This is a genomic window from Janthinobacterium psychrotolerans (assembly GCF_001677885.1).
In the GTDB taxonomy this organism is placed as follows: domain Bacteria; phylum Pseudomonadota; class Gammaproteobacteria; order Burkholderiales; family Burkholderiaceae_D; genus Janthinobacterium; species Janthinobacterium psychrotolerans.
In genome coordinates this window covers 1-44,276 of sequence record NZ_LOCQ01000031.1, presented here as the reverse complement: position 1 = coordinate 44,276, position 44,276 = coordinate 1, and the positions used below count along the sequence as shown (strand labels likewise).

Sequence of the window (44,276 nt, the reverse complement as noted above, 5' to 3'; positions counted from 1 at the left end):
GCCTGCCGCCGGTGATCGACCGTGACATTTTATTGGTCAGCGATGGCCATCCTGCCTATCCCGCTTTTGCCAGGGAGATCGGCATCGAGCATGCGGCGGTCAACCTGCGGGCCGGCATCCGCGTACGCGGCACCGTGCATGTGCAGAACGTCAACGCCTATCACAGCCGGCTGCGTGACTGGCTGCGTGCGTTTCATGGCGTGGCCACGCGCTACCTGCCCAACTACCTGGGCTGGCGCTGGATACTCGACGCCAGGAGAATATTGTCCCCCGAAAGCTTGCTCAGGGCCACTTTGGGGACGTTCCCACATTTGATGGTGACATAGCCTAAAAAAAAGCAGGCCGCGTGGCCTGCCTTCGTGTGGACCGAGACGCCCGTCGGGACGGGCGCTACGCGTTTACTCTTCTTCGTATGAACTGATCGGCGCGCAGCCGCAGAACAGGTTGCGGTCGCCGTAGACATTGTCGGCGCGGCCCACCGGCGGCCAGTACTTGCGCTCGCGCAGCGAGGCGACCGGATAGGCGGCCACGCTGCGGCTGTATTTGCGGTCCCAGGCGTCGGCCAGCAGCACCTGCGCCGTGTGCGGCGCGTGTTTCAATGGGTTGTCGTCGTGGTCGAATTCACCGCTGGCGACCTTGGCGATCTCGTGGCGTATGGCGATCATGGCGTCGATGAAGCGGTCCATCTCGGCCTTCGATTCGCTTTCGGTCGGCTCGATCATCAGCGTGCCCGGTACCGGGAAGCTCATGGTCGGCGCATGGAAACCGAAGTCCATCAGGCGTTTGGCCACGTCTTCGTTGCTGATGCCGGTGGCGTCGGTGATCGGGCGCAGGTCCAGGATGCACTCGTGGGCGACCAGGCCGTCGTGGCCGGTGTACAGCACCGGATAGTGCGGCGACAGGCGGCGCGCGATATAGTTGGCGGCCAAAATCGCCGTCTCGGTCGCCGCTGTCAGGCCTTCGGCGCCCATCATGGCGATATACATCCACGAGATCGGCAGGATGCTGGCCGAGCCGAACGGCGCGGCGCTGACGGCGCCGATGCCCGATGCGTCACGCTCGTAACCGGAAGAGCGCTGGTTCGGCAGGAATTTCGCCAGGTGGGCGCCGACGCCGATCGGACCCACGCCTGGTCCGCCACCGCCGTGCGGGATGCAGAAGGTCTTGTGCAAATTTAAATGCGAGACGTCGCCGCCAAACGAGCCGGGTGCGGCCACGCCGACCAGCGCGTTCATGTTGGCGCCGTCGATATACACCTGGCCGCCGTGCGAATGAATGATCTCGCACAGTTCCTGGATGCCTTCTTCGAACACGCCGTGGGTGGACGGGTAGGTGACCATCACGCAGGCCAGGTTGGCACTGTGTTTTTCCGCCTTGGCCTTCAAGTCCGCCAGGTCGACGTTGCCGTTGGCGTCGCAGCTGGTGACGACCACCTGCATGCCGACCATATTGGCCGATGCCGGGTTGGTGCCGTGCGCCGACGACGGAATCAGGCAGATATTGCGGTGGCCTTCGCCGCGCGACTCATGGTAGGCCTTGATCACCAGCAGGCCCGCATATTCGCCCTGCGAGCCGGCGTTCGGCTGCAGCGACACGGCCGCGTAGCCGGTCAGCGCGCACAGCATCTCTTCCAGCTGGGCGATCATTTCGCGGTAGCCGACGGTTTGCGCGTCGGGCGCGAACGGGTGGATGTTCGAGAACTCGGGCCAGGTGACCGGGATCATTTCGGACGTCGCGTTCAGCTTCATGGTGCACGAACCGAGCGGTATCATCGTGCGGTCCAGCGCCAGGTCCTTGTCGGCCAGGCTGCGCAGGTAGCGCAGCATTTCGTGTTCCGAGTGGTAGCTGTTGAAAACCGGGTGCGTCAGGTAGGCGCTGGTCCGGCTCAGATTGGCCGGCAGCGCGCTTTCCACCGCCGCCTCCACCTCGTCCAGGTCCGGTGCGGCAGGCGCGTTGGCCACGCCGTGTGCAAACACGGTCCACAGCAGGGCGATATCGTCGCGGGTGGTGGTTTCATCGAGCGACAGGCCGACGTGGGTGGCGTCGATCTTGCGCAGGTTGACGCCGTGGGCAATCGCCGTGGCGTGCAGTGCGTCGGCGTCGGCGACCTGGATCGTCAGGGTGTCGAAGTAGGTCTGGTTGACCACCTTGTGGCCCAGGGTTGTCAGGTTGGCCGCCAGCACGCCCGTAAAGCGGTGCACGCGCCTGGCGATCTGCAGCAGGCCGACCGGGCCGTGGTAGACGGCGTACATCGAGGCCATCACGGCCAGCAGCACTTGCGCGGTGCAGATGTTCGAGGTGGCTTTTTCGCGGCGGATATGCTGCTCGCGCGTTTGCAGGGCCAGGCGATAGGCTTTGTTGCCTTGCGCATCGACGGTCACGCCGACCAGGCGGCCCGACATATTGCGCTTGAAGGCGTCGCGGGTGGACAGATAACCCGCGTGCGGGCCGCCGAAACCGAGCGGCACGCCGAAGCGCTGGCTGTTGCCGACGACCACGTCGGCACCCCATTCGCCGGGCGGCGTGAGCATGGTCAGGGCCAGCAGGTCGGCCGCGACGATCACCATCGCGCCGCTGGCGTGCAGTTTTTCGACGCCGGCGCGGTAGTCGCGCACCACGCCGTTGACGCCAGGGTATTGCAGCAGCACGCCGAAGCAGTCGCCCAGCGCTTCGATTTCAGCCGGGTCGAACGTGCGCACTTCGATGCCGATCGGCTCGGCGCGCGTCTGCACCACTTCCAGCGTTTGCGGCAGCACGTCGCTGGCGACATACAGCACGTTTGATTTCGACTTGCCGACGCGCTGGATCAGGGTCATCGCTTCGGCGGCGGCCGTGCCTTCGTCGAGCATCGAGGCGTTGGCGATGCCCATGCCGGTGAGATCCGTGATCACTTGCTGGAAGTTCAGGATCGCTTCCAGGCGGCCTTGCGAAATCTCGGGCTGGTAAGGCGTGTACGCCGTGTACCAGGCCGGGTTTTCAAAGATATTGCGCAGCACCACGCCAGGCGTGAAGGTGTTGTAGTAGCCCTGGCCGATCAGCGATTTCAATACCTGGTTCTTGCCGGCGATGGCTTTCAGGCGCGACAGCGCTTCCTGTTCCGGCATCGGCTGCGAGTAGGCGCCCAGCGGCAGCGCGCCCTGGTTGCGGATATTGGCCGGCACCAGCGCATCGATCAGCGCGGTGCGCGAGGCGTAGCCCAGGGTGGACAGCATGGCTTCCTGTTCGGAAGGGGAGGGGCCGATATGGCGGGCGATGAAGGCATCGCGTGCTTCGAGTTGGGTCAGGCTGGTGCGGGTCATGGTATAGAGGCCAAAAAGACTGAAAAAACCGGGGTGCGGCGCGCGGGCGCTGCGCATGAAAAATGCAAACGGGCCGCAAGCGCGGCCCGTGGATCAAGCGTGATTACTCGCCGGTGGCGGCGCCGTAAGCGGCGGCGTCGAGCAGGCCGTCCAGCGACGATACGTCCACCGGCTTGATCTTGAACAGCCAGTTGGCGTAGGCGTCGGCGTTGATCGATTCCGGCGCGTTGACGACGTCGTCGTTGACGGCGGTAACTTCGCCCGAAACCGGAGCGTAGATGTCGCTGGCGGCCTTGACCGATTCGACCACGGCGGCGTCGTCGCCGGCGGTAAAGGTGGCGCCGACGTCAGGCAGTTCGACGAACACGATGTCGCCCAGTGCATCCTGTGCGTACTCGGTAATGCCGACGGTGACCGTGCCGTCCGCTTCCAGGCGTACCCATTCGTGGGAGGCGGTGTACTTCAGGTCTGCAGGAATGTTCATGTGTGGCTCCAGATGTAAATGTTCGGTTTTTGGTGATTGAGTTTGTTTTGTCTTGCGCATGCTCTATACGTTACGCAACCAGGATTTTACCGTTGCGCACGAAAGGCAGCTTGACGACCGACGCCGCCAGTTGTTTGCCGCGAATTTCCACCTGCACGGTGTCGCCCACGTTCACGCCGTTGGGCACGCGCGCCAGTGCGATCGCTTCCTGCATCGACGGACTGAAGGTGCCGCTGGTGATTTCACCAGCCTGGTCGCTGCCGGCGACGATGACCTTTTGATGGGCGCGCAGCACGCCGCCTTTTTCACGCAGGATCAGGCCGACGAATTGCGCGTTCTGGCCTTTCGCCAGCAAGGCTGCCTTGCCGATGAAGTCGCGTTCGCTGACCAGGTCGATGGTCCAGGCCAGGCCGGCGTCGAGCGGGTTGACGCTTTCGTCCATGTCCTGGCCGTACAGATTCATGCCCGCTTCCAGGCGCAGCGTGTCGCGTGCACCGAGGCCGGCCGGCTTCACGCCGGCGGCCGCCAGCGCGTTCCACAGCGCTTCGGCCTCGGTTGCGGCCACGCCGATTTCAAAACCGTCTTCGCCCGTGTAGCCGGTACGCGCCAGCATCACTTCGCCAAATGGCGTGTCCTTGACGATGACGGCGTTGAAGGGCTTGATCGCTTCGGAGGCGGCCTGCGTTTCCGGCAGCACCTGCCATACCCTGGCGCGCGCGTTCGGGCCCTGCACCGCGACCAGCGCCATCGGATGGTTGGCGCTGCGGCGCTCGGTGATCGTCAGGCCGCTGTTGGTGGCGCTGTTTTGCTGCCGCATCCAGGCCACGTCTTTTTCGGCCGTGCCGGCGTTGACCACCAGGCGGAACCAGTTTTCGTTGAAGAAGTAGACGATCAGGTCGTCGATGACAGTGCCTTCGGCGTTCAGCATGCACGAATACAGCGCCTTGCCCGACACTTGCAGCTTGTCGACATTGTTGGCCAGCAGGCCGCGCAAAAAGGCGCGCACGTTCGGGCCTTCGATGTCGACCACGCACATGTGCGACACGTCGAACATGCCGGCGTCGCTGCGCACGGCGTGATGTTCTTCGATTTGCGAACCATAGTTGACAGGCATGTCCCAGCCGCCGAAATCGACCATGCGGGCGCCGCTGGCACGGTGGGCGCTATTGAGTGGGGTTGCGTTGAGCGTCATTGATTCCTCGGAACGAAGGTGAAAGGGGAGGGATAACAGTACATTAACAGTACCGTTAACAGCACACGCAATGGACTGGCCGACACGGCTTTCCAGCGTGAACATCACCCCCCTGTCCTTGGTACCTGAGAGATTACGGAGACAATCGCTCCGTGCGCCCCTTCGGTGGACCGCCGGCAGTGCCGCGGTCGCTCTCCAGAGTTGAGCCGCAGCATGGCCGTTGCCATCGTTGCGCCTCGCCTGATCGGTCCTTTTGCCTGAGAGTTTTTGGGTAGTGCCCCTTCGGCGGCAACGCGAGTTTGCCCTCTCCCGATCAAGTGGTGGGAATATATGCCAGCAGGGGTTTTCTGTCAATCTGTAAACCGCCTGCCCGCATGCACCAGAATGGGGCTTGCGGCCTGATGTTTCCTGAATGTAAGTGTGTTGCGTCCGGGATCAGCAAGACGACGGCGGGAGCTGAAATTTGCTATGCTCAATACCCTCATCACCGTCCTTGCCGAAGAGTGATTGCCATGAGCGAAACCCATAACAGCATCGAGCAGCACGGCTGGTTCACCCTGTCGGGCGACGTCAACAGCGACATGGTGCGCCGCGTCTTCAACGCCGTGGCCGACATGACCGAAGACAAGCTGACCACCGCCCACATCCTGATCCAGTCCAACGGCGGCTATGTCAGCGACGGCATCTGCCTATACAACTTTCTGAGCAAGCTGCCGATCAAGCTGGTCACGTACAACACCGGGGCGGTGGCCTCGATCGCCGTGACCCTGTTCCTGTCGGGCCAGCAGCGCTATGCCAGCGATACGGCGCGCTTCATGGTGCACAAGTCGCATGCCACGGCCTCGCCCGGCGCGCGGCCCGACGCGCTCAGCATCATCGTCGAAGGCTTGCGCGCCGACGACCAGCGCACCGAGCGCATCTTGCGCGGCCATGTGGCCTTGAGCGAAGAGCAGTGGATGGTGCATGCGTATTCCGACCTGCACCTGACGGCGGAGCAGGCACTGACGGTGGGCATGGTCGAGGCGATCCGCGATTTCGAAATTCCCAAGGGCAAGCGCCTGACCAATATCTGAAGACGCAAAAAAGGCCTGGTCCGGCACGCCGGTCAGGCCCGTTGTCGCAACTTTTCCCGCCGTCAGAGCGGTTCAGGAAAAGCCATTATTTGCCGCTTTTGCTGCCGCCGCCACCCGATTGCTTGTTGCCGTCGTTTTTGTGGCTTTGACGGCCTGCTTCCACGTGCTGCTCATGGGTGCCGCCCTGCTTGCTGCCCTGGCTGGCGCTGCCGGACTGCTTGTTGCCGCTGGCGGAGCCGCTACCGGATTGCTTGTTGCCTTGATCGCCTTTTTGATTCGAGTTCATCATATTTCCTTTGAGAAATTAAAGAGTCACGAAAAAAGTCATGCGCCGGAGCGCATCGGTAAAGGGGCGCAAGCCTTTGTTCCTGGCTGGCTCCCCTTGGCTGATGTGTGCCGGTAATGCATGATGCGCGGCAACGATGAGTGCGACCATCGGAACACCACTTGGCGCTGTGTAGGATTTGGCCTGCTTTCTTGTTGGAAATATATTTCTCAAATGTAAACGGATGTAAAAGTTGGCGGCGTGGCCCTGAAAACGCCGGCCTGTGCGCGCCAGTCATGGCATAGTGCAGCCTGCATATCAATGAGCGCAGTGATGATGAATTGGTGGAACGCAATCTCCTTTACGGCCGACATGTCGGTGCTGGGGCCGGCCGGCGTGGGCGTCGCCGTCTGGCTGCTGGTGTCGAAGCAGTGGCGCCTGGTACTGAGCTGGAGTTTGTGGTACGGCGGCGGCGGCATGCTGCTGGTGGTGCTATCCAAGCTGGCCTTTATCGGCTGGGGTATCGGCAGCGCCAGGCTGGACTTCACCGGTTTCAGCGGCCACGCCATGCGCGCCGGCGCCGTCTTTCCGGTGCTGATGTATGTGGCGCTGCAACGCGCACCGCTGTCCTGGCGCCAGGCTGGGGTGCTGCTGGGCGTGGCCTATGCCTTGCTGGTGGCGACCTCGCGCGTGGTGGTGCAGGCACACAGCGGGTCGGAAGCGGCCAGCGGCTGCTTGCTGGGGCTGGCGATGGCCTTCGGTTTCATGTGGCAGGCCCGTGGCGCCGTCAATTTTGCGGTCAGCCATGCGCTGGCGCTGACCAGCCTGGCGCTGATGGTGCTCATTACTTTCAAGGCCGAGCCGATGCCGACCGAAGACTGGCTGCAGAAAATCGCCCTCAGGCTGTCGGGCCACGAACGGGTTTTTTCGCGTGCCGACTGGCAACTGGCGGGGCGGCCCTGAACGGCGAGCGCGGCTTGCGGTTTTTTGGCCAGAAAAGACGAGGCAAATGGTATGATGGGCCACTTTTTTACGACAGATAACCGCCAGCATAGGCAGGAACTTTAAAACACGTGCGTCTCTCTTCCATCAAGTTGTCGGGGTTTAAGTCTTTCGTCGACCCCACCAATTTTCAGGTGCCGGGCCAGCTCGTGGGCGTGGTCGGACCGAATGGCTGCGGCAAGTCGAACATCATCGATGCCGTGCGCTGGGTGCTGGGCGAATCGAAAGCATCGGAATTGCGCGGCGAGTCGATGCAGGACGTGATCTTCAACGGCTCGACCCACCGCAAGCCGGCCGGGCGCGCCTCGGTTGAACTGGTGTTCGACAATAACGACGGCAAGGCCTCTGGCCAGTGGGGCCAGTACGCCGAGATCGCCGTCAAGCGCACCCTCACGCGCGACGGCACGTCCACCTATTACATCAACAGCCAGCCGGTGCGCCGGCGCGATATCCAGGATATTTTCCTTGGCACCGGTCTCGGTCCCCGGGCCTACGCGATTATCGGCCAGGGCATGATTTCGCGCATTATCGAGTCGCGCCCGGAAGAGCTGCGCGTGTTCCTCGAAGAGGCGGCCGGCGTATCGAAATACAAGGAACGCCGGCGCGAGACGGAAAACCGGCTGCAGGACACGCGCGAAAACTTGCTGCGCGTCGAAGATATTCTGCGCGAACTGAACGCCAACCTGGAAAAGCTCGAAGCGCAGGCGGCCGTGGCCACCCGTTTCCACGCCTTGCAGGCCGACCAGGAAGAAAAACAGAAGCTGCTCTGGCTGCTGCGCAAGAACGAAGCGCAGAGCGAGCAGACGCGTTACTTCCGCGAAGTGGAACAGGCGCAGACCGACCTGGAAGAACAGACGGCCAAGCTGCGCAATGTGGAACTGAGCCTGGAACAGATGCGCCAGGCGCACTTTGCCGTCGGCGACCGCCTGCATACGGCGCAGGGCCATCTGTACCAGACCAATGCGGAAATCGGCAGCCTCGAAGCGCAGATCAAGTTCGTGATCGAATCGCGCGCGCGCCTGCAGGCGCAACTGGCCACCCTGACGGCCCAGCGCGACCAGTGGAGCAGCCAGGGCAGCGAATACCAGGAGCAGCTCGAGGAAGCCGAATTCCAGCTCGAAGAGCTGGCCGCCAAGGTCGAACAGTCGCAGATGATGGCCGAGCAGAAGGGCGAGCAGTTGCCCGAGCTCGACGCCGCCTGGCGCGCCGCCCAGCACAAGAGCACGGAGTCGCGCGCGAAGATCATGCAGGCGCAGCAGCAGCTGGAGCTGGAGTCCGCGCACCAGCGTAATGCATCCAATATTCTCAACAGCCTGCTCTCGCGCCGCGAGCGCCTGCAGCAGGAAAAAAACAGCCTCAGCCTGCCTGACAGCAGCCATCTGGAAAACCTCAGACTGCAGCTGGAAGAAAAGCAGCAGGCGCTGGAAGAGCAGGGCTTTTACCTGGAAGAGGCGCTGGAACAGCAGCCCAAGCTGGAGCAGGAGCGCAGCGAGGCGCAGGCCCAGGTCAATGCCGAAACGGCGGCCAACGCCCAGCTCGAAGCGCGCCTGTCGGCCTTGAAACAGTTGCAGGAACGGGTGCAGACCCAGGGCAAGGTCCAGCCCTGGCTGAAAAAACACGAACTCGACACCTTGCCGCGCCTGTGGCAAAAGCTGCAGATCGAAGCGGGCTGGGAAGCGGCGATGGAGTCCATCCTGCGCGAGCGCACCTCGGCGCTGCAGCTGTCGAATATCGACTGGGCCAAGGCCTTCTTTGCCGACGCGCCGCCGGCCAAGCTGGCCCTGTATGCGCCGTCGACCGTGCCGCCGCTGCCGCAGCCTGATGTGCCTGGCCTGAAACCCTTCATCAACCTGTTGAAACTCAATGACCCCGGCCTGCGCGGCCTGCTGCAGGACTGGCTGCATAACGCCTATGCGGTCGAAGACGCGGCCGAGGCCTTGGCGGAACGAAGCAAGCTGCCGCCGGGCGGCTATTTCGTCACGCGGGCAGGCCACGTGGTCACCAGCGGCAGCGTGCGCTTTTACGCGGCCGACTCGGAACAGGAAGGCATGCTGGGCCGCCAGCAGGAGATCGACAATATCGGCAAGCAGGTGCGTGCCCAGCAGCTGCTGGCCGAAGAGGCGCGCGCCCGTTCGGTGCGCGCCGATGCGGCAGTCGCTGGCCTTGCGCGCAATCTGTCCGAGTTGCGCCTGCGCATACAGCAGCTGACGTCCTCGGTGCATACCTTGCAGCTGGACGTGGTCAAATTGTCCGAAGTCGAGGCGCGCTTCAACCAGCGCAGCACGCAGATCGGCGCGGACCTTGCAGAAATTGCCACCCAGGAAGCCGAGCAGCAGCAGATCAAGGCGGAATCGGAAGAAAAATTCGAACAGCTCGACATGGAGCTGGGCAACCTGCAGGAGGCGCACGAAGACGGCCAGACCGACTTCCTGCGCAAGGAGCAGCGCCTGGCCGAGGCGCGCGACGCCTTGCGCGATCTCGAGCGCGCCGCCAAGGACACCGAATACGCGGAAAAATCGCAGCGCACCCGCATCGAGGAACTGCGCCGCAATATCGCCACCGCCAGTACCCAGGCCCAGCAAGTGACGGCCAGCCTGCAGGCTGGCCAGCTGGAGCTGGCCAAGCTGGAAAGCGGCGCGGCCAACGACGGCTTGCAGGACCTGCTGGAACGCCGCACCACCCAGGAAAAAGCGCTGGCCGATGCGCGCCATGAGCTCGATCAGGTCGCGCAGCAGCTGCGCCTGCTTGAGGATGGGCGCACGCAGTCCGAGCGCAGCTTGCAGCCGCAGCGCGACAAGATCATGGAAATGCAGCTCAAGGAACAGGCCGCGCGCCTGAACCAGGAACAGTTCGCCCAGCAACTGCTGGAGTCCGGCGCCGACGAAGCGGCGCTGGCGGAAAAGCTGCACCCGGACATGCGCCCGTCGTATCTGCAGGGCGAAGTGACGCGCCTGACCAATGCCATCACGGCGCTGGGCGCCGTCAACCTGGCCGCGCTCGACGAACTGGCGCAGGCGTCCGAGCGCAAGAATTTCCTCGACGCCCAGAACGCCGACCTGACCGAAGCGATCAATACGCTGGAAGACGCGATCCACAAGATCGACAAGGAAACGCGCGACCTGCTGCAAGACACCTTCGACAAGGTCAACCACCATTTTTCGGAACTGTTCCCGATCCTGTTCGGCGGCGGGCAAGCCAGGCTGACCATGACGGGCGACGAAATTCTCGATTCCGGTGTACAAGTGATGGCGCAACCGCCTGGCAAGAAAAATGCCACCATCCATCTGTTGTCAGGTGGAGAAAAAGCGCTGACCGCGACCGCACTGGTGTTTTCCATGTTCCGCCTGAACCCGGCGCCGTTCTGCCTGCTCGACGAAGTCGATGCGCCGCTGGACGATTCGAACACGGAACGCTTTTGCCGCATGGTCAAGCGCATGTCGGACCAGACACAATTCCTTTTCATTTCGCATAACAAGATTGCGATGGAAATGGCCCATCAATTGATCGGTGTGACGATGCAGGAGCAGGGCGTATCGCGCATCGTGGCGGTGGACATGGAGTCCGCCGCAAATTTTGCTACCGAGGCACAAGCAGCATGACAGATCTTCAAATTACCTTGTTCGGCGCCGGCGGCGTCTTTATCGTCGCCGTGTTTTCCTACAATAAATGGCAGGAATACAAAGCCAAGAAAAGCGTCGAGCGCGCTTTTTCAAATGACCATGACGACGTGCTGATGCGTGAAGGCGAGGCGCCTGGCGCTTCGTCTTCGATGCCGGCCGAACCGGTGCTGCGCCAGGAGCCGCGCTTCGATCCGGCGCCAGCAAATGCCGCCAAGACCGAGCCGTCGTTCGGCGCCGCGCCCGCCAGGCCGGCGCCGGCCGTGTTTGCCGACGAAGTGGGCCAGGGCGATACCGCTTACGGGCTCGAAACGGCGCCCTCGCCATCGCAGGCACCGACCGCCGCCAGCGAACTGGCCACCAGCCTGGTCGATCCGCTGATCGATTGCCTGCTGCCGCTGTCGCTGGAAGCGCCCGTGCGCGGCGAAAAAATCCTACCGGTGCTGCAAACCCTGCGCTTGGTCGGCAACAAGCCGGTGCACTTCATCGGCCTGCACGTCAATGGCGACTGGGAGCCGATCACGCATGGCGGCGTCTACACGAAAATGCAGGGTGGCGTGCAGCTGGCCAGCCGCACCACGGCCTTGAACGAACTGGAATATTCGGAACTGGTCACGCGCCTGCGCGTGGTGGCCGACGAGATCGGCGCCGAGCCGGAAGTGCCCGACATGATGGAAGTGATGGCCGAAGCGCGCAATCTGCACCGTTTCGTTGCCGGCCACGACGCCCAGCTGGGCGTCAACCTGCACACCAACGGCGCGCCGTGGGCGATTGCCACCTTGCTGATCGCGCTGGAAAAGCAGGGCTTCGATGTGCGTCCGGACGGCCGCTTCGTGATGCCGGACGGCCAGGGCGGCCATCTGTTCTCGCTGTCGACCAATGTCACCCTGGCCGAGGAAACCACGCCGCGCCTGACCCTGCTGCTCGATGTGCCGTGCGTGGCGCCGGCGCGTGACGGTTTCGGCGCCATGGTCGCCTGCGCCCGTTCGCTGGTGGGCCGCCTGGACGCGACCATCGTCGATGACTACAACCAGGCCTTGTCGGACCCGGCCCTGGCCGAAATCGCCGGCCAGGTACAGGAGTTTTACCAGGAAATGGAAGCGGCCGACATCCCGGCCGGTTCCACCCGCGCACTGCGTTTGTTCAGCTGAAGAATCTCGCAATAATGACTGACTCGACCAACCAGGACGCCGCCCGCCGCGTCCTGGAACTGACCGCCGAACTGAATCGGCACCTGCACGCCTATCACGTGCTCGACAACCCCACTATTCCCGACGCCGTCTACGACCAGCTGTTCATCGAGCTGCAGACCCTGGAAACAGCCCACCCCGAACTGCGCGCGCCCGACTCGCCCACCTTGCGCGTGGGCGCCGCGCCACTGCCGTTTTTCGAGCAGGTGACGCACGCCGTGCCGATGCTGTCGTTGAATAATGGCTTTTCGGACGACGACATCGTCAACTTCGACCGCCGCGTGCGCGAAGGCCTGGACCAGGACGGCGCCGAGGTCGACTATGCGGCCGAAGTCAAATTCGACGGCCTGGCGATCAATCTGCGCTATGTCAACGGACTGTTCGTGCAGGCCGCCACGCGCGGCGACGGCGCCACCGGCGAAGACGTGACAGCCAATATCCGTACCATCCGCGGCATTCCCATGCGCCTGCATGGCGACAAATTTCCAGCCGTGCTCGACGTGCGTGGTGAAGTGATGATGTTCAAGGCCGACTTTGCCAGCCTGAACGAACGCCAGCGCGCGGCGGGCCAGAAGGAGTTTGCCAATCCGCGCAATGCGGCGGCCGGCAGTTTGCGCCAGCTCGATGCGCGCATCACGAATGATCGCAAGCTGCGCTTCTACGCCTATGGCATCGGCGCCCTGGAAGGCGCATCGATGCCGGCGTCGCACTCGGCCCTGCTGGACTGGTATGTGACCCTTGGCATTCCCGTGTCGAACGAGCGCAAGGTGGTGCGCGGCGCCCGGGGCCTGTTTGCCTACTTCAAGGATATCGGCGAACGCCGTCCCGGCTTGCCATATGAAATCGACGGCGTGGTGTACAAGGTCGACGCCACCGAAGACCAGCTCGAACTCGGTTTTGTCTCGCGTGCGCCGCGCTTTGCGCTGGCGCACAAGTTCCCGGCCGAAGAAGCGCTGACGAAGGTTCAGGACATTGAAGTACAAGTCGGACGAACTGGTGCTATTACGCCAGTCGCACGTCTTGCCCCGGTTGCCGTTGGTGGCGTCATCGTGACCAACGCGACGCTGCATAATGAGGGAGAAATACGGCGCAAGGACATTCGCATTCGCGATACCGTGATTGTTCGCCGGGCCGGCGATGTGATTCCTGAAGTGCTTAGCTATGTAGCCGAACTTAGACCGGCGGATGCGGTGGAATTTGTCATGCCAACGCATTGCCCCGTCTGTGGCTCGCACGTGGTGCGCGAAGAAGGCGAGGCGATCGCGCGCTGTTCCGGCGGCCTGTTCTGCTCGGCCCAGCGCAAGGAAGCGTTCCGCCATTTCGCCGGGCGGCGCATGATGGATATCGACGGTCTGGGCGAGCGCTATATCGACACCCTGGTCGAACTCGGCTACGTGCATAGCCTGGCCGACCTGTACAAGCTGAGCCTTGAAAAACTGCTGGAAATGAAGCTGCGCGCCGACGAGCGCGACGGTTCCACGCCCGACACCGTGCAGCAGGGAAAAGTACCGACCAAGTGGGCGGAAAACCTGCTGGCCGGCATCGAGGCGAGCAAGCGTCCGCCGCTGGAACGCTTTCTGTTTGCGCTCGGTATCCGCCACGTGGGCGAGTCGACCGCCAAGACCCTGGCCGAATGGCTGGGCAGCCTGGAGCGCGTGCGCCATGCGCCCGCCGCCCTGCTGCGCGTGCTGCCCGATATCGGCGGCACGGTGGCCGAGTCGATTGCCGATTTTTTTGCCGAGGAAAAAAACCAGCAGGCCTTGCAGGACTTGCTCGACGCCGGCGTCACGCCGCAAGGCGAGCACGCGCCCAGCGCCAAGCTGCGCGATCAGCTCGACCAGGTCAAGCTGATCGCCGCCATCGGCATCCCGAAGCTGACCGAGCCGCGCAGCCGGCAACTGGTCGAGCGCGGCGCCACGCTGGCCACCCTGGCACTGCAGGGCGGCGGTTTCCAGGCCGGTTTGCCCGCTGGCGTGGCCGAGGCGCTGTCGTCCTGGCTGCAGCTGGAAGAAAATGTGAAGTTGCTGGGTCAATTGAACGGCATGCGCGAGCAATTGCTGGCAGAATTACCACAACTGCCAGCAGCCGGCGGCAAGTTCGAGGGCAAGACATTCGTGCTCACCGGCACCTTGCCCACCATGAGCCGCGATGCCGCGGCGGCGCTGATCGAAGCGGCCGGCGGCAAGGTCAGTGGTTCCGTATCGAAGAAAACCAGCTATGTGGTCGCTGGCAGCGATGCGGGCAGCAAGCTGGCCAAGGCACAGGAACTGGGGGTGGCATTGCTGGATGAAGCGGGCTTGCTGGACTTGCTCGCGCAGTAATCGCCGGCTCCAGCCTCAAGACACTCTACTCATTGCGAAGACCCATGAAAAAAATCAGAAAAGCAGTTTTCCCCGTCGCGGGCCTCGGCAGCCGCTTTTTGCCTGCCACCAAGGCGCAACCGAAAGAAATGTTGCCCATCGTTGACAAGCCGCTGATTCAGTACGCGGTCGAAGAGGCGGTTGCGGCCGGCATCACGGAAATGATCTTCATTACCGGCCGTAACAAGCGCGCCATCGAAGACCATTTCGATACCGCCTACGAGCTCGAAACGGAACTCGAAGCGGCCGGCAAGCGCCAGTTGCTCGAAATGGTACAGAACGTGATTCCCAAGCATATCAATTGCATCTACATCCGCCAGTCGGCGCCGCTGGGCCTGGGCCACGCGGTGCTGTGTGCGCGTCCACTGGTGGGCGACGAGCCGTTTGCCGTCCTGCTGGCCGATGACTTCATGGACGTGGAAGAGGGCGTGCGCCCGGTGCTGGCGCAGATGGCTGACGTGTATCAATACGAAAACTGTTCCTTGCTGGCGGTGCAGGATGTGCCGCGCGCGGAGACCAGGCAATACGGTATCGTCAGCGCAAAAAATTATCAGCCGGACCTGGAGCTGGTGTCGGGCATCGTTGAAAAGCCGTCACCGGAAGACGCCCCATCGACCCTGGCGGTAGTGGGCCGTTACGTGCTGAGCAGCCGCATTTTCGATCACCTTGAAACCATCGGCGCCGGCGCCGGCGGCGAAATCCAGCTGACCGACGGCATCGCCGCGCTGATGCGCGAAGAGCGCGTGCTGGCATACCGCTACAAGGGCCAGCGCTATGACTGCGGCTCCAAGCTGGGCTACCTGAAGGCAACCATGGCGATGGGTCTCAAGCACCCTGAAACCGGTGCGTCCTTCCGCGCCTACCTCGACCAATTGCACGCGCCGGTGGAGCCGGCATGACCGTGCGCGCCATTCTGAAAATGGGCGATCCGCGCCTGTTGCGGATGGCCGAGCCGGTGCGCGACTTCGACACGCCCGAACTGCACGCCCTGATCGCCGACATGTTCGACACCATGCACGCCGCCAATGGCGCCGGCCTGGCGGCGCCGCAGATCGGCGTCAACCTGCAGCTGGTGATCTATGGCTTCAAGCAGAATCTGCGCTATCCCGATGCGCCGCAGGTACCGGAAACGGTGCTGATCAATCCTGTCTTGACGCCCTTGTCGGAGCGCAAGGAAGAGGGCTTCGAAGGCTGCCTGTCGGTGCCCGGCCTGCGTGGCAGCGTGCCGCGCTGGAGCGCGCTGCACTATGAAGGCGTCGACCAGTTCGGCAAAGCCATCAGCCGCGACTGCGACGGCTTTCATGCGCGCGTGGTGCAGCATGAAGTCGATCATCTGCACGGCATCCTGTATCCGATGCGCATCGTTGATTTCACGCAGTTCGGCTTTACCGAGGTGATGTTTCCCGATCTCGATCCCAACGACGACGATTGATCGTCAGCATGAAAAATGGCCGCTACCAGCGGCCATTATTTTTTTCAGCGCACCTTGCGCCCGCTGCCCAGGTTATCGAGCAGCTCGACCAGTTCATCGCGCATCGTATCGGTCAGGTTCAGGAAGCGGCAGCCGATCTGTACCTGCTCGCCCAGCAGGAAAGAGCGGAAGGTGCGCGACAGGCGGATTTCCAGGTCGGCGATCATGACCTTGTTCGGGCCCAGCTCCAGGCGCACCCGCGACAGTTTGCGGCCCACGTACAGGCCGACCGTGTCGCGCGGATGGGCGCGCATGCCGATGCCGCCGGCCGAAAAATCATACAGCTGCAATTCATACGGCCGGCCTTCGAGCACGAAGGCGGCCAGGTAGTACACGCCCAGCGGCGTTTCCAGGCGCGTCGATTCGCGCCGCTCGAGCACCAGGCAGTGGCTGGGGAAATTGGTCAGGTAGATATTGGGCCGCTCGGGGCTGGCTTCCCATTCGCCATTGATGGTGAATTGCAGTTTGGCGCTTTGCACCAGGGACACGAAGGTGGCGCTGCCGGCTGGCAAGGTCTGACCTTCATTCAACTCCAGCACGAACTGCGGCAGGTCGTCGTCGACCGACAGCACGCGCGCCATGATCGCCTTGTCGCTGCCATTGGCATAGATGGAAATGGCACCGCCATTGTCGGCCAGGCTGCACAGGGTTTCACCGATATCCCACGGATCGCTCATGTGGTGCGGCTTGGTGCCCGGCGCCATCGGTTCGGCAACATCGGCCAGGCTGGGCGCACCTTTGCGCAGGGGATTGGGGATGGGATCGTTCACAACGTCTATCTCGTAGGTTCTATTTGGCAACAGTGTATAGGCTTACGGCAATATTTACTAAGTAAATATTGCACTTGTCGCCACGACCCCATGCTTGTCGCGTGGTTGCTTAAAACTGTTCGTCCGCGCTCAGGTAGCGCCACTGGCCCGTCGGCAGGTCGCCCAGCTTGACCTTGCCGATGCGTACGCGCTTGAGGCCCAGCACTTTCAGGCCGACCAGTTCGCACATGCGGCGGATCTGGCGCTTCTTGCCTTCGCGCAGGGTAAAGCTCAGCTGGTCGTCATTTTGCCAGCGCACCTTGGCCGGCAGCAAAGGCTTGCCGTCCAGCCACAGGCCATGGTTCAGGCGTTTCAATTCGCTGTCGGGCAGCTTGTCGCCCTTGGTGTATTGCACGCGCACCAGGTATTCCTTGTCGACCTCGGTATCGTGGCCGATCAGCTGCTTGGCGACGCGGCCGTCCTGGGTCAGCACCAGCAGGCCCACCGAGTCGATGTCGAGCCGGCCGGCCGCCACCAGGCTGCGCAGCTGGGTAGGGTGGAACTGTTCCGGGCTGCGGTCTTCCGCCCAGCGGTTCTCGGCCTTGATCAGCGCCACGGCCGGCGTGTAGCCGTCTTCGGCCTGGCCGCTGACATAGCCGACCGGCTTGTTGATCAGCACGGTGACCCGCTTGGACTGCTCGGCCGCCGCCTGGCGTTCGACGGTGATGTGCTGGCTCGGATACACCTTGGTGCCCAGTTCGGACACCACCTTGCCGTCCACGCGCACCCAGCCGCGCGCGATCCATTCATCGGCTTCGCGGCGGGAAGACAAGCCCAGTTCGGACATGCGTTTGGACAAGCGTAACAATTCTTCGGTCATGGTCTTTGTTTCAGTAAAAGTAAAGCGGCGCGCAGTGTTTCATACTTTCAGCGCATCGAGTAAATCGGTTTCCAGCAAGATCTGGTTGCGGGCATTGTTCAGCGCCGGGCCGTCGACCAGGAAGACGTCTTCGACCCGCTCGCCCAGGGTCATGATCTTGGCCGTATGCAGGTTGACGCGGTACCTGGTCAGCACGTTGGCGATCGAATACAACAGCCCCGTGCGGTCGTTGGCGGCCACCGACAGCAGGTAGTACTGGCCCCGTTCGTCGGGCCGCAAATCGACCGTCGGCTGGAACGGGAAGGTGCGCGACAGGCGCGACAACCGTCCCTTGCCCGGCGGCGGCAGCGGCGCCTGCGACAGCAGCAGTTCGCCCAGTTCGTGTTCGATCAGGCTGATGATGTCGCGGTAGCTCTTGGCAAAATTCTGTTCGGTGACCAGGAAGGTGTCGAGCGCATAGCCGTTTTTCGTCGTGTGGATCTTGGCGTCGAGAATGCTGAAATTCTTGCGGTCGAAATAGCTGCAGATGCGCGCAAACAAATCGGGCTGGTCCGGTACATACACGGCCACCTGCAGGCCTTCGCCGATCGGCGCGAGGCGGCATTTTACCACTGGCAGTTTGCTGTCGAGTTTGTCACACAGCGAGCGCGTCTGCCAGGCGATGTCGGAGGCGTCGTGGCGCAGGAAATACGCGACGTCGAGCTGTTGCCACAACTTGAGGTGGGCGTCCGGCGGCAGGCCGTACAGGCGCAGGGTCGACAGCGCTTCATGCTGGCGGTTCTTCAGTTCGCGGTCGGCCGAATGCGGCTCGCCGCCCAGCACGCGCAAGGTGACCTTGTACAGGTCTTCGAGCAGCTTGCCCTTCCAGGCATTCCATACTTTCGGGCTGGTGCCGCGGATATCGGCCACCGTCAGCAGGTACAGCGCCGTCAGGTGGCGCTCGTCGCCGACCACCCTGGCGAATGCCTCGATCACGTCGGGATCCGATAAATCCTGTTTCTGCGCCACCTGCGACATGCACAGATGGTTTTCCACCAGGAACGCCACCAGTTCGGTGTCTTCCGCCGACATGCCGTGATCGTGGCAGAACTGGTTGGCGTCGGCCACGCCGAGCTTGGAATGGTCGCCGCCGCGGCCCTTGGCGATATCGTGAAACAGGGCCGCCACGTACAGCAGCCAGGGCTGCGAAAAATCGGCCATCAGCTGGCTGCAATACGGGTATTCGTGGGCGTGTTCGCTCATCGTGAAGCGGCGCATATTGCGCACCACCATCAGGATATGCTGGTCGACCGTATAGACATGGAACAGGTCGTGCTGCATCTGGCCGACGATGCGGCGGAAATTCGGCAGATAGCGGCCCAGGATGCTCATTTCGTTCATGCGCCGCAGCGCGTGGATGATGCCCACCGGCGCCTTCATGATGCGCAGGAACAGGGCGCGGTTCACCGGATCGTGGCGGAATGCCGCATCGATCTTGAAGCGCGCATGCCACAGCGCGCGGGTGGCGCGCGAGGTCATGCCTTTCAGGGCCGGACGCTCGGTCATCAGCACAAAAATTTCCAGCATCGCCGAGGGGTAGCGCTCGAACGTGTCGTCGGCGCTGATGTCGATCAGGCTGTTGACTTCATTGAAGCGGGGATTGATGGCGACGGCCACGTCGTCCTGCGGGAACAGCCGCGCTTCGATGTTCTGCAGCAGGAGGGTATTGAGCTGCGTGACGGTCTTGGCGGCCCAGTAATAGCGCTGCATCAAAAATTCGCTGGCGCGGCGCATGTGCGGCCCGCTGCCGGTGGCATGCAGGCCCAGCGATTCGGCGATCGCCGTCTGCACGTCGAACACCAGGCGGTCTTCGCGCCGCCCCGCATGCAGGTGCAGGCGCACGCGGATATCCTTGAAGGCGCGCTCCTTTTCCATCAGCTGGCGCGCTTCCGTCAGCGTGATCAGGCCGCCGGTGGCCAGGGTGCGCCAGGACGTGGCCAGGCCCGCCGCCTTGGCGACCCACAGGATCACCTGCAAGTCGCGCAGGCCGCCCGGGCTTTCCTTGCAGTTCGGCTCCAGGCTGAAGGCCGTGTCTTCATACTTGGCGTGGCGCTGGCGCATTTCCGCCGTCTTCGCCTGGAAAAAGGCTTGCGGGTCCATCGCCGCCGCGTAGCGCTGCTGCAACTGCTCGAACAGCGCCTGGTTGCCGCACACCAGCCGCGCTTCGAGCAGGCTGGTCTGCACGGTGATATCGGCCTTCGATTCGCTCAGGCATTCATCGACGGTGCGGATGCTGTGGCCGATTTCCAGCCCCAGGTCCCACAGCAGCTGCACCAGTTCCTCGAGTTTTTCCGTGGTCGGCGCATCGGGCGCGTGTTCGAGCAGGATCAGCAGGTCGACATCGGAATACGGAAACAGTTCGCCGCGGCCATAGCCGCCGACCCCGACCAGCGCCGTGCCGGCTGGCAGTGCCGCTTCCGCCCAGGCGCGCTCGAGCACGCCATCGACGCTCTGGCGCAGGTTGCGCAGCAGCTTTTCGGGCTTGCCGTCGGCCTGGAAGGCGGCGATGACGACCTGGCGGTCGGCTTTCAGTTGCTGCTTGAGCTCTTCGCGTACATGCTTTTTCATCGGTGCCCCGGGTCGCTGCTGCTGGGATGGGAAAGTCAAGCCTGGTTCAGGATAAAGGCCGGTGGTGGCGGCATCTGTGGCGACACGGTCAGGATTTCGTAGCCGGTCTCGGTCACCAGCACCGTGTGTTCCCATTGCGCCGACAGGCTGCGGTCCTTGGTTTTGATGGTCCAGCCGTCGTTCATTTCGCGGATCTCGCGCCGGCCGGCATTGATCATCGGCTCAACCGTGAAGATCATGCCCGCCTCCAGGCGCTCCAGCGTGCCCGGTTTGCCGTAATGCAGCACTTGCGGCTCTTCATGGAAGACCGTGCCGATGCCGTGGCCGCAAAATTCGCGCACCACGCTGTAGCCGGCTTTTTCGGCATGCTGCTGGATCGCGTGGCCGATATCGCCCAGGTGCGCGCCCGGCCTGATCTGGGCGATGCCCAGCCACATGCATTCATAGGTGATTTCGGCCAGGCGCTTGGCCAGGATGGTGGGCGTGCCGACCAGGAACATGCGGCTGTTGTCGCCATGGTAGCCATCCTTGATGACGGTGATGTCGAGGTTGACGGAGTCGCCGCTCTTGAGCACTTTGTCGCCGGGAATGCCGTGGCAGATGACGTCGTTGACGGAGGTGCAAATGGCCTTCGGATAGGGCGTGTAGCCGGGCGGGCAGTAATTGAGCGGGGCAGGCACGGTGCCTTGCACGTTGACCATGTACTCATGGCACAGGCGGTCCAGTTCGCCGGTGGTGACGCCGACTTTCACGAATGGCGTGATGTAGTCGAGCACTTCGGCGCCCAGCTTGCCGGCGACGCGCATGCCTTCGATGTCGGCGGCGGTATTGATGCGGATGGTGGACATGGGGTGATTCGCAATCTGTAAAATGTTCGGTGGGAAGCGCAGGCAGATTTGCCGCAAGAGGCGATGTTGCTGTGCCTCAGGGGCTGCGGCGGCTGCAGATAGATTGAAATTATAAACGAGACAGTGCCGCCATGCGGCCTTGCGGCCCTCTGGCAACACTATGAGGGGCTGGCGGCGCAGCCGGGCGCCGCCGGCGCTGCGCCAGCCAAGTTTGACTTGATGCGGCCGGCGTTTCAGTGTAGAATCCCGGGTTGCTTGAATTCCCTTTTAAGCAATGCATCAAGCGGCCCGCAGCTGGGCTGACTTTAATTTATATAAACAAGCGAATCCGGTCGACAAGGGTGCCTGTATGGTGACTGATCGGATTCCAGACCCAACCCTGGAGTTAATAATGTCCGTAACAATGCGCGAAATGCTGGAAGCCGGTGTCCACTTTGGTCACCAAACCCGTTTTTGGAATCCAAAAATGGCACCGTTCATCTTCGGCCATCGCAACAAGATCCACATCATCAACCTGGAAAAAACCATGGCGATGTACCAGGACGCAATGAAGCACGTGCGTCAACTGGCTGCAAACCGTGGCACCATCCTGATGGTCGGCACCAAGCGTCAAGCGCGCGAAATCATCGCTGCTGAAGCACAGCGTGCTGGCGTGCCTTTCGTTGATCAACGCTGGTTGGGCGGCATGCTGACCAACTTCAAGACGATCAAGACCTCGATCAAGCGCCTGAAGGACATGGAAGCGATGATCGAAGACGGTTCGATCGAAAAGCTGTCGAAAAAAGAAGCGCTGATGTTCTCGCGCGAAATGATCAAGCTGCAAAAATCGATCGGCGGCATCAAGGACATGGGCGGCGTTCCTGACGCAATCTTCGTCGTTGACGTTGGCTACCATAAAGGCGCCATCACCGAAGCGGCAAAACTGGGCATTCCAGTGATCGGCGTGGTCGATACCAACCACTCGCCAGAAGGCGTGAACTTCGTTATCCCAGGTAACGATGACTCCTCGAAAGCCATCATGTTGTACGCTCGCGGTGTTGCTGATGCAATCATCGAAGGCCGTGCAGCTGCCGGTAACGAAGTGGTTGAAATGGTTAAAGCCGCCGCTGGCGACGAATTCGTCGAAGTCAACGAACAGGCTTGATTGCCACGCTACCTCAGGGTAGCGGTTTGTAAAGCTCAGCAGTAATGGAAAAGGGGTGGCAGCAGCTCCCCCTTTTTTTTAACAAAAAACGATGGTGGCAGGCGCCGCGACGCAAGTTCGCGCCGCCGCTGTCGACTCACCGAATCAGGAGAAACACATGGCAGCGATTACAGCAGCGATGGTAGGCGAATTGCGCGGCAAGACCGACGCACCAATGATGGAATGCAAAAAAGCACTGACCGAAGCCGAAGGCGACATGGCCCGTGCGGAAGAGATCCTGCGCGTCAAGCTGGGCGGCAAGGCATCGAAAGCATCGGCACGCATCACCGCCGAAGGCGTGGTGGCAACCTACATCGCCAACGGCGTGGGCGCCCTGGTCGAAGTGAACTCGGAAACCGACTTCGTGGCGAAAAACGACGACTTCCTGGCGCTGGCAAACAACGCCGCCCGCCTGGTCGCCGAACACAACCCGGCTGACGTTGCCGCCCTGCTGGCCCTGCCACTCGATGGCAAGACCCTGGACGAAGTGCGCGCTGCCCTGATCGGCAAAATCGGCGAAAACATGACCATCCGCCGCTTCCAGCGTTTCGAAACCAGCGCCAAGCTGGCTTCCTACCTGCACGGCTCGCGCATTGGCGTGATCGTCGAATTCGACGGCGCCGATGAGCAAGTGGGCAAAGACGTGGCAATGCATATCGCCGCGATGAAACCGGTATCGCTGTCGTCGGAACAGGTTCCTGCGGAACTGATCGAAAAAGAGCGTTCGGTTGCAAAACTGAAAGCCGAAGAAGACGCAGCCAAAGCGGCCGCCGAAGGCAAGCCAGCGCAATCGCCGGAAATCCTGGCCAAGCGCCTGGAAGGCTCGGTACAGAAGTACCTGAAGGAAGTATCGCTGCTGAACCAGGCTTTCGTGAAAAACGACAAGCTGTCGGTCGAGCAAATGCTCAAAGCCGCTGACACCAGCGTCAAGGCATTCGCCATGTACGTGGTCGGCGAAGGCATCGAGAAAAAGCAGGACGACTTCGCAGCAGAAGTCGCAGCACAGATGGCTGCCTCCCAGGGAGCGTAAGTAAAGCGGGCCGAGAGGCCCGTTTTTTTGGCCCGCCCGCATCCCGGCATGCCGGGCGGCGGCATGGGCAGCAGCCGCGCGCCTATCCGGCGCTGCAAGGCGCTGCGCCATGTCATACTCGAATAACCTCATTTATGGAGCCCCAGCTCATGTCAAAACCAGCCTACAAGCGTGTCCTCCTGAAGTTGTCCGGTGAAGCCCTGATGGGTGATGATCCCTACGGCATCAATCGCGCCACGATCGAGCGCATGGTGGCCGATGTGGCCGAGGTGGCGAAGTTGGGCGTGGAACTGGCAATCGTGATTGGCGGCGGCAATATCTTCCGCGGCGTCGCGCCCGGTGCGCAAGGCATGGACCGTGCCACCGCCGACTACATGGGCATGCTCGCCACCGTGATGAACGCCCTTGCGCTGGCCGATGCCATGCGCCACGTCGGCATCACCGCGCGCGTCATGTCGGCCATCGGCATCGAGCAGGTCGTCGAGCCGTATGTACGTCCGAAAGCGCTGCAATACCTGGAAGAAGGCAAGGTTGTCGTCTTCGCGGCCGGCACCGGCAACCCGTTCTTCACCACCGACACGGCCGCCGCCCTGCGCGGTTCCGAGATCAGTGCCGAAATCGTGCTCAAAGCGACCAAGGTCGACGGCGTGTACACGGCCGATCCGAAGAAAGACCCGAACGCCACGCTGTATCACACGATCAGCTTCGACGACGCCATCTCCAAGCACCTGCAGGTAATGGACGCCACCGCCTTTGCCCTGTGCCGCGACCAGAAGCTGCCAATCAAGGTTTTCTCGATCACCAAGCCGGGCGCGCTGATGCGCGTCATCATGGGCGAGGATGAGGGCACCCTGGTTCACGTATAAGTTATCTGTAATTTTAAATTTCATTATCATTAACAACGCCTGACAAAACCGTCGCGAGCGGAAGGGAGAGGTGGCCGAGAAGCGCAACCGTACTAGAGTACGGTGAGCATCGCAGGCTACCTATACCGACGCGCAGCAGGTTTTGACAGGCGACTACCACAGGAGGGCTCATGTCCTTAGCTGACGTTAAAAAGAACACCCAGGAACGCATGACGAAGTCGCTGGAAACACTGAAGGCCGACCTGGCCAAGGTGCGTACCGGCCGCGCCCACACGGGTATCCTGGACCATGTGATGGTCGATTACTACGGTTCGCCGACGGCGCTGACCCAGGTTGCCAACGTGACCCTGGTCGATGCGCGCACCATCGGCGTGCAGCCGTATGAAAAGAAGATGGCCAACACCATTGAAAAAGCCATCCGTGACGCCGACCTGGGCCTGAACCCGTCGGCGCAGGGCGACATGATACGCGTACCGACCCCGCCGCTGACCGAAGAGCGCCGCAAGGAAATGGTCAAGCTGGTCAAGAGCGAAGCGGAAGACGCGAAGATTGCCGTGCGCAATATCCGCCGCGACGCCAATGAGTCGCTGAAAAAGCTGGTCAAGGACAAGGCCTGCTCCGAAGACGACGAGCGCCGCTCGTCCGACGAAGTGCAGAAACTGACCGATAAATTCATCGCCGACATCGATAAAATGGTGGTCGACAAAGAAAAAGAAGTGCTGACCGTCTAGTCTTTCGGATTGACCTGCGCTGCCCGGGACGGCTTTGGCTATCCCGGGCAGTGCCATTTGGCGCATAATAGCGATCTTTTCATTTGGTATTATTGTTTTCATGATCTATTCGAGTTCGACAACGGCGGTGCCAAGCGTGGGCTGCGTGCCGCGCCATCTGGCAATCATTATGGATGGCAATGGTCGTTGGGCCACCAAGCGCTTCCTGCCGCGCGTGGCCGGTCACGTCAAGGGCGCCGACGCCGTGCGCAATATCGTCGAAGCCTGTCTCGACCGTGGCGTCGAATACCTGACCCTGTTTGCTTTCAGTTCGGAAAACTGGCGCCGCCCGGAAGAGGAGGTGTCGATGCTGATGCGTTTGTTCGTCACCATGCTCGAACGCGAAGTGGTGCGCATGCATGCCAACGATATCCGCCTGAAAGTGGTGGGCGACATGTCGCGCTTCAATGCGCAGCTGCAGCAACTGGTGACGGATGCCGAGCGCAAGACCGCCGGCAACAGCCGCCTGACGGTGACGATTTGCGCCAACTATGGCGGCCGCTGGGACATCATGCAGGCCGTCAACAAGATGACGGCCGAGGCCGCCGCAAATGGCTTGCCGCTGGAACATGCCTACACCGAAGAGCAACTGGCGCCGCACCTGGCGATGGCCTACGCGCCCGAGCCCGACCTGTTCATCCGCACTGGCGGCGAACAGCGCATTTCCAATTTTCTGTTGTGGCAACTGGCGTACACTGAGCTGTTTTTCACCGATACCTTCTGGCCCGACTTCAATGTCGACAGCCTCGACGCGGCAATCGCGTCTTACCAGCAGCGCGAACGGCGCTTTGGCCGTACCAGCGCGCAACTAACCGAAAAGACAAACTGATGCTGAAAACACGGATAATCACCGCCCTGGTCTTGTTGGCGGTCTTGCTGCCGGTTCTGTATCTGAATTATTTTCCCGCCTTCGCCGTGATCGCCACGGCGTTCTTCGGCGCTGCCGTGTGGGAAAGCTTCCGTATTTTCAAAAATCGCCAGGCGCTGCTGATCGCCGCCGTCTGGACCGCCGCGTTTGCCTACACTTTCTTCTTCAGCAATGGCATGGCCCAGCTCAATTTCTGGTACGCGCTGTGCGTGGCCATCTGGCTGATCCGTTTCGTGCCGTCGCTGGCGACCGGGCTGCCGCCGCCCGAAGGCCTGGGTAATACCTTGCTCAGCCTGGTGTATGCGGTGACCATCGTCGGTTGCTTTGTCGCCATCGTGGCGCTGTTCATGCATAGCCCGCTGTACCTGCTGTCGGTGATGGCGCTGGTGTGGATCGCCGATATCGGCGCCTATTTTTCCGGCAAGGCCTTCGGCAAGCGCAAATTGGCGCCCAGCATCTCGCCCGGCAAATCCTGGGAAGGCGCGATCGGCGGCGGCATCGCCGTGCTGTTGATCGCCGCCATCACCATCTTTGCCGCACCGTCCGTGCCCTTGCTGCAGGATACCTTTGCGGTGCAGCTGCAACTGCGCCGCGGCTGGCCGATGGCCTTGCTGGTGCTGCTGGTGCTGGTGGCCGCCAGCATTGTTGGCGACCTGTTCGAATCCCAGCTCAAGCGCCGCGCCGGCATCAAGGACAGCAGCAACCTGCTGCCCGGCCATGGCGGCGTGCTCGATCGTATCGACGCGCTGATCCCCGTCCTGCCCTTTGCTGCCCTGGTCAGCGGCTGGCTATAAGGAAACTTCAATGCAATACATCACCATCCTTGGAGCGACCGGCTCGATCGGCGTCTCCACGCTGGACGTGCTCGCGCGCCATCCGGAGCAATACAGCGTTTATGCCTTGAGCGCCCACGGCAAGGTGGCCGAACTGGCCGCGCAATGCCGGCAGTTCCGTCCGCAGCGCGCCGTGGTCGGCACGCCCGAGGCGGCGCAGGAACTGCGCCGCCTGCTGGCCGACGCCGGCCTGTCCACCGAAGTCGATTACGGTGTCGAGGCGCTGTGCGCAATCGCCAGCGCAGCCGAAGTGCATAGCGTGATGGCGGCGATTGTCGGCGCGGCCGGCCTGGCGCCGACCCTGGCGGCGGCGCGTGCCGGTAAAAAGGTGCTGCTGGCCAACAAAGAAGCGCTGGTGATGTCGGGTCAGCTGTTCATCGATGCGGTGCAGGAAAACGGCGCCGTGCTGCTGCCGATCGACAGCGAGCACAACGCCATCTTCCAGTGCCTGCCGCACAACTACGGCCGCGTGCCGCAAGCGGCCGGGGTGGCGAAGATCGTGCTGACCGCTTCCGGCGGCCCGTTCCTCACGCGCGACGTCGCCTCGCTCGGCGATGTGACGCCGGACCAGGCGTGCAAGCATCCGAAATGGGTGATGGGACGCAAGATTTCGGTCGATTCGGCCACCATGATGAACAAGGGCCTGGAAGTGATCGAGGCGCACTGGCTGTTCGGCGCCCCGGCCGACCAGATCGAGGTGCTGATCCACCCGCAAAGCGTGATCCATTCGATGGTGTCTTACGTGGACGGTTCCGTGCTGGCCCAGCTGGGCAATCCTGACATGCGCACGCCGATCGCCAATGCGCTGGCCTGGCCCGAGCGCATCGCTTCCGGCGTGGCGCAGCTGGACCTGGCGCAGGTGGCAACGCTGCAGTTCGAGCGCGCCGACATGCTGCGTTTTCCTTGCCTGCAACTGGCATATGACGCCCTGCGCGCGGGCGGCACGGCGCCGGCCCTGCTGAACGCCGCCAACGAGGTGGCGGTGCAGGCGTTTCTCGACCTGCGCATCGGTTTCCGCCAGATCGACAAGGTGGTCGCGCATGTGATCGAGACCGTGCCGCATGGCGCGGCGTCGAGCATTGAGACGGTGCTGGAACAGGACCGCCAGGCGCGCGCCAGCGCGCAAGCGTATATCGCGGGCAGGCTGGCGGCATGACCTTGCTGACCACCTTGCTGGCGTTTGTCGTCGCGCTCGGCTCGCTGGTGACCTTGCACGAACTGGGCCATTATCTGGTGGCGCGCCTGTGCGGCGTGAAAGTGCTGCGTTTCTCGGTCGGCATGGGCAAAGTGGTGTATTCGCGCAAGTTCGGCAAGGACCAGACCGAATGGGCGATTTCCGCGCTGCCGCTGGGCGGCTACGTGAAAATGCTCGACAGCCGCGACCCCGACACCGGCGTGCTGTCCGGCGCCGACCAGGCGCGCGAATTCACGCGCCAGAGCGTGTGGCGCCGCATGGCCATCATCGCGGCCGGTCCGCTGGCCAATTTCCTGGTCGCCATCGTGCTGTACGCGGGCCTGTTCATGCATGGCATCGAAGAGCCGTCGAGCAGGATCGGCACTGTCGCCGGGCAGAGCAGCGCCTATCTCGCGGGGCTGCGCACCGGTGATACGGTACACTCCGTCAACGGCAGGGACGTGGCCAGCTGGAGCGAGCTGCGCTGGGAAGTGATGCAGGCCGCGCTCGACAAACAGGCCGCGCGCATCGAGGTGCGCCGCCCCGACCGTGGCGTGCAGCAAGCCACCATCGGCGCCGACACTCTCGCCGGACTGAACCTGGAAGGCGACGTGCTGGGCAAGCTGGGCCTGGTGCTGGCGCGGCCGGCGCCGGTGCTGGGCAAGATCATGCCGGGCGGCGCCGCCGAAAAGGCCGGGCTGCAGCCGGGCGACCTGATCCTCGCCATCGATGAAAAGCCGATGGCGGACGGCATTGCCGTGATCGAAACCTTGATGGCCTCGCCGGGCAAGACCTTGCAGCTGCGGCTGCGCCGCCACGGCCAGGACCTGACGCTGCCGGTGACGCCGCAAGGCGAGCCGGGCAAGGGTGCCCAGGGAGCTGTAACAGTTGGTAAGATCAAGGCCGAGATTGCTTTGACGCCAGATATGATCGTCGTCGCCTCCGGTCCGTTCCAGGCCGTCGGCAAGGGCGCCGTGAAGGTCTGGGACACCAGCATCATGAGCCTGAAAATGCTGGGCAAGATGTTCACCGGCGAGGTCTCGCTGAAGAACGTGACGGGGCCGATCACGATTGCCGACTATGCGGGCCAGACGGCGCGCATCGGCCTGGTGAGCTACCTGAGCTTCATCGCCTTCATCAGTATCAGTCTGGGCGTGATGAATTTGCTACCCATTCCTGTTCTGGATGGCGGGCATTTGCTGTATTATTCGCTGGAAGTTTTGACCGGACGCCCCTTGCCGGAACGCGTAGGCGAGATTGCCCAGCGCCTGGGGCTCGGTCTGTTGCTGACCTTTATGGTGCTTGCCGTCTTTAATGACGTGCTGCGGCTGCTCAACTAATGCCAGTGTTCCTGCCATTGCGTGAGTCGCACAAGCAATCTTTTGTGTATGTTGTCCACTGATTTATCCATTGATTAGCCAATGAAATTACATTCTGCTCGTATTGCCTTGCCTTCCTTTCGCCGCAGCCTGATCGGCGCCGCCGTCCTGGCATTCTGCTCCGGCCATGCGCTCGCTGTCGCTCCGTTCACTGTCAAGGACATCCGGGTCGAAGGGATACAGCGCACCGAAGCGGGCACCGTATTTGCCTACCTGCCGGTGAAAGTCGGCGAAACCTTCTCCGACGAGAAGAGTATCGCCGCCATCAAGGCCCTGTACGCGACGGGCATGTTCAAGGATGTGCGCCTGGAAGCCGATGGCGACGTGCTGGTGGTGCTGGTCGAGGAACGTCCGGCGATCGCGACCGTGGAATTTACCGGCACCAAGGAATTTGAAAAAGACGTGCTGGTCAAGGCGCTCAAGGAAATCGGCGTCGGCGAGGCGAAGATTTTCGACAAGGCCTCGGTCGACCGCGCCGAGCAGGAACTCAAGCGCCAGTACCTGTCGCACGGCCTGTATGGCGTGAAGATCACCACCACCGTCACGCCGATCGAGCGCAACCGCGTCAATGTGGTGTTTGCCGTCGACGAGGGCGAAGTGGCGCGTATCAAGCAGATCAATATCGTCGGCAACAAGGCCTTCACGGACAAGGAACTGCGCGAGCAGCTGGCCCTGAACACGGGCGGCTGGTTCAGCTGGTACACCAAGGCCGACCAGTACTCGAAAACCAAGCTGACCGGCGACATCGAGTCGCTCAAGTCCTACTACCTGGACCGCGGCTATATCGAGATGCAGGTCGAGTCGACGCAAGTGTCGATCACGCCCGACAAAAAAGACATTTACCTGACCATCAATATCTCCGAAGGCGAGAAGTACAAGGTCGCCGGCACCAAGTTCGAAGGCGAGATGTTCGGCCGCGAAGAAGAAATCAAGGCCCTGAACCTGATGCGCGAAGGCGACATCTATTCGGGCGCGCGCCTGACGGCCACCAACAAGCGCATCCAGGACCGCCTGGCGACCTTCGGCTATGCGTTTGCCAACGTCAACGCCAATCCGGAAATCAACCGCGAAAAGCATGAAGTCGGCTTTACCTTCTTTATCGATCCGGGCAAGCGCGTCTATGTGCGCCACATGAATATCGCCGGCAATACCACCACCCGCGACGAGGTGATCCGCCGCGAATTCCGCCAGTTCGAATCGTCCTGGTACGACAGCAACAAGATCAAGCTGTCGCGCGACCGTGTCGACCGTCTCGGCTACTTCAAGGACGTGACCATCGATACGCCGGAAGCGCAGGGCACGACCGACCAGGTCGACGTCAACGTGACGGTGGTGGAAAAACCGACCGGCAACTTCCTGATCGGCGGCGCGTTCTCGCAATCGGAAAAATTCACCCTGTCGGCGTCAATTTCACAAGCCAACTTCGCCGGTAGCGGCAACACGGTCGGCATCGAGCTCAATACCAGCCATTACAGCCGCACCATCGCGTTTTCGCAGACCAATCCGTACTACACCGATGACGGCATCTCGCGCAGCTTCGAAGTCTACCTGCGCACCACCGAACCGCCGGCGCTGAACATCGGCAGCTACAAGATCAAGCAGACCGGTGGCCGCGTCAGCTACGGCGTGCCGTTCTCGGAAGTCGACACCATCTTCTTCGGTGTCGGCGCCGAGCGCTCGCAGATCCAGACCGACTCGACCAGTCCGCTGCGTTTCCGCCAGTACGTGACCGACAACGGCGGCCCGTCGGACGGCATCGGTTCGGCCACCACCAATTCGATCCCGCTGACGGCGGCCTGGCAGCGCGACAGCCGCGACAGCGCCCTGACGCCGTCGATTGGCCGCTTACAGCGCGTCAACCTGGAGGCTGACCTGATCGGCGACCAGAAGTATTTCCGCGCCATTTATGAGCACCAGTATTTCCGTCCGCTGTTCAGCAAGGTCACGCTGGCGCTGAGGGGCGAGCTCGATTACGGCCACGGCATCGGCAACCATGTGTATCCGGTCTTCAAGAACTTCTACGGCGGCGGTATCGGTTCGGTGCGCGGCTACCTGAGTTCCTCGCTGGGCGCGGTCGAACCGACCACCAACGATGCGCTGGGCGGCGCCTCGCGCATGTTCGGCAACGCCGAATTGCAGATGCCATTCCCGGGTTCCGGCAATGACCGCAGCTTGCGCTGGTTCGGCTTCCTTGATGGTGGCCAGGTCTACCAGGAAGGCGAAAAGATGCGCATCTCGCAATTGCGCTATTCTGCCGGTCTGGGGATCAGCTGGATTTCACCGGTGGGCCCGCTCAAGCTGAGCTACGCCAAGCCGCTGAACGCCAAGCCGACCGACCGCCTGGAGCGTTTCCAGTTCCAGATGGGTACCGGTTTCTGACCGGCATCCGCATGGGGCGCCAGCTTACACATTTTGACCATGGAGTATCATGAATACCGCATCCGCCACCCTGCCCAAGTCTCTTGCCGCAATCGCATTGTGCTGGAGTTCGCTGTTGCCGGTGCACGCACAGGCTCAGGAATCGAAGATCGCCTGGATCAGCAGCGAACGTATTTATAACGAGTCGAAGCTGGCGAAACTGGCCAGCGCCAAACTGGCCGAAGAATTCCGTTCGCGCGAAAAAGCGGTGCAGGAACTGGGCGCCCGCTTCAAGGTGGCCAATGAAGCGCTCGAGCGGGACATGCCGACCCTGAACGAGGCCGACCGCGCCAAGCGCCAGCGCGAGTTTTTCGAGCTGGACAAGGAACTGCAGCGCCGCCAGCGCGAATTTCGCGAAGACCTGAATCAGCGTTCCAACGAGGAGCGCAGCGCCATCGCGGAAAAGGCCAATACCATCATCCAGCAGCTGGCCCATGTCGAAGGCTATGACATCGTGCTGCAGGAAGCCCTGTGGGCCAGCCCGCGCATCGATATTACCGACAAGGTATTGAAGGCGCTGGACAAGTAATAGAACGGTTTTACGCCTGACAGTGCCGTAGCGAGCGGATGTGAGTTGTGGTTGAGAAGCGGAGCTGTGCGCATGTACGGGGCCGCCCGAGGCAGTGAGCATCGGAGACCGCAAATCGCGCCGCGCAGTCGGCACTGGCAGGCGTTTTTATAGGGGTTTTAAAGATGGGCACTCGACTAGGAGAATTGGTCGAACGCTTCGGCGGACAACTTGCGGGCGATGCCAACCTGGAAGTAACCGGGATCGCGCCGCTGGCTGACGCCGGCGCTTCGCACATCAGCTTTCTGAGCAATAGCAAATTTCGCGCGCAGGCCGCCAGCAGTGGCGCTGCGGCATTGATACTCACGCCGGCCGACGACGCGCTGATAGGCGCCCAGTACGCCGGGGCGCGTATCGTCACCCCCAACCCTTACGTGTATTTCGCGCGCGCGGCGCAGTTTTTTGCCGATCTGACCGAGATCCGGGCGCCGCTGGGCATTCACCCCAGCGCCATCGTCGACGCGTCCGCGCAGGTCGACGCCAGCGCCTCGGTCGGTCCGCGTGCCGTGGTCGAAGCCGGCGCGGTGCTCAAGGCCGGCTGCGTGATTGGCGCCGGCTGCGTGATCGGCCGCGACGCCGTCGTCGGCGCGGGCACCCGGTTGTTCGCCAACGTGACGTTCCATGCGCGCTGCGTGATCGGTGAGCGCGGCATCATCCATTCGGGCGCCGTGATCGGCACCGACGGTTTCGGCTTTGCCAACGAGGGCGGCGTCTACATCAAGATTCCGCAGACGGGCAGGGTGGTGATCGGCGACGATGTCGATATCGGCGCCAATACCACCATCGACCGCGGCGCGCTGGCCGACACCATCATCGAAGACGGCGTCAAGCTGGACAACCAGATCCAGATCGGCCACAACTGCCATATCGGCGCGCACACGGCCATGGCCGGCTGCGTCGGCGTGGCCGGCAGCGCCGTGATCGGCAAATACTGCACCTTCGGCGGCGCCGCCATGGTGCTGGGCCACCTGACGATCGCCGACCGGGTCCACGTGGGCTCGGGCAGCATGGTGTCGCGCTCGATTGCCGAACCGGGCCAATACACCGGCTTTTACCCGCTGGCGAAAAACGCCGACTGGGAAAAAAGCGCCGCCATCGTGCGCAATCTCACCAGCATGCGCGAGAAGATCCGCGCGCTGGAAAAAACCATTAAAACACTGACCAAGCAAGACGAAAAATGACGACTACCGAAAACAAGACCCTCGACATCCTGGCCATCAAATCGCTGCTGCCGCACCGCTATCCGCTGCTGCTGGTGGACCGCGTGCTGACCTGGGAAGCGAACAAATCCATCACCGCCATCAAGAACGTGACGGTCAACGAAGAGTTCTTCCAGGGCCACTTCCCGCACAAGCCGGTGATGCCGGGCGTGTTGATGATCGAAGCGCTGGCGCAAACTGCCGCGCTGCTGTCGTTCCTGACCATGGGCGTCAAGCCCGACGAAAATTCGGTGGTGTATTTCGTCGGCATCGACAACGCGCGCTTCAAGCGTCCGGTCGAGCCGGGCGACCAGCTGAAGATGGATGTGGAAATCCTGCGCGTATCGCGCGGCATCTGGAAATACAAGGCGGTCGGCAGCGTCGACGGCAAGGTCGCGCTGGAAGCCGAACTGATGTGCACCATCCGCAGCGCGCAGGATGCCAGCCAGTCGGCGAGCAAGCCAGCGGGGCAGTAAGATGTCGGCCATCCACTCCACCGCGGTGATCGACCCCAAGGCCGAGCTCGACAGCTCGGTCGAAGTGGGACCGTACACCATCATCGGCCCGCATGTCCGCATCGCCGCCGGCACCAAAGTCGGTCCGCATGTGGTGATCGACGGCCATACCACCATCGGCACCGACAATCAGCTGTTCCAGTTTTCCTCGATCGGCGCGCAGCCGCAGGACAAAAAATGGGCGGGCGAGGCGACCCGCCTGGAAATCGGCGACCGCAACACCATCCGCGAGTTCTGCACTTTCAACACGGGCACGGTACAGGGCGGCGGCGTGACGCGGCTGGGCCATGACAACTGGATTTCGGCCTATGTGCACCTGGCGCACGACTGCCAGGTCGGCAGTCACACGATTTTCTCGAACAACGCACAGCTGGCCGGCCACGTGGAGATCGGCGACTGGGTCATCATGAGCGGTTTTGCCAACGTCCACCAGTTCTGCAAGATCGGCGCGCACGCCTTTGTCGGCATGAGCACCAGCCTGACCCAGGACGTACCGCCGTTCGTGCTGTTGAACGGCAATCCGGCGGCCGCGCACGGCGTCAATATCGAAGGCCTGAAACGGCGCGGCTTTACGCGCGAGCAGATCAATGGCATCCGTACCGCCTACAAACTGATCTACCGTTCCGGCCTGACCCTCGACGAGGCCAAGGCGGCGCTGTTCGAAGAAGAGCAGGGCTCCTCGCCTGACGTGGCCGAACATATCCGCGCCATGCGCGAATTTCTGGGTGTGGCCTCGCGTGGCATCGTCCGATAATCGCTCTGTCGCCATCGTCGCCGGCGAGGTGTCGGGCGACCTGCTGGCCAGCCGCTTGTTGTCGGGCCTGGCGCCGCGGCTGCCCGGCGTGCGCTTTCACGGCATCGGCGGCGAGCACATGGCCGCCCAGGGTTTTGTGTCGGACTGGCCGCTCGACAAGCTCACCGTGCGCGGCCTGTTCGAGATCATTCCGCGCTACCGCGAAATCAAGGGCATCCAGAACGCGCTGCGCGACCAGCTGATCGCCGAGCGTCCGGCCGTCTTTATCGGCGCCGACTATCCCGGTTTCAACCTCGGCCTGGAGCAGCAGCTGAAAAGCGCCGGCATCCCCACCGTGCATTATATCGGGCCGCAGATATGGGCCTGGCGCGGCGGGCGCATCAAGAAAATCATCAAGGCGGTGTCGCACATGCTGGTGATCTTCCCGTTCGAGGAGGAAATCTACCGCAAGGCCGGCGTGCCGGTGACCTATGTCGGCCATCCGCTGGCCGAGATGATTCCGTTGCAGCCGGACGAAGCGGCCGCGCGCCGCGCGCTCGGCCTGCCGGAGGACGCCAATGTGGTGACCCTGATGCCGGGCAGCCGCACGGGCGAACTCAAATACAATACCGTGGCCTTCGTGTCGGCCTGCAAGCTGCTGCTGGCGCGCGACCGCTCCTTGCGCTTTGTCGCGCCGATGGCCGGCGAAAAGCAGCGCCAGTATTTTCTGCAGCTGGTGCAAGAGGCCGGGCTGCAGGACGTCGAGATTCTGTTGACCGACGGCGGCTCGCATACGGCCATTTGCGCCGCCGACGCGGTGCTGGTGGCCTCCGGCACGGCCTCGCTGGAAGTGGCGCTGTATAAAAAGCCGATGGTGATCGCCTACAAGATGATGCGCGCCTCGTGGGAAATCATGCGCCACATGGGCTACCAGCCGTGGATCGGCCTGCCCAATATCCTGGCGCGCGACTACCTGGTGCCGGAACTGCTGCAAAACGCCGCCAGCCCCGAAGCGCTGGCCGAGGCGGTGTGGCAGCAATTGAGCGATATCCCTGGCCGCCTGCGCCTGGTGCAGCGCTTTACCGACATGCACCAAAGCCTGCTGCGCGACAGTGCGCGCGAAAGCGCCAACGCAGTGATGCAGGTAATCGCCGCCAACAAGAAGTAACTGACAGTAACTGAAAAAGATTCAACGTGAAAAATAGCTATCCCGGCCTGTTTGACGACTTGCCATTCTCGCTCGATGAAATCATTTGCGGCGTCGACGAGGCAGGGCGCGGTCCGCTGGCCGGCCCCGTGTTTGCCGCCGCCGTCATCCTCGACCCGAAGCGGCCCATCGACGGCCTGCGCGACTCGAAAAAGCTGACCGAGGCCAGGCGCGACCTGCTGGCGCCGCAGATACGCGCCAGCGCGCTGGCCTGGGCGATCGCCGAGGCCTCCGAAGAAGAGATCGACCGCCTGAACATCTTGCAGGCGTCGATGCTGGCCATGCGCCGCGCCGTCGAGGCGCTGGCCACGATACCCACGCTGGCCCTGATCGACGGCAACCGCTGCCCCGTCATGCCGATACGTGGCATGGCCATCATCGGCGGCGACGACAAGGTCGATGCGATTTCTGCCGCCTCCATCCTGGCCAAGACGGCGCGCGACGCCGCCCTGGTGCGCTTGCACGCGCAGTATCCCGAATACTGCTTCGACCAGCACAAGGGCTATGGCACCAAGCTGCATCTGGAACGCCTGCATCTGCATGGCGCCTCGCCGGTGCACCGGCGCTCGTTTGCGCCCGTGCGCAATGTGATCGCGCTGTTCGGCGCGCAGGAGGTGGCGGCATGAAGACGATTACCTCGCGCGACAACGCGCAGTACAAGGACTTGCTGAAATTGGCCGGCAGCTCGCAGGCGCGCCGCAAGTCGGGCCGCACCCTGCTCGATGGCGTCCATCTGTGCCAGTCGTATCTGCAGTTGCGCGGCCTGCCCGAGCAGTGCATCGTCAGCGAAAGCGCCTTGCGCAAGCCGGAAGTGATGGAGATCGTCGGCCAGCTGGAAAGCCGGCGCGCCCACGTGCTGGGCCTGCCGGACGCGCTGTACAACGCGGTCAGCCAGGTCGAGCACGGCGTCGGCGTGATGTTCCTGATCGACACGCCCGAGCGCAGCGTGACGGCGCCGGTGACGGTGTCGGCGGTGCTGTTGGACAACCTGCAGGACCCGGGCAATGTCGGCTCGATCCTGCGCAGCGCGGCTGCGGCCGGCATCACGCAAGTCTATTGCAGCGCCGGCACCGCGTTCTGCTGGTCGCCGAAAGTGCTGCGCGCGGCGATGGGCGCGCACTTCGTGCTCGATATCTTTGAAAACGTCGACCTGGCCGCGCTGGTGTCGAACGCGCAGGTGGCGACCCTGGCCACCAGCGGCTACGCCACAAGCGAGCTGTACGACGTCGACCTGCGCCAGCCGGTGGCCTGGCTGTTCGGCCATGAAGGGCAGGGCGTGGCCGGCGACCTGCTGTCCATGGCCACGCACCAGGTGGTGATACCGCACCTGGGCCAGATCGAGTCGCTGAACGTGGCGGCGTGCGCCGCGGTGTGCTTTTTCGAGCAGCTGCGGCAAACCCGGTAAGCACAGGAAAAACGGGCCGTCATGGCCCGTTTTGATGTCAGTATTCCCGCCGGTTCGGCTTGATCTCCTGCAGGATCGTCGTCGAGATCTCCTCGATCGACTTGGTGGTCGACGACAGCCACCGTATCCCCTCGCGCTTCATCATTTTTTCCGCCTCGTTGACCTCGTAGCGGCAGTTTTCAATCGCCGCATACTTGCTGCCAGCCCTTCTTTCGTTGCGTATTTCCGACAAACGTTCGGGCGTAATGCTTAATCCAAAAATTTTATTCTTAAATTCATACAAGGCCGAAGGCAGCTTGTCGCGCTCGAAATCGTCCGGGATCAAGGGATAGTTGGCGGCCTTGATGCCGTATTGCATCGCCAGATACAGGCTGGTCGGGGTCTTGCCCGAACGCGATACGCCGACCAGGATGACGTCCGCCGAGGACAGGTTTTTATGCGACTGGCCATCGTCGTGCGCCAGCGAATAGTTGATCGCCTCGATGCGGTTTTTGTACTCTTCGCTGTCGACGATGTTGTGCGAGCGGCCGATGGTATGGGTCGACATCACGCCCAGCTCCTGCTCCAGCGGCGCCACGAACGTCTGGATCAGGTCCATGTGCATGCCGCTGGACTTGCGGATCACGGCCGACAGGTCGGCTTTCACCAGGGTCGAGAAAATGATCGGACGCTGGCCATCATTGGCGAACGCTTCGTTGATCTTGCGTGCCGCCTCGTAGGCCTTGTCCATGGTGTCGATGAAGGGCAGGCGCACCTGGCGAAAGCGCAATTCGAACTGCGACAGCACGGAGTGGCCGAAGGTCTCGGCGGTAATGCCGGTGCCGTCCGAGACGAAGAAGACGGTGCGGGCCGCCGAAGGCAAGGGGGGACGTGGTTCGGTTGTCATGGTTTTCGGATCAAGATTGTGCGTCGTCAATTCGCGCCGCACAAGGTAAAATGGCTGGAATGGTATTGATTGTGCTGCACGACGCCAAGAATAACAAGAAGACTGTCTGTGCGCCGCGCCTAAAGGTTTCTAATCAGTAAGGGTGTCATTATGACCAACGCAGCATTGCAGGAGCAGCAACAGCAGGTTCAGGGCGCAGATCAGGACGCGGTGTACGTCGCCTCGTTCGAACATTTGCGCATGACCGATGTGGAATCGGTTGGCGGCAAGAACGCCTCGCTCGGCGAGATGATCAGCCAGCTGGCCGAAGCCGGCGTACGCGTGCCAGGTGGCTTCGCCACCACCGCCCAAGCGTTCCGCGACTTCCTGTCGTACAGCGCCAACGGCGGCTTGCCGCTGGCGCAGCGCATCGCCAACCGCCTCGAAGGCCTCGATATCGACGATGTGCGCTCGCTGGCGCAAGCCGGCGCCGAGATCCGACAATGGATCGTCGAAACCCCGTTCCAGCCGCGCCTGGCCGCCGAGATCGACGCCTTCTACGCCAGACTGGTGGCCGACTCCGATACCGAAATGTCGTTTGCCGTGCGCTCGTCCGCCACCGCGGAAGACTTGCCGGACGCGTCGTTTGCGGGCCAGCAGGAAACCTTCCTCAACGTGGTCGGCATCGACAATGTCCTGGATGCCATGAAGCAGGTGTTCGCGTCGCTGTACAACGACCGCGCCATCTCCTACCGCGTGCACAAGGGCTTTACCCACGCCGAAGTGGCCCTGTCGGCCGGCGTGCAGCGCATGGTGCGCTCGGACCTGGGCGCCGCTGGCGTGATGTTTACCATCGATACCGAGTCCGGCTTCAAGGACGTGGTGTTCGTCACTTCCAGCTACGGCCTGGGCGAGACCGTGGTGCAGGGCGCCGTCAACCCGGACGAATTCTATGTGCACAAGCCGATGCTGGAGAAAGGCAAGTCGCCTGTGATCCGCCGCAATATCGGCTCCAAGCTGCTGAAAATGGAATTTACCAATGAGGCGAAAGCCGGCCGCTCGGTGAAGACCGTTGATGTGCCGGTCGAAATGCGCAACCGCTATTCGCTGAACGACAGCGAAGTGGTGGAACTGGCGAAATACGCTGTCATCATCGAAAACCATTACGGCCGTCCGATGGACATCGAATGGGGCAAGGATGGCCGCGACGGCAAGCTCTACATCCTGCAGGCGCGTCCTGAAACCGTCAAGTCGCAGCAAAAGGCGACCGACGTGCAGGAACGCTTCAAGCTGAAAAGCACCGGTACCGTGTTGACTTCGGGCCGCGCCATCGGCCAGAAGATCGGCGCCGGTCCGGTGCGCGTGATTCACGACCCGGCCGACATGGAGCGCGTGCAGCCGGGCGACGTGCTGGTGGCCGACATGACCGACCCGAACTGGGAGCCGGTGATGAAGCGCGCCTCGGCCATCGTCACCAACCGTGGCGGGCGTACCTGCCACGCGGCGATTATCGCGCGCGAGCTGGGCGTGCCGGCCGTGGTCGGCTGCGGCGACGCCACCGAGGTATTGAAAGACGGCACTTTTGTGACCGTGGTGTGCTCGGAAGGCGACGAAGGCAAGATCTACGACGGCCTGCTGGAAACGGAAGTGTCGGCAGTGTCGCGCGGCGAACTGCCGAAACTCGACACCAAGATCATGCTCAACGTCGGCAATCCGCAACTGGCGTTCGACTTCCAGTCCGTGCCGAACGCCGGCGTGGGCCTGGCGCGCCTGGAATTCATCATCAATAACAATATTGGCGTACACCCGCGCGCCATCCTGGAATACCCGAACATCGACGCCGACCTGAAAAAGGCGGTCGAATCGGTGGCCCGTGGCCATGCGTCGCCAAAAGCGTTTTACATCGACAAGCTGGCCGAAGGCATCGCCACCATCGCCGCCGCGTTCTGGCCGAAAAAAGTCATCGTGCGCCTGTCCGACTTCAAGTCGAACGAGTACAAGAAGCTGATCGGCGGTTCGCGCTACGAGCCGGACGAAGAAAACCCGATGCTAGGTTTCCGCGGCGCGGCGCGCTACCTGTCGGCCGACTTCTCCGAAGCGTTCAACATGGAGTGCGAAGCGATGAAGCGCGTGCGCAATGACATGGGCCTGACCAACGTGGAAATCATGGTGCCGTTCGTGCGCACCCTGGGCCAGGCCGAGAAAGTGATCGACCTGCTGGCGAAAAATGGCCTGAAGCGCGGTGAAAACGAGCTGCGCGTGATCATGATGTGCGAAGTGCCGTCGAACGCCATCCTGGCCGACCAGTTCCTCGACCATTTCGACGGCTTCTCGATCGGTTCGAACGACCTGACCCAGCTGACCCTGGGCCTGGACCGCGATTCCGGCATGGAATTGCTGGCCGCCGACTTCGACGAGCGCGACCCTGCCGTGAAAGCGCTGCTGTCGCTGGCCATCAAGGCCTGCCTGGCGCGCGGCAAGTACATCGGCATTTGCGGCCAGGGCCCGTCGGACCACCCTGACTTCGCCGTCTGGCTGATGGAGCAGGGCATCGAATCGATGTCGCTGAACCCGGATTCGGTGATCGATACCTGGCAAAAACTGGCGGCGCTGAAAGCGTAAGCTGATTCTTGCTCTCCTATGAAAAACCCGTTGCCAGCGATGGCGGCGGGTTTTTTTTCGGCCGCACGGCATACGGCGATGAGGTGGAGCAAGATCGGCTAAAATGGTTGCACTTACACACAGACAGGAGTTGATATGGCAAGCAAGAAACCAACTGTAAATCCAAAATCTGGCTCGGCAAAAATCGATATCGGCATTTCCGAATCGGACCGCGCGAAGATCGCGGCAGGCCTGTCGGGCCTGCTGGCCGACAGCTACACCCTGTACCTGATGACGCATAATTTTCATTGGAACGTCAAGGGACCGATGTTCAACACGCTGCACCTGATGTTCATGACGCAGTACACCGAACAGTGGGGCGCGCTGGACCTGATCGCCGAACGCATCCGCGCGCTCGGCTATCCTGCGCCAGGGACCTACAAGCAGTTCGTCGAGCTGGCCTCGATCAAGGAAATCGAAGGCGTGCCGCCAGCGCTGGAAATGGTGCGCCACCTGGTGTCCGCCCAGGAAGCGACCGCTCGCACGGCGCGCGCCCTGTTCCCGCTGCTGGAAAAGGCGAACGATCAGCCAACCGCCGACCTGATCACCCAGCGGCTGGACCTGCATGAAAAGACGGCGTGGATGCTGCGCAGCCTGCTGGAAGAGTAATGGCCGCGTGAGATGAATGTTGGCCAGCTATTGACGCAAGCGCAAATTGCTTTAGACTGTAATGATAGGTATACAGGCAAGAATAAATATCTGGCAATTTTTCATTGTGAACACCCCCGTCGCCTGTATCGGTCACGGGGGTTTTTATTTTCTGCAACGGCTGACATAAAGGAAAACATCATGGCCGATTGGATAGGCTGGTTTATTGCCGCCGGCGTCGTATTGATCCTTGAATTATTCAGCGGCACTTTTTATTTGTTGATGATTGCCATCGGCATGAGTGCGGGTGCGCTGGCCGCCATGGCGGGTGCAAATGGTCCCATGCAGGGCCTGTGCGCCGCGATTGTCGGCGTGGTGGCCACCCTGTTATTGCGCCGCAGCCGTTTTGGCAAGGCGTCGCGCCGTGATGCGGCCCAGGATCCGAATGTGAATCTCGATATCGGCCAAAGCGTGGCGGTCGCGCATTGGGTTGATGGCGTGGCGCGCGTGATGTATCGCGGCGCCTTGTGGGATGTTGAATTAATGCCCGGCAGCGATACGCAAGCCGGGCACTACACCATACGTGCCGTGCGCGGCAGCCGTTTGATTGTTGGATAACACAGGAGAGTAAACTATGGAAATTAACATTGGCAGCGTGTCGCTGATCTTGTTATTGCTGGCGCTGGTATTTGTCTTCAAGACCGTCAATGTGGTACCGCAGCAGCATGCGTGGGTGGTGGAGCGGCTGGGGAAATTCCATGCGGTGCTGGGCCCCGGCCTCAATATCGTGGTGCCGTTTGTTGATCGTATCGCCTACAAGCACGTGCTCAAGGAAATTCCGCTCGATGTGCCGCCGCAAGTGTGCATCACGCGTGACAATACGCAGTTGCAGGTCGACGGCATCCTGTATTTCCAGATTACCGACGCCATGCGCGCTTCCTATGGTTCATCCAATTACATTGCCGCCATTACGCAACTGGCGCAAACGACCTTGCGTTCGGTGATCGGCAAGATGGAACTCGATAAAACCTTTGAGGAGCGCGATCATATCAATACTGCCATCGTCAATGCCATCGATGAATCGGCGGCCAATTGGGGCGTCAAGGTATTGCGTTACGAAATCAAGGATCTGACGCCACCGAAAGAAATACTGCACGCGATGCAGGCGCAGATTACGGCCGAACGTGAAAAGCGCGCGCTCATCGCGGCCTCGGAAGGACGCAAGCAGGAGCAGATCAATATCGCCAGCGGCGAGCGCGAAGCGGCGATTGCCCGCTCGGAAGGCGAAAAGCAGGCCTCGATCAACCGCGCCGAAGGGCAGGCAACGGCCATCGTGGCGCTGGCGCAGGCCAGCGCCGAGGCGCTGCGCCAGGTCGGCGCCGCCATTCGCGAACCGGGTGGCGAAGATGCGGTCAATCTGAAAGTGGCGGAACAATATGTCGGCGCCTTTGCGCAACTGGCAAAAACCAATAACTCGATTATCGTGCCGGCCAATCTGGGCGACATGAGCAGCTTGATTGCCACCGCCATGCAAGTGGTGAAAACGCAAAAGCCTAAAGGCGGCGTGGCACTGCCATAGTCATAGTTATAGACTAGTTATTGCGTAGTGAGAAACGCCCGCTGTTGCGGGCGTTTCTGCATCCACTTCATGTAGCGTGTCTGCTGTTTGCCCGAGCATTTGCCCGGTTTTGGAGGAATGTTTTCTCTATTTGAATCAGTGACGGTAGCCGCCTGGTTTGAGGTATTATGCGCGTAGCGTGCAGCACCGATTATTTTTTTCGATTAAAGTATGCTTCTTCGTGATGATAGCCTTCTGCCATGATTGAGCCACAATTGAGCCATGAAGTTGCTGTTTGTGGCCGCGCGCTAAATCCCACATGCTTTTTTATAAATTATCTTTTATGATAGCTATAAATTGCAATGGATCAAAAGTTACTTCGGGATTAATGGCACGATAGGGGCGTGCGCTGGATGGCGCGCTCTCCGGTGCTGGTGCCTTTGCCAGCGAATATGGTGGCCAATGCCGCTTGTAGTGTTTTTCGTGCGCCACAAATATTCTCTTAATGGCGCGGCGCCATGAAAATAAATGTAAAAATCATTCGATTTCGAAAAAAAATCTCCTCAAGCGCGTTACAATTGGATAGAATTTGCGTGTTCAGCATTGTTTTTTTAACTCATACAAAGGAAATATCATGGATCTGTCCAGTTTATCCCTGTCGGAACTGCGTACCCTGCAAGACGACATCAAGAAGCAGATGAAGAAACGCGAGCACGACGATCTGTCGAAAGCGCGCGAGCAAATCCTGGCCATCGCGCAAAGCGTGGGCGTGTCGGTCAAAGACCTGGTGGGCACCGGTATTCGCGCCAAGACCGGGACGGTGGCAGTGCGTTATCGCAATCCGGACGATGCGTCGCAACAATGGACTGGCCGTGGCCGTCAACCGAAATGGGTCAAGGAATGGACCGATTCGGGTAAATCGCGCGACCTGCTGAAGGTGTAATCACCGTTCATTCGGATGCTTGTCCTGTGCCAGTTTGGTATTGTGGCAAATCAGTATGCAAGCATCCGGAACTTTCTGTTGGCGTACCCGGTCAATTCCCGTGGCCATTCGTCTCCAGGTTTTATCTTTATTGTCTTGCTGTTATCTCGCTATAATTTCTCTTCATTATCACGCCACCTTCGGCTGTTTTTTTCTCGCTGCCTGTGAGTCGTGCCAGGCAAAATAAAGGCTATGTCAGCGAAAACGGTGGGAACGCGCCGCAGTTGCTGAGGTCTAACTGATCAGGTATTGCCTTTCAAGGAGCCGATCATGGACACCGCCCAGTGGCAGGCCTTCGCCAGGCAATTTGCGCAACTGTCGCATCGCCAGCGCCTTGCCAGCGGCGATCTGTTGCGCACCAGCGCGCCACAGGCTGCGGCCATCACCCTGATCGAGCAGACAGCGCAGGCGCAACTGCATTGTCCGGCATGTCTATC

General features: G+C 61.7%; 38 protein-coding genes, 1 pseudogene and 2 riboswitches. Of the genes and pseudogenes, 30 read left to right on the top strand and 9 right to left on the bottom strand.

The features are described from left to right. Positions 1–326: IS1595 family transposase (locus ASR47_RS01330; protein WP_150127622.1), on the top strand; the 326-nt coding region annotated here is incomplete at its 5' end. A gap of 72 nt (positions 327–398) precedes the next feature. On the opposite strand, the gene gcvP is transcribed toward ASR47_RS01330, so the two are convergent. The 3 genes from gcvP to gcvT form a co-directional block, all read right to left on the bottom strand. Then, a complete protein-coding gene (gene gcvP, locus ASR47_RS01325; RefSeq protein WP_065305975.1) occupies positions 399–3,299 on the bottom strand; it encodes an aminomethyl-transferring glycine dehydrogenase in 2,901 nt (966 codons plus the stop codon). Positions 3,300–3,402: 103 nt separating this feature from the next. Then, on the bottom strand, positions 3,403–3,783 hold the full coding sequence (gene gcvH / locus ASR47_RS01320) for a glycine cleavage system protein GcvH (protein ID WP_065305972.1): 381 nt from the start codon (positions 3,781–3,783) through the stop codon (positions 3,403–3,405). A gap of 70 nt (positions 3,784–3,853) precedes the next feature. Continuing rightward, positions 3,854–4,975, bottom strand: coding sequence for a glycine cleavage system aminomethyltransferase GcvT (gene gcvT / locus ASR47_RS01315; protein ID WP_065305971.1), 1,122 nt, complete (start codon positions 4,973–4,975; stop codon positions 3,854–3,856). Between the two features lie 102 nt (positions 4,976–5,077). After that, a riboswitch (glycine riboswitch) is annotated at positions 5,078–5,184 on the bottom strand. A 26-nt stretch (positions 5,185–5,210) separates the two neighbouring features. Continuing rightward, positions 5,211–5,297, bottom strand: a riboswitch (glycine riboswitch). 190 nt (positions 5,298–5,487) lie between these two features. On the opposite strand from gcvT, the gene ASR47_RS01310 reads away from it, so the two are divergent. Continuing rightward, positions 5,488–6,048 carry an ATP-dependent Clp protease proteolytic subunit gene (locus ASR47_RS01310; RefSeq protein ID WP_065305970.1) on the top strand — a complete coding sequence of 187 codons (561 nt, stop codon included), beginning with the start codon at positions 5,488–5,490 and terminating at the stop codon, positions 6,046–6,048. Between the two features lie 85 nt (positions 6,049–6,133). Here ASR47_RS01310 and ASR47_RS01305 read toward each other — a convergent pair whose 3' ends face one another. After that, on the bottom strand, positions 6,134–6,337 hold the full coding sequence (locus ASR47_RS01305) for a hypothetical protein (protein ID WP_245714223.1): 204 nt from the start codon (positions 6,335–6,337) through the stop codon (positions 6,134–6,136). A gap of 309 nt (positions 6,338–6,646) precedes the next feature. Here ASR47_RS01305 and ASR47_RS01300 point away from each other — a divergent pair, with 309 nt between their 5' ends. The 6 genes from ASR47_RS01300 to def all read left to right on the top strand — a co-directional run bounded on the left by ASR47_RS01300 (position 6,647) and on the right by def (position 15,914). Further along, a complete protein-coding gene (locus ASR47_RS01300) occupies positions 6,647–7,276 on the top strand; it encodes a phosphatase PAP2 family protein (RefSeq protein ID WP_245714224.1) in 630 nt (209 codons plus the stop codon). 110 nt (positions 7,277–7,386) lie between these two features. Continuing rightward, positions 7,387–10,914: a chromosome segregation protein SMC gene (smc, locus tag ASR47_RS01295; protein ID WP_082988649.1), complete on the top strand. Its 3,528-nt coding sequence runs from the start codon at positions 7,387–7,389 to the stop codon at positions 10,912–10,914. Next, positions 10,911–12,083, top strand: a complete 1,173-nt coding sequence (locus tag ASR47_RS01290) for a cell division protein ZipA C-terminal FtsZ-binding domain-containing protein (protein WP_065305967.1) — start codon at positions 10,911–10,913, stop codon at positions 12,081–12,083. The genes smc and ASR47_RS01290 overlap by 4 nt, the downstream gene beginning before the upstream one ends. A gap of 14 nt (positions 12,084–12,097) precedes the next feature. Continuing rightward, a complete protein-coding gene (gene ligA, locus ASR47_RS01285) occupies positions 12,098–14,443 on the top strand; it encodes an NAD-dependent DNA ligase LigA (RefSeq protein WP_065305966.1) in 2,346 nt (781 codons plus the stop codon). 44 nt (positions 14,444–14,487) lie between these two features. Next, positions 14,488–15,381: a UTP--glucose-1-phosphate uridylyltransferase GalU gene (gene galU, locus ASR47_RS01280; RefSeq protein WP_065305965.1), complete on the top strand. Its 894-nt coding sequence runs from the start codon at positions 14,488–14,490 to the stop codon at positions 15,379–15,381. Then, entirely contained in the window at positions 15,378–15,914 is a 537-nt protein-coding gene (gene def, locus ASR47_RS01275) for a peptide deformylase (RefSeq protein ID WP_065305964.1), read from the top strand. Before galU ends, def begins: the two co-directional genes overlap by 4 nt. Positions 15,915–15,958: 44 nt before the next feature. On the opposite strand, the gene ASR47_RS01270 is transcribed toward def, so the two are convergent. The 4 genes from ASR47_RS01270 to map form a co-directional block, all read right to left on the bottom strand. After that, positions 15,959–16,723 carry a flagellar brake protein gene (locus ASR47_RS01270; RefSeq protein ID WP_082988648.1) on the bottom strand — a complete coding sequence of 255 codons (765 nt, stop codon included), beginning with the start codon at positions 16,721–16,723 and terminating at the stop codon, positions 15,959–15,961. A 109-nt stretch (positions 16,724–16,832) separates the two neighbouring features. Further along, on the bottom strand, positions 16,833–17,582 hold the full coding sequence (locus ASR47_RS01265; protein ID WP_065305963.1) for a pseudouridine synthase: 750 nt from the start codon (positions 17,580–17,582) through the stop codon (positions 16,833–16,835). A gap of 39 nt (positions 17,583–17,621) precedes the next feature. Further along, positions 17,622–20,189, bottom strand: coding sequence for a [protein-PII] uridylyltransferase (locus ASR47_RS01260; RefSeq protein WP_065305962.1), 2,568 nt, complete (start codon positions 20,187–20,189; stop codon positions 17,622–17,624). Positions 20,190–20,224: 35 nt separating this feature from the next. Continuing rightward, positions 20,225–21,037 carry a type I methionyl aminopeptidase gene (gene map, locus ASR47_RS01255; protein ID WP_065305961.1) on the bottom strand — a complete coding sequence of 271 codons (813 nt, stop codon included), beginning with the start codon at positions 21,035–21,037 and terminating at the stop codon, positions 20,225–20,227. A 391-nt stretch (positions 21,038–21,428) separates the two neighbouring features. Here map and rpsB point away from each other — a divergent pair, with 391 nt between their 5' ends. From rpsB to ASR47_RS01175, 16 genes are all read left to right on the top strand, one after another. After that, complete coding sequence (gene rpsB / locus ASR47_RS01250; RefSeq protein ID WP_065305960.1) at positions 21,429–22,181, top strand: 30S ribosomal protein S2; 753 nt, start codon at positions 21,429–21,431, stop codon at positions 22,179–22,181. Between the two features lie 157 nt (positions 22,182–22,338). After that, entirely contained in the window at positions 22,339–23,250 is a 912-nt protein-coding gene (gene tsf / locus ASR47_RS01245; protein WP_065305959.1) for a translation elongation factor Ts, read from the top strand. A 149-nt stretch (positions 23,251–23,399) separates the two neighbouring features. Next, positions 23,400–24,116 carry a UMP kinase gene (gene pyrH / locus ASR47_RS01240; protein ID WP_065305958.1) on the top strand — a complete coding sequence of 239 codons (717 nt, stop codon included), beginning with the start codon at positions 23,400–23,402 and terminating at the stop codon, positions 24,114–24,116. Between the two features lie 170 nt (positions 24,117–24,286). Continuing rightward, positions 24,287–24,847: a ribosome recycling factor gene (gene frr / locus ASR47_RS01235; protein ID WP_065305957.1), complete on the top strand. Its 561-nt coding sequence runs from the start codon at positions 24,287–24,289 to the stop codon at positions 24,845–24,847. A 100-nt stretch (positions 24,848–24,947) separates the two neighbouring features. Next, positions 24,948–25,715, top strand: coding sequence for a polyprenyl diphosphate synthase (gene uppS, locus ASR47_RS01230; RefSeq protein WP_065305956.1), 768 nt, complete (start codon positions 24,948–24,950; stop codon positions 25,713–25,715). Further along, positions 25,715–26,548, top strand: a complete 834-nt coding sequence (locus ASR47_RS01225; RefSeq protein WP_065305955.1) for a phosphatidate cytidylyltransferase — start codon at positions 25,715–25,717, stop codon at positions 26,546–26,548. The genes uppS and ASR47_RS01225 overlap by 1 nt, the downstream gene beginning before the upstream one ends. Positions 26,549–26,558: 10 nt before the next feature. Next, on the top strand, positions 26,559–27,743 hold the full coding sequence (ispC, locus tag ASR47_RS01220; RefSeq protein WP_065305954.1) for a 1-deoxy-D-xylulose-5-phosphate reductoisomerase: 1,185 nt from the start codon (positions 26,559–26,561) through the stop codon (positions 27,741–27,743). Then, complete coding sequence (gene rseP, locus ASR47_RS01215; RefSeq protein WP_065305953.1) at positions 27,740–29,101, top strand: RIP metalloprotease RseP; 1,362 nt, start codon at positions 27,740–27,742, stop codon at positions 29,099–29,101. The genes ispC and rseP overlap by 4 nt, the downstream gene beginning before the upstream one ends. Positions 29,102–29,182: 81 nt before the next feature. Then, positions 29,183–31,519 (top strand): outer membrane protein assembly factor BamA, encoded by a 2,337-nt coding sequence (gene bamA, locus ASR47_RS01210; RefSeq protein WP_065305952.1) that lies wholly within the window; start codon positions 29,183–29,185, stop codon positions 31,517–31,519. A gap of 49 nt (positions 31,520–31,568) precedes the next feature. Beyond that, positions 31,569–32,087 (top strand): OmpH/Skp family outer membrane protein, encoded by a 519-nt coding sequence (locus ASR47_RS01205; RefSeq protein WP_065305951.1) that lies wholly within the window; start codon positions 31,569–31,571, stop codon positions 32,085–32,087. Positions 32,088–32,251: 164 nt separating this feature from the next. Further along, positions 32,252–33,307, top strand: coding sequence for a UDP-3-O-(3-hydroxymyristoyl)glucosamine N-acyltransferase (gene lpxD / locus ASR47_RS01200; protein WP_065305950.1), 1,056 nt, complete (start codon positions 32,252–32,254; stop codon positions 33,305–33,307). Next, entirely contained in the window at positions 33,304–33,801 is a 498-nt protein-coding gene (fabZ, locus tag ASR47_RS01195; protein WP_065305949.1) for a 3-hydroxyacyl-ACP dehydratase FabZ, read from the top strand. Before lpxD ends, fabZ begins: the two co-directional genes overlap by 4 nt. A 1-nt stretch (position 33,802) precedes the next feature. Then, the gene (gene lpxA / locus ASR47_RS01190; protein WP_065305948.1) at positions 33,803–34,594 is read left to right on the top strand and encodes an acyl-ACP--UDP-N-acetylglucosamine O-acyltransferase; all 792 of its coding nucleotides are present in this window, start codon (positions 33,803–33,805) and stop codon (positions 34,592–34,594) included. Next, positions 34,578–35,741: a lipid-A-disaccharide synthase gene (gene lpxB / locus ASR47_RS01185; RefSeq protein WP_065305947.1), complete on the top strand. Its 1,164-nt coding sequence runs from the start codon at positions 34,578–34,580 to the stop codon at positions 35,739–35,741. Before lpxA ends, lpxB begins: the two co-directional genes overlap by 17 nt. A 26-nt stretch (positions 35,742–35,767) precedes the next feature. After that, positions 35,768–36,406, top strand: a complete 639-nt coding sequence (gene rnhB, locus ASR47_RS01180) for a ribonuclease HII (RefSeq protein WP_065305946.1) — start codon at positions 35,768–35,770, stop codon at positions 36,404–36,406. Further along, on the top strand, positions 36,403–37,185 hold the full coding sequence (locus ASR47_RS01175) for a TrmH family RNA methyltransferase (RefSeq protein ID WP_065305945.1): 783 nt from the start codon (positions 36,403–36,405) through the stop codon (positions 37,183–37,185). The genes rnhB and ASR47_RS01175 overlap by 4 nt, the downstream gene beginning before the upstream one ends. 37 nt (positions 37,186–37,222) lie before the next feature. Here ASR47_RS01175 and ppsR read toward each other — a convergent pair whose 3' ends face one another. Next, on the bottom strand, positions 37,223–38,071 hold the full coding sequence (gene ppsR, locus ASR47_RS01170; protein ID WP_065305944.1) for a posphoenolpyruvate synthetase regulatory kinase/phosphorylase PpsR: 849 nt from the start codon (positions 38,069–38,071) through the stop codon (positions 37,223–37,225). A 150-nt stretch (positions 38,072–38,221) separates the two neighbouring features. Between ppsR and ppsA the strand changes: the two genes are divergently transcribed. The 6 genes and pseudogenes from ppsA to ASR47_RS26790 all read left to right on the top strand — a co-directional run. Next, the gene (ppsA, locus tag ASR47_RS01165) at positions 38,222–40,672 is read left to right on the top strand and encodes a phosphoenolpyruvate synthase (RefSeq protein ID WP_065305943.1); all 2,451 of its coding nucleotides are present in this window, start codon (positions 38,222–38,224) and stop codon (positions 40,670–40,672) included. A gap of 135 nt (positions 40,673–40,807) precedes the next feature. Further along, positions 40,808–41,320, top strand: coding sequence for a Dps family protein (locus ASR47_RS01160; RefSeq protein WP_065305942.1), 513 nt, complete (start codon positions 40,808–40,810; stop codon positions 41,318–41,320). Between the two features lie 12 nt (positions 41,321–41,332). After that, a complete protein-coding gene (locus ASR47_RS01155) occupies positions 41,333–41,917 on the top strand; it encodes an NfeD family protein (RefSeq protein ID WP_342670528.1) in 585 nt (194 codons plus the stop codon). A 16-nt stretch (positions 41,918–41,933) separates the two neighbouring features. Continuing rightward, a complete protein-coding gene (locus ASR47_RS01150; RefSeq protein WP_065305940.1) occupies positions 41,934–42,878 on the top strand; it encodes an SPFH domain-containing protein in 945 nt (314 codons plus the stop codon). Positions 42,879–43,491: 613 nt separating this feature from the next. Next, complete coding sequence (locus ASR47_RS01145) at positions 43,492–43,800, top strand: H-NS histone family protein (protein ID WP_065305939.1); 309 nt, start codon at positions 43,492–43,494, stop codon at positions 43,798–43,800. Positions 43,801–44,109: 309 nt separating this feature from the next. Then, positions 44,110–44,276, top strand: a pseudogene (locus tag ASR47_RS26790) (IS1595-like element ISJsp4 family transposase); the annotation flags it as partial.

Bases quoted from the DNA above. Each gene is read 5' to 3' on its own strand.
- def (WP_065305964.1), top strand. From the start codon at position 15,378: ATGACCGTGCGCGCCATTCTGAAAATGGGCGATCCGCGCCTGTTGCGG.
- ligA (WP_065305966.1), top strand. From the start codon at position 12,098: ATGACTGACTCGACCAACCAGGACGCCGCCCGCCGCGTCCTGGAACTG.
- map (WP_065305961.1), bottom strand. From the start codon at position 21,037: ATGTCCACCATCCGCATCAATACCGCCGCCGACATCGAAGGCATGCGC.
- fabZ (WP_065305949.1), top strand. From the start codon at position 33,304: ATGACGACTACCGAAAACAAGACCCTCGACATCCTGGCCATCAAATCG.
- ASR47_RS01300 (WP_245714224.1), top strand. From the start codon at position 6,647: ATGATGAATTGGTGGAACGCAATCTCCTTTACGGCCGACATGTCGGTG.
- ASR47_RS01225 (WP_065305955.1), top strand. From the start codon at position 25,715: ATGCTGAAAACACGGATAATCACCGCCCTGGTCTTGTTGGCGGTCTTG.
- pyrH (WP_065305958.1), top strand. From the start codon at position 23,400: ATGTCAAAACCAGCCTACAAGCGTGTCCTCCTGAAGTTGTCCGGTGAA.
- ASR47_RS01305 (WP_245714223.1), bottom strand. From the start codon at position 6,337: ATGATGAACTCGAATCAAAAAGGCGATCAAGGCAACAAGCAATCCGGT.
- uppS (WP_065305956.1), top strand. From the start codon at position 24,948: ATGATCTATTCGAGTTCGACAACGGCGGTGCCAAGCGTGGGCTGCGTG.
- rpsB (WP_065305960.1), top strand. From the start codon at position 21,429: ATGTCCGTAACAATGCGCGAAATGCTGGAAGCCGGTGTCCACTTTGGT.
- lpxA (WP_065305948.1), top strand. From the start codon at position 33,803: ATGTCGGCCATCCACTCCACCGCGGTGATCGACCCCAAGGCCGAGCTC.
- ASR47_RS01160 (WP_065305942.1), top strand. From the start codon at position 40,808: ATGGCAAGCAAGAAACCAACTGTAAATCCAAAATCTGGCTCGGCAAAA.
- galU (WP_065305965.1), top strand. From the start codon at position 14,488: ATGAAAAAAATCAGAAAAGCAGTTTTCCCCGTCGCGGGCCTCGGCAGC.
- gcvH (WP_065305972.1), bottom strand. From the start codon at position 3,783: ATGAACATTCCTGCAGACCTGAAGTACACCGCCTCCCACGAATGGGTA.
- bamA (WP_065305952.1), top strand. From the start codon at position 29,183: ATGAAATTACATTCTGCTCGTATTGCCTTGCCTTCCTTTCGCCGCAGC.
- lpxD (WP_065305950.1), top strand. From the start codon at position 32,252: ATGGGCACTCGACTAGGAGAATTGGTCGAACGCTTCGGCGGACAACTT.
- rseP (WP_065305953.1), top strand. From the start codon at position 27,740: ATGACCTTGCTGACCACCTTGCTGGCGTTTGTCGTCGCGCTCGGCTCG.
- ispC (WP_065305954.1), top strand. From the start codon at position 26,559: ATGCAATACATCACCATCCTTGGAGCGACCGGCTCGATCGGCGTCTCC.
- gcvP (WP_065305975.1), bottom strand. From the start codon at position 3,299: ATGACCCGCACCAGCCTGACCCAACTCGAAGCACGCGATGCCTTCATC.
- tsf (WP_065305959.1), top strand. From the start codon at position 22,339: ATGGCAGCGATTACAGCAGCGATGGTAGGCGAATTGCGCGGCAAGACC.
- ASR47_RS01155 (WP_342670528.1), top strand. From the start codon at position 41,333: ATGAATGTTGGCCAGCTATTGACGCAAGCGCAAATTGCTTTAGACTGT.
- ppsR (WP_065305944.1), bottom strand. From the start codon at position 38,071: ATGACAACCGAACCACGTCCCCCCTTGCCTTCGGCGGCCCGCACCGTC.
- ASR47_RS01205 (WP_065305951.1), top strand. From the start codon at position 31,569: ATGAATACCGCATCCGCCACCCTGCCCAAGTCTCTTGCCGCAATCGCA.
- ASR47_RS01145 (WP_065305939.1), top strand. From the start codon at position 43,492: ATGGATCTGTCCAGTTTATCCCTGTCGGAACTGCGTACCCTGCAAGAC.
- gcvT (WP_065305971.1), bottom strand. From the start codon at position 4,975: ATGACGCTCAACGCAACCCCACTCAATAGCGCCCACCGTGCCAGCGGC.
- ASR47_RS01265 (WP_065305963.1), bottom strand. From the start codon at position 17,582: ATGACCGAAGAATTGTTACGCTTGTCCAAACGCATGTCCGAACTGGGC.
- ASR47_RS01290 (WP_065305967.1), top strand. From the start codon at position 10,911: ATGACAGATCTTCAAATTACCTTGTTCGGCGCCGGCGGCGTCTTTATC.
- frr (WP_065305957.1), top strand. From the start codon at position 24,287: ATGTCCTTAGCTGACGTTAAAAAGAACACCCAGGAACGCATGACGAAG.
- ASR47_RS01150 (WP_065305940.1), top strand. From the start codon at position 41,934: ATGGAAATTAACATTGGCAGCGTGTCGCTGATCTTGTTATTGCTGGCG.
- ASR47_RS01310 (WP_065305970.1), top strand. From the start codon at position 5,488: ATGAGCGAAACCCATAACAGCATCGAGCAGCACGGCTGGTTCACCCTG.
- ASR47_RS01175 (WP_065305945.1), top strand. From the start codon at position 36,403: ATGAAGACGATTACCTCGCGCGACAACGCGCAGTACAAGGACTTGCTG.
- ASR47_RS01260 (WP_065305962.1), bottom strand. From the start codon at position 20,189: ATGAAAAAGCATGTACGCGAAGAGCTCAAGCAGCAACTGAAAGCCGAC.
- ppsA (WP_065305943.1), top strand. From the start codon at position 38,222: ATGACCAACGCAGCATTGCAGGAGCAGCAACAGCAGGTTCAGGGCGCA.